Below are 57,671 nucleotides of genomic sequence, written 5' to 3'. Positions count from 1 at the left end.
GGGCGCTGGCCATGTCGCGATTCGCGAAGGCGCCCATGCTCGTCGGCGGTCAGATGCTGAACCTGCAGGACCGCAGTCACCTCCACTGCATGGGTGAGGTCATCCGGCGCGACACCTTCATGTGGACCGCGGCGCCGTTCGTCGAGTACGACCACAACTTCTCCAAACACCCACTGCGCGACCGCGAGAACTCGAAGAACCTGCACCGGCGGATCGACGTCGAGGGCAACGGTTGGTGGATGTGCATGATCCCGCGCGAATGTGCGGAGCAGATCGGCCTCCCGATGCCCCTGTTCATCAAGTGGGACGACTGGGAGTTCGCACTCCGCGCGTCGAAGGCCGGTTACCCCACCGCCACCGTGCCGGGTATCGCGATCTGGCACATGGCCTGGAGCGACAAGGACGACGCGATCGACTGGCAGGCGTACTTCCACCTGCGCAACCGGCTCGTCGTCGCTTCGATCCACCACGACGGTCCCATCAAGGGGATCGTCCGGTCGATGACCAAGGCGACCGCGAAACACCTCCTCTGCCTGGAGTATTCGACGGTCGCGATCCAGAACGAGGCGATCCGGGACTTCCTCGCCGGACCCGATCACATCCGCAGTCTGCTGCCCACCGCGCTGCCGAAGGTCGCGCAGATGCGCAAGCAGTATCCGGACGCGGTCGTCCTCCCCTCGGCGACCGAGCTGCCGCGGACCTCGGGCGAGGCAACGCATCTCGGGACCTCGATACCGCTGAACCCGATCAGCAAGATCAAGGCGCTGACCGCCGCGGTGGTGAACAATGTCCGCCCGGCCGATCCCCGGCATCACGAGGTGCCGCAGGCCAACTTCCCACCGATCGAGGCGCGATGGTTCTCCCTCGGACGGGTCGACGGTGTCACGGTCACCACCGCCGACGGCCGCGGCGTCGTCTACCGGCAGCGCGACCGCGAGAAGATGATCGAGCTCGCCCGGGAACATTTCGCCCTCGTGAAGGAATTGCAGGACAAGTTCCCGGAGATGAAGCAGCAGTACAGGTCCGCACACCGCGACCTGACGTCGAAGGAGAGCTGGGCGGGTGTCTTCGGAATCTGATGGTCCGGTGATCGGCAGCGGGGGCGACACGGTCCTGGAGGACCGTGCGGAGACGGGGAAGGTCCCGGCCGACGACACCCCGCGTCCCCTGAACGGCGAGGAGAAGGCGCTGGTCGCCATCCAGGCCGGGCTCGGCGCCCGCCCGGGCGTCCGCCCGGCCGCGCGCGGACTGTCGCACGTGGGCGAGCACGCGCTGGGCTGGCTCGCGATCTCGGGGACCGGTTGGGCCCTGGCCCGCCGCCGCGGTGACGTACGGGCGCAACAGCTCTGGCTCGAGGCGGGAGTGGGCGCCTTCGGCGCGCACGCCGCGTCGGTGATCATCAAGCGGATCGTGCGCCGCCCGCGGCCCGCACACCCGGCGATCGCCATCGGGGTGTCGACGCCGAGCAAACTGAGTTTCCCGTCCTCACACGCCACCTCGACCACCGCGGCCGCGATCCTCATCGGCCGCGCCGCCGGCTGGGACCCGAAGGTGCTGCCCGCTGTGCTGGTCCCGCCGATGCTGCTGTCCCGACTGGTGCTGGGCGTGCACTACCCGACCGACGTCACCGCGGGTGCCGCGATCGGTGCCGCGAGCGCAGCGGCGGTCATCGCGGGCGATAAGGTGCTGCTCGAACCCACCCGGAATGACCAGGAGTCCGGACGTGCCCGCCGCGCGGCGCGCGTCCTGGCCCGGCTCGGCCTGACGGCCGCGGTCCCCGGCGGGACGCTGCGTCTTGCCGCGTCCCCCGTCATCGCGCGGGTGACACGACACAGGGAGAGTGCATGAGCGAGGAGCCGATCGAGCACGGGAAGGTTCTCGGACCGCCGAAGAACCTGACGTCCGGGCTGATCAAGGCCGTCCGGCCGCGGCAGTGGGTCAAGAACGTCCTGGTGCTCGCCGCTCCGCTCGCCGCGGGCAACATCACCGACGTCTCGGTGCTGGGCTCCGCCGGTATCGCCTTCGTCGCCTTCTGCCTCGCCGCGTCGAGCATCTACCTGGTCAACGACGCGATGGACGTCGAGTCCGACCGCAACCACCCGACCAAGCGGTTCCGGCCGATCGCGGCCGGCGTCGTCCCGGTGACCCTGGCCTATGTCCTCGCCGTCGTCCTCCTCGTCGGCTCGATCGGCATCGCGTTCCTCGCCAACTGGCAGACGGCCGTCGTCATCGCCATCTACCTGGTGATCCAGCTCGGCTACTGCTTCGGCCTGAAGAACCAGGCCGTCATCGACATCTGCATCGTGTCGTCGGGCTTCCTGCTGCGCGCCATCGCCGGTGGTGTGGCCGCCGAGATCGTGCTGTCGCAGTGGTTCCTGCTCGTGATGGCCTTCGGGTCGCTCTTCATGGCGGCCGGTAAGCGCTACGCCGAACTCCAGCTCGCCGAACGCACGGGCGCCAAGATCCGCAAGGCCCTCGAGTACTACACGACCACCTACCTGCGCTTCGTGTGGACCCTGTCGGCGACCGCGGTCGTGATCTTCTACGGCCTGTGGGCCTTCGACAAGGGCTCCGACCACGACACCAACGTCGCGTACGCCATCTCGATGGTGCCGTTCACCGTGGCGATCCTGCGCTACGCCGTCGACGTCGACGGGGGTGCCGCGGGCGAGCCCGAGGAGATCGCGCTCGGCGATCGTGTCCTGCAGCTGCTCGCCGTGGCGTGGCTGGTGTGTGTGGGTGTCGCGGTCTATGCAGTCAATTGACGGATCGCCAACCGGATTCCGGGCGCTGACGACCGGCCGCACCAAGGTCGCGGCCGTCAGTTTCGTCGTCGGGGCCGCCGTCGTCACGACGTTCTTCGCTATCGGTGCGTGGCAGCGCCGGTGGATCGCCGACGACGGGCTCATCGTCCTGCGGACGCTGCGCAACCTCTTCGCCGGCAACGGTCCGGTCTTCAACGCCGGGGAGCGGGTCGAGGCGAACACGTCAACCGCCTGGACCTACCTGCTGTGGTTCTGGGCGTGGATCACCGACGGTCAACTCGAGTACGTCGCGCTCTGGGTGGCGCTGGTGTGCTCGGTCGCCGCGATCCCGATCGCGATGTACGGCAGCGCGCGCCTGTTCGGGACACGCATCGGCGGGCTCACCGGCGACGGCTGGACCCTGCTGCTGCCGTTCGGCGCGGTCATCTACATCGCCATTCCGCCCGCGCGCGACTTCGCCACGAGCGGGCTCGAGAACGGACTCTGCATCTTCTGGGCGGCCGTCCTGTGGTGCCAGCTCGTCGCCTGGGCGCGGCGCGGCCCGCGCACGAGCCGCAGGAGCGCGGCGGCCACGCTCGTACTCGCCTTCACCGCCGGTCTGGCGCCGCTGATCCGGCCCGAACTGGCGATCCTCGGCGGCCTCGTCCTGCTGCTGGTGTTCTTCGCGCCCCTCGGCTGGAAGATGCGTCTGGGCGTCGTCGTGGTCGCGGGGACCCTGCCGGTCGGCTACCAGATCTTCCGCATGGGCTACTACGCCCTGCTGGTTCCCAACCCCGCGGTCGCGAAGGACGCCAGCGGTGCCAAGTGGGACCAGGGCTTCGCCTACCTGACCAACCTCTTCGGCCCCTACGTGCTCGTGCTGCCGGTCGTCCTGGCGGCGGTGGCCGGGGTGCTGCTGGTCGTCGGCGGCCGCATGCGGTCGACGAGGGCCGACGCCACCGGTGCCGACGCGACCGCGGATTCGGGTGACGCAACGGCCGACTCGACGACGGACACCCGGCCGTCGCGACTCGCCGGATGGTCGCGCCGGCTGCAGTCCTCGACCGCGGTCGTGACCGTCGTGGTCCTCGCCGGCATCGTGCTGATCGTCTACTGGATGCGTCAGGGCGGCGACTTCATGCACGGCCGGGTGCTGCTCGTTCCGATCTTCATCACCCTGTTGCCCTTGATGGTCGTGCCGGTGACGATTCCCGCCCACGTCGGTGCGGCGTTCCGTCGCCGGCCGTCGACGGACTCCGAGTCCGTGATCTCCGACCCGGTGGACGACGCCGCTCCACCGGTGACCGCACCCGACCCCGCCGACCGCCGGCGCGCGCGGGCCCAACTGGTCGGCGCGGTCGCCATGAGCGCCATGTGGATCACCGTCGTCGTGTGGGCGGTCTCCACCCACGCCAACGTGCTGCCGAACGCGGGGATCGACATCGGACGCAGCGGCATCGTCGACGAGCGCCGCTTCTACGTCACCAACATGGGCAACGAGAACCCGGTGACGGCCGAGGACTACCTCGACTATCCGCGCATGAGCGCGATGGTCGAGAAGATCGACGAGTACCGCGAGGACGGCGGCGTCATCCTGCCGTCGTTCAACTACGACGAGTGGTACGTGGCGCAACTTCCCGGCGTGATGCCGAAGGGTGCCGAGCGGCAGGTGACCGTCTACTTCCTCAACCTCGGCATGACGAGCATGAACGCCCCGCTGGATGTGCGCGTCATCGACCAGATGGGTCTGGCGTACCCGCTCGCCGCACACACCGAGCGTCTCGAGGACGGCCGCATCGGCCACGACAAGATCCTGCCGAGCGAGTGGGTCGTCGCCGAGGCCGGGGCATACCCGCGCCGCCCCGTGCTGCCCGGTTATCTCGACGAGGACCTGGTCCGTCAGGCCCAGGTGGCGCTGCAGTGCCCGGAGACCAAGGACCGGTTCGCCTCGTTCGAGGCGCCGTGGTCCTTCGACCGCTTCAAGCACAACCTGCGTCAGGCGTTCATCTTCAACAGCTACCGCATCCAGCGTGAGCCGGAGTACGAGATCCAGCGCTGCGGCCTGGAGATGCCACCGCCGGTGAACCCACGCTAGTTACGCGCGCCCGGGCGCGGCACCCAACCACACGACACCAAGAGAATCCCGAGAAAACGCGGGGTCGAACCTGTGGAGTTGCCGTCGAACATCTCGGATCGGTAACGTCCCCGTGGGCGCGGCCGATAGAAAGGTCGTGACTGAGGCGTTCTGAACTGCTGGGACGCCGAAGTGACGGGGGTTGTGATCGCGATCACATGGTTTGTCACGTTCGGGGGCATCGAATAGGCTCGCCGACGGTGAATCGCATGCGAGAACGACTCGTGAACGACGTCGCGCCGCGCAATGAGCCGGGGGACGAAAAATGTGTGACGCACAAGGACCGGTAGGCCACCGGGGACCATGAGTTCCGGCCGATCGGCTGAAGAGGGAGATTCTGTACATGCGTGAAGCTGCCACCGAGGCGCCGAGGCCTGCGCGCAACCGGATGAGCAACCGGTTGATCGCCGCTTTCGTCGCCATCCTGACAGTTGTGGGACTGACCGGTGTCGTCGCCGGCCAGGCCAACGCCCGGATCGGCGGAACGCAGGTCGGCAAGCAGGAGTTCTGGGTCAACGGCTGCGGGATGCCGAACGTCAAGGTCCGCGCCTGGAAGAAGCCCGGCAACTACAAGACCGTCATCCTCCTCGACGGCATGCGCGCCCAGTACGACTACAGCGGCTGGGAGATCAACACCAACGTCCAGGAGATGGTGAAGTCCGGCGTCAACGTCGTCGAGCCCATCGGTGGACCCGCGAGCTTCTACACGGACTGGGACGCACCCAGCAACTTCAACCGGCAGCCCTACCGGTACCGGTGGAACTGCGTCATCAGTCGGACCCTGATCAGCGCGCTCGACGCCCGTGGTTTCCGCGTCGGACCGTCGAAGCGCTACGCCATCATGGGCCTGTCCATGGGCGGTAACGCCGCACTGGTCCTCGGTGCCCAGAACCGTCAGCACTTCGACCGCGCCGGCTCGCTCTCGGGTTACAACTTCCTGAGCGCGCCCGGCATGCGTACCGCGCTGCGCCTGGCGATGCTCGACGTCGACCCGAAGCCGTGGAACATCGACGCGATGTGGGGCCCGCCGTGGAGCATCCGCTGGTTCCAGAACGATCCCTTCTGGAACATCGGCCTGATGCGCGGAATGAAGGTGTTCGTCGGTTCCGGTAACGGTCTGTTCGGCCGCTACAACGCACTGCCCAACGTGTTCGACGACCTGTTCAAGGGTTCGACCCTCGAGCTGCTCGCCTTCACACAGTCCAAGGCCTTCGAGGCCGCGGCCTTTGTCCAGGGCGTCCCGCTGATGACCTACTACGCCAACGGCACCCACGCCTGGGGCTACTGGCAGGACATGATCTGGAACGCCAAGAACCGCGGGTTCTTCCGCTGATCTGACATCGCCGGTCCGCCGGCCACACGACGCCCCGCTCGGGTTTTCGGGCGGGGCGTCGTCGTGCGTGGACCCACCCACCTGCTCCCTGAGGAGCGCCCGGAGCTTGCGGAGAGCGCGTCACGAAGGGTCTGGCGACCGAGGTTGCGAAGCAGGCCGGGATATCAACTGTCACACAAATCCCACGTGTCACAGCGTGGCGTGCGGACAGGCCTCGCTGTGGCGTGTAAGAAACTCCTGAGGCGTTTGATACTCATGATGCACGTGTGACTGACGGGGAATCGGTCACGACGCTGCGGGCGCCGGCGTACAGGGGCGAAGGAGTTCTGGAGAGTGATGCGGCGAAACAGTGGTACAGGCAGGGTCGACGCGCGACCGGCTGACGCAGGACAGGGTGACGCGCGCCCGGCCGGTCGTCGGGCGACCCTTCGCCCGGTGACGGCGGCCGTGGTCGCGCTGGCGACCGCCGCGGTGCTCGTCATCGGCAACGGTCTCGCCGGCGCCGAGCCCGCTCCGGCCCCGCCCGCGCCCCCGGCGTCGCCGAGCGCTCCGGCGCCCGCGCCACCGAGCTCGCGCGCCCCGGTCGCTCCGGCGTCGGTGCCGGCCGCCCAGCCGGCGAGGGTGACGAACACCTACTGGTACACCGACCGGCGCGTGGCCCTGTGGGTCTACTCGCCGGCGATGAACACCAACATCCAGGTGCAGATCCTGCTGGCCCGTGACTGGCACGCGAAGCCGAAGGAGAAGTTCCCGCAGCTGACGATGCTCGACGGTCTGCGCGCGCAGGACGATCAGAGCGGCTGGATCATCAACACCAAGATCGTCGACTTCTATAAGGACAAGAACGTCAACGTCATCCTGCCGATCGGTGGTGAGTCAAGCTTCTACACCGACTGGAAGGAACCCGACCGCGGCAAGAACTACAAGTGGGAGACGTTCCTCATGCGGGAACTGCCGCCCATCTTGGAGAACGATTGGCGCTCCACGGACGTCCGCGGCATCGAGGGACTCTCGATGGGTGGATCCGCGGCGATGATGCTGGCCGCGCGCAATCCCGGCTTCTACAAGTTCGCGGCGTCGTTCTCGGGGATCCTGCAGCTGAGTTCGTTCGGCATGCCGCAGGCCATCCAGTTCGCGGTGCGCGACGGTGGCGGCTACGACTCGATGAAGATGTTCGGTCCGCCGTCCGATCCGGCGTGGAAAGAGCACGACCCCTATCTGATGGTCGACAAACTGCAGGGCACGAGCCTGTACGTCTCCTCGGGCAACGGCATGGTCGGGCCGCACGACAAGCCGTCGGACATCCCGATGCTCGCGACCAACTATTCCGGCGTCGGACTCGAGATGCTGAGCCGCGTGACCTCGCAACAGTTCGCGATCCAGTTGAATCGCAAGGGTATTCCGGGCCAGGCGAACTACCGGCCGTCGGGCACCCACACCTGGCCGTACTGGGAGTTCGAGATGATGCAGGCGTGGCCGCAGGCCGCCGCGGCCCTCGGACTGTCGCGCGACGCGGTCGCATGCCGCGTCGACGGCGCCTTCCGCAAGGTCTGGGACGCCAACAAGGCGACGCTCGGGGGCTGCCTCACCCCGTCGTACCCGGTTGCCGGTGGCAAGGCACAGGACTTCGCCGGCGGACGCATGTTCACCGGCCCGAAGGGTCCGAAGATCGTCACCGGCGCGATCGGTGGCGCCTACGTCGCTGCCGGTGGACCGAGCGGACGTCTCGGCAAGCCGACGACCGACGAACTCCCGACCCGCGACGGCAAGGGCCGCGTCAACCACTTCGAGCACGGCCGGATCACCTGGACGGCGAAGGACGGCACCAAGGTCCTGAAGTGACGGTCAGAAGGAGGGGACGGGGCGCCGACGGTGCCCCAACCTCGACCCCACGTGTGTACGGCCTGAAACTTCGCTGAGGAATCGGACCGTTACCGCAGGTGGTGCTGGTGCGGCGGCCGGAACGGCCTCGCGCGGACGGTAGCCTGACGTGGTGTGCGACGCAGGGTGCCCCTGCGTTGCGATCGGCCGCAGGCCGGACGTGAGTGTCGCCGGACGAGACCGTCCGGCGGTGCGTTGATCTCGACCCGAAAGGTTCGGCAGGAAGTGGCGATGACAACGAAGTGTGTGCGGCTGGTGCTGGCCGTGACGGGCCTCGCTCTCGCGCTCGGGTCCGTGTCGGCCTGCGCCGATGACTCGACGGCCAGTGCGCCGATCACCAACAACCCGGTCACGACGACGTCGCTGTATTCGGCCGCTCCCTCGACGAGCGCGTCGCAGGGTTCCACATCCGAGGAGACCACCCCGTCCACGCCCGGCGGCACGTCGGAGCTGCCGGCGACCGAACCGAACCCCAGCACGAAGGTCCCGGCCAGCTTCCCCGGACCCAGCGGCCAGCCGCTCGACGACAAGGCCCGCGCGTATCTCGCCGCGTTGAAGCAGCAGGACGTCACGTTCATGGGTGACAACGACAATTCAGTGGCCCTGACGATGGCGAAGTACGTCTGTGGTGCCAAGCAGAAGGGCACCGACCCGAGCATGGTGAAGGCCTTCGTCACCGCCTCTGTGGGTCCGGGGGCGGACAACGTCGAGGAAGCGAACTCGAAGGCCGACAAGGTCATCCGCGCGGCCGAACAGCACTACTGCTGACGTGGCCGCTCGACGCAACGCCGCGGGCCGCATCCGGAAGGGTCCCGTCCGGCGGCTCGGCGCTTTCGCGCTGCTCCTCCTCGCGCTCGCGGTCATCGCGATCGTGCTCATCGTCGTGCTGGTTCTGGTGTGGCTGGCTCCGGGACCCGCGCCGATCGGCCCCGGCGGGCCGTCGACGACCCCGCCGTCGAAAGAACGGCCGGATGCACAGCCTGCGGACTGCCCGGACGTTCTGACCGTCGTCGTGCCCGGCACCTGGGAGTCGAGCGCCGACGACGATCCGTACGCGCCGTCGGCGAATCCGAACTCGTTGATGCTGCGCGTGTCGCGTGCCCTCTCGAATGACTTCGACTCGTCCCGCAGCGAGATCTACACCGTTCCCTACACGGCGCAGTTCCGGAATCCGACCAACCTCGCCGACCGGCAGGCCGATTACAACGTGTCACGCACGCAGGGATACAAGCGCGCGGCGGGCAAGATCATCTCCACCAACGAACGCTGCCCGCTGACGAGCTACGTGATCATGGGATTCAGTCAGGGTGCGGTCATCGCCGGCGATCTGGCCAGCAACATCGGCAACGGCCGGGGCGTGCTCGAGGACGGTGACCAGGATCTCGTGCTGGGCGTCGGGCTGATCGCCGACGGTCGGCGCCAACCGGGTGAGCAGAACGACATCGAGCCGAGCCCGAACGGCGTGGGCGCCGAGATCGCGCTCGGCGGCATGGGCAACCTCGTTCCCGGCATCTCCATGACCGGCCCGCGCACCGGCGGTTTCGGCGATCTCCGCGACCGGGTTCAATCCATCTGCGCCCCGGGCGATCTCATCTGTGACTCGCCGACGATCGTCAACCCGCTGGCGGCGGTGTCGAAGCTGGCGAACGCGGCGTCGAATCCCGTCCACGCGATGTACGCGACCACCCGCTACTGGGAGAACGACGGTCAGACCGCGACCCAGTGGATGTACGACTGGTCCAAGGATCTCATCGAGGACGCACCCCAGCCGAAGCACAACTGACCGGCAATCTGCCGGTCACGGCTGACCGGATGGAAGCGTCTCGGACGCGACTCACCCGACCGGGCGCATCGTCGAACTAACCGGCCGGTAACCTCTTGTCGCGGCTGCGGCCGATTCGTTTGGCGGCGCCGTCACGCTGCATTAACGTGTTGGGCTGGCCCGAGGAACACCGCAGTGCGCCGCAGACGCCGCACGCGACCTCACCAGCCGGCGATCACGATGAGAGGACAGCGATGACGCAACCCCCGAGCGATGCCGGTGCCACCTCGGCCGGATTGCGGAAGTTCCGCTTCGGCGCGGGTGGTGAGGGCAACAAGGACGAGGGCGGCGCCCGCAAGTTCGTCAAGCTCGCGCAGACCGCCGAGGAGTACGGTTACGACACCTTCGCGGTGCCCGACCACCTCGGCAACCAGGTCGGTCCGCTCGCGGCGCTCGGCGCGTTGACGCAGGCCACCAGCACGATCCGCCTCGCGACATCGGTGCTGGCCAACGGCTGGCGTCATCCCGCCCTCCTCGCCAAGGAGGCCAACACCATCGACGTCCTGAGCAAGGGACGACTCGAGCTGGGCATCGGCGCCGGGTGGATGAAAGAGGAGTTCGACAAGGCCGGGATCGAATTCGAGTCGCCCGGCGTCCGCATCCGTCGCCTCGACGAGGCGCTGACCGTCCTCGACGGCCTGATGCGCGGGGAGACGGTGAACTTCGACGGCGAGTTCTACCAGATCAAGGGCCTCGAGGGCAGTCCGCGGCCGCGGCAGGGACCGCGTCCGCCGATCGCCGTCGGCGGCGGCGGACCCAAGATGCTCGCCCTGGCCGCCAAGCACGCCGACATCATCTCCGTCGCGCCCGGCACCACCACCGACGGCAAGATGAAGCTGTCCGACATGACCATCGAGAAGACCGCCGAGCGTGTCGGCCGGATCCGGCAGGTCGCCGGCGACCGGTTCGACGAGCTCGAACTGAACTGGACGATCGCTGTCATCGTCATCACCGACGATCGGGTCGCCACCGCCGAGATGGCGCTGAAGGCGCTCGAACAGGGCTATCCGCCCAACATCGCGCACGACACCGAGTTCACCGTCGACGACGTGCTGACCTCGCCGTACATCGCGATCGGGAGCTTCGACGAGATCGCCGACCAGATCCGGGAGGTGCGCCGCCGCACCACCATGTCCTACGTAGGGGTGTTCCCCACGCAGATGGATGCTTTTGCGCCCGTGCTGGCGCAATTGAAGGGGGAGTAGGATGGCCGACGGTCTCGCGAGTCAACAGCGAGGTGACGGGTCGGTGAACCCGGGGGCGCGCGTCGAAGGGCGACGCGCGCTCATGCGAAGCCGAGCATGACGAACGCGAGTTTTTCGTTGGGTAACTGGACGTGCGCTACCGTATCCCGCGGTCGGCACAGGACGTGGACAGCAGGACTGCGTGGTGGTGTCGCCAAGACCTCGCCGGAGAACTGCGCCCGCGTGGGGGAGTCCACGAGGGGGCACAGGAGTAATGAATGCTGAGTACTGAACTCGAAGACTTTCTCGATGAGACCGGGAACATCTCTTTCACCGAGGAAGCGACCCTGGTCGACTACGTCGAGCAGAACGTCCGCGAACAGGCCGACACACTGGCCTACCGGTTCATCGACTACAGCCGCGAACGCGATGGCGAGCCCCAGGATCTGACGTGGGCGCAGTTCGGCAAGCGACTCCGCGCCGTCGCAGCACGTCTGCAGCAGGTCACCAAGCCGGGCGACCGCGTGGCGATCCTCGCGCCCCAGTCGCTGGAGTACGTGATCGGGTTCTTCGCGGCGCTCTACGCCAGCAACGTCGCCGTCCCGCTGTTCTCCCCCGACGAGCCCGGACACACCGACCGACTGCACGCGGTCCTCGACGACTGCAAGCCGACCGCGATCCTCACCTCGACGAAGTCCGCCGAGGCGGTGCGTGACTTCTTCGCGCCGCTGCCGGCCAAGGAGCGACCGCGCGTCATCGCCGTCGACGCCGTCCCCGACTCGGTCGGGTCGAGCTGGGTGGCACCGGTCGCCGGTCAGGACCACAACAAGGACACCGTCGCCTACCTGCAGTACACCTCGGGTTCGACGCGCGTCCCGGCCGGTGTGGAGATCACCTATCAGGCGGTCGCCGCGAACGTGCTGCAGATCTCCGACACCATCGGCATCGATCGCAAGGCCCGCGGCGTCACCTGGCTGCCGATGTTCCACGACATGGGTCTGCTCACCGTGATCCTGCCTGCGCTCGGCGGCCGCTACATCACGATCATGAGCCCGCAGGCCTTCGTTCGCCGTCCCGGTCGCTGGATCAAGGAGCTCGCCGCCGCCGACGGCGCGGAGACCTTCGCCGCGGCTCCCAACTTCGCCTTCGAGCACGCCGCCGCGCGCGGTCTGCCGAAGGAGGGCGAGGAGCTCGACCTCTCCAACGTCATCGGTCTGATCAACGGGTCGGAGCCGGTCACGGTCAGCTCGATGAAGAAGTTCAACGAGGCGTTCGCGCCGTACGGGCTGCCGAAGACGGCGATCAAGCCCTGTTACGGCATGGCCGAGGCCACGCTGTTCGTGTCCGCGACGCAGCGCGAGAACGAGGCGAAGGTCGTCTACGTCGACCGCGACGACCTCAACGCCGGCAGTTTCACCCTCGTCGACTCCGACGCGCCCAACGCGGTCGCGCAGGTGTCGTGTGGTCAGGTCGCGGTGAGCCAGTGGGCCACCATCGTCGACACCGAGACGGCGACCGAACAGCCCGACGGCCATGTCGGGGAGATCTGGTTGCATGGTCTGAACATCGGCGCCGGCTACTGGAACAAGCCGGAGGAGACCGAGGAGACATTCCACAACAAGCTCGTCACCCCGCTCCCGGAGAACAGTCACGCCGAGGGTGCGCCCGCGGACGCGATCTGGATGCGCACCGGCGACTTCGGGGTCTGGCTCGACGGTGAGCTCTACATCACCGGGCGAGTCAAGGACCTGGTGATCGTCGACGGCCGCAACCACTACCCGCAGGACCTCGAGTACAGCGCGCAGGAAGCCAGCGACGCGCTGCGCCCCGGCTTCGTCGCCGCGTTCTCGGTGCCGGCCAATCAGTTGCCGGGCGAGGTGTTCGAGTTCGCCGGCAGCGGTTTGAAGCCCGACGCCGACGACGCGTCCGAGCAACTGGTCATCGTCGCCGAGCGCGGACCCGGCCGCAAGGCCGACCCGCAGGAGGTCGCCGACACCGTGCGTGCCGCGGTGGCCCAGCGTCATGGCGTGATGGTCCGCGACGTCCTGCTGGTTCCGGCCGGCTCGATCCCGCGCACGTCGTCGGGCAAGATCGCGCGGCGCGCGACCCGTGCGGCCTACATCGACGGCAGTCTCCGGGGCGGCTACAAGCAGACGGCGTTCCCGGACGCCGAGTAGCGAATCTGCGGACCCGGGCGGGGTGAGTGCGTCGAGTTGCCGCGCCCGGACACCCCGCGGGCTGATAATGCACCCGGCACCAGTTCAGGTGCCCCGAGATCAGTAGTCTGGAAGCGATGTCTGAACTGAATACCGACGAGGCCCGCAGTATCGATTCCGCCGCGGCCGGCACCGACGGCGAGACCGCCGGTGACCTCACTGTCGACCAGCTTCGTGATTGGCTGCGCGAGTGGGTGTCACAGGCGACCGGGCTCCCCGTCGAGCAGATCGCCGTCGACCGTCCCATGGAGGAGCTCGGTCTCTCGTCTCGCGACGCCGTGGCGCTCGCCGCCGACGTCGAGGACAAGACCGGGGTGATCCTCACCGCGACGGTCGTCTACAACCATCCGACGATCGCCACGCTCGCGCAGCGCATCATCGAGGGCGATCCCGACGAGGGCGCCGACGGCGATGCGGACACCTTCTGGCGGCGCGAGCGCAACGCGGACGACGACATCGCGATCGTCGGGCTCTCGACCCGGTTCCCGAAGTCGGGCACGACGCCCGAGTCGACGTGGGACGCGCTCATCGCCGGCGTCGACGGTGTCTCGGACCTGCCCGCGGATCGGTGGTCGGAGTTCCGGTCCGATCCCCGGCTCGTCGAGATCCTCGACGCGGCCAACACCAAGGGCGGTTATCTCGACGACGTCCGCACGTTCGACGCCGACTTCTTCCAGATGAGTCCGCGCGAGGTCGAGATGGTCGACCCGCAGCAGCGTCTCGCGCTCGAGCTGACCTGGGAGGCACTCGAGCACGCGCACATCCCGCCGAGCGATCTCAAGGGTGCGCCGGTCGGTGTGTTCATCGGCTCCTCCACGAACGACTACCAGCTGCTGGCGACCCTCGGCCTGAGTGAGGGCGCCGAGGACACCGCCGCGTATGCGCTGACCGGCACCTCCACCGCGATCGTCGCGAACCGGGTGTCCTACTTCTACGACTTCCGCGGGCCGTCGATCGCCCTCGACACAGCGTGCTCGTCGTCGCTGGTGGCCGTTCATCAGGCCGTCCGCAGCCTGCGGACCGGCGAATCCGACCTCGCGCTGGCCGGCGGCGTCAACATGATCATCAACCCGGCGGCCACCCTCGGTTTCGACAAGATCGGCGCCCAGGCGGCGGACGGACACGTGAAGGCGTTCTCCGCCGACGCGGACGGATTCATCCGCGCCGAGGGCGGCGGATTGTTCGTCCTGAAGCGACTGTCCGACGCGCGTCGTGACGGCGACGACGTCCTCGCGGTCATCGCGGGCTCGGCGGTCAACAGCGACGGTCGCTCGAACGGCCTGCCGGCCCCGAACCCCGAGGCGCAGGTCGACGTCCTGCGGGACGCCTATGCCGACGCCGCGATCGATCCGCGCACCGTCGACTACGTGGAGGCCCACGGCACCGGGACCATCCTCGGCGATCCGATCGAGGCCGACGCCCTGGGCCGCGTGGTCGGTCGCGGACGCCTCCCCGGCTCGCCGATGCTGCTCGGATCGGTCAAGACGAACTACGGCCACATGGAGTCGGCCGCGGGCGCGGGTGCTCTGGCCAAGGTCGTGCTCGCGATGCAGCACGGCACCATCCCGGCGTCGCTGAACTACAGCGGCCCCAACCCGTACATCCAGTTCGACGCCAACAATCTCAAGGTCATCCCGGAGGCCACCGAGTGGCCGCGCTATTCCGGTCATGCCGTCGCCGGTGTCTCCGGATTCGGTTTCGGCGGCACCAACGCGCACGTCGTCGTCCGCGAGGTGAGGCCCGAGGATCTCGCGCCGGCGTCCGCGCCCGCAGGCGATGCGGGCGCATCCGAGTTGCCGGCGTCGGCGTCGCTCGTCGACGAACCCGATCTCGACGACGACGTCTACCTGACCGAGGCCGAGCGTGCCGTGCTCGCCGCGCAGGCGAAGAACGTCGATCCGGTGATCGAGGAGACCGCGTCGGATCCGGCCGCCGGCTTCGCACCGTGCGCGGTCGAGGGTTCGGTTGTGCCGCTGGTCATCTCGGGCTTCCTGCCGTCGCGTCGGCGCAAGACCGCCGCGGACCTGCTCGAGTGGCTCGAGTCCGACGAGGGACGGTCGACGCCGCTCGCCGACATCGGCCGCGCGCTGGCACACCGCAACCACGGACGCTCGCGCGCCGTCGTCATGGCCCGTACGCACGACGACGCGATCACCGGCGTCCGTGCGGTGGCCGAGGGCAAGAGCAATCCGCTTGTCTACTCGTCGGATTCGCCCGACGCCGCGTCCGCGGTCTGGCTGCTCTCCGGCTTCGGTTCGCAGCACCGCAAGATGGCCAAGCAGCTCTACACCGAGAACCCGATCTTCGCCAAGTACGTCGACCGGGTCGACGAGCTGGTGCAGAACGAGCTCGGGTACTCGATCGCGGAGATGTTCGTCGACGACGAGCAGACCTACGGCATCGAGCAGAGCCAGGTCGGCATCTACACGATCCAGGTCGCGCTCGCCGACACCCTGCGGCACCACGGTGCCGAACCCGGTGTGCTCGTGCCGCATTCGATGGGCGAGGCCTCGGCCGCGTACATCAGCGGCGGTCTCTCGCTCGAAGACGCGACCCGGGTGATCTGCCAGCGCTCGCGCCTGATGGGCGAGGGCGAGTCGATGCTCCAGGGCGACGACATCCGCCTGATGGCGCTCGTCGAGTACAGCGCCGAGGACATCACCGACGTCCTCACCGACTACCCCGACCTCGAGATCTGTGTCTACGCCGCTCCGACGCACACCGTCATCGGCGGACCGGAGTCGCAGGTCGACGCCATCGTCGAGCGTGCCGAGAAGGAGGGCAAGCTCGGACGCAAACTGGCGACCAAGGGCGCCAGCCACACCTCGCAGATGGACCCGCTCCTGGGCGAGCTGGCCTACGAACTCACCGGTATCACGCCGTTGCGGCCCACCACCGGGTTCTACAGCTCGGTCGACCGCGAGGTCTTCTACCGCGCCGGTCACGAACCCGTCCACACGATCGACTACTTCACCAAGGGTCTGCGCCACAGCGTGTGGTTCAGCCAGGCGATCGCGAAGTCGGTGGAGAACGGCCACCGCACCTTCCTGGAGCTCTCGCCGAACCCGGCCGTCCTGATCTCCGTTGCCGCGGTGACCTTCTCGGCTGGGCTGCACGACGCCGAGCTCATCGAGACGCTGCGGCGTAAGGAGGACGAGAGCTACGGACTCGTCAACGCGCTGATGAAGCTCTACGTGCACGGACATCCGGTCGACGTCGCGTCGCTGTTCGGTCGCGGTGGTCACGCGGCCATTCCGCGTACCCGCTTCGAGCGCAAGGAGTTCTGGCTCACCGCGAAGATCTCCTCGGGCGGCTCGGCCGGCACGGTCCCGGGATCGCACGTGGCACTGCCCGACGGCCGTCACGCCTGGGAGGTCAACGCGGCCGCGGTCACCGATCCGCGTGAACTGGTGCGTGCCGCGGCGGCCCAGGTCCTGGCGAATGCGGCTGTCGGGGCGTCGGTCGCGCACAGCGCCATCCCGGCATCGGGAACCCTCACGACGACGCTGAGCCCGCATCCCGGCGGTGCGGCGGTGACCGTGCACGCCAAGGCGGACAAGAACTTCCAGCTGCTGTTCGAGGCGGCGGTGACCGGTGACCTCGACGACACCGCAGGCGAGGTCACGGCCGCGCCCGCAGCCCCGGCACGGTCCGGTGCCGAGGTGTTCGCCGATGACACGGTGGTCGTCGAGGACGACGTCGTCGACGACATCGGCAACCGATGGAGTCCCGAATCCGGTGAGACGGTGGGTGATCGGCTCGCAATCATCGTCGGCGAGTCCATGGGCTACGACCCCGAGGACCTGCCGCGCGAGATCCCGCTGATCGAGCTTGGTCTCGACTCGCTGATGGCGGTGCGGATCAAGAACCGCGTCGAGTACGAGTTCGACATCCCGCAGCTGCAACTGCAGGCGATGCGCCAGGCGAACCTCGCCGACGTCGAGAAGTTCGTCGACTTCGCGGTGACGCATCGCGATCAGCTCGACGATCTCGCCCAGAATGCCGCCGGCGGTGGCGAACTCGACACCGCGGCGCTCAATGCCTACATCGACGAGCAGAACGCCGGCGGTGGTGAGTCGGCAGCCTCCGCACCGGCCGGCCAGTCCGACAAGCCCGGCGAGCAGTCGCCGGAGCCGAAGTGGCACATCGCCGAGGATCTGGCCGACGTCGAGCAGGCGGTCGCGAACTCGCCCGAACCGGAGGTGTCGTCACGCGAGGAGGCGGTCGAGGAGTCGGCCGCTCCCGCGGCAACCCCGAAGCCGGCCACCGACATCACCTCGCAGCGGGCCGTCGCCGAGGCGGCCGGCTCGGACGTGCCGCCGCGGGATGCCGCCGAGCGCTTGACCTTCGGCACGTACGCGGTGGTCACCAAGGCCTCGGCCGGCGGCATCTTCAACAAGCTGCCGGTGCTGTCGGAGGACGTGGCCCAGCAGCTCACCGATCGCCTCAACGAGCGTACCGGCGGAGATCTCGACGTCGAGGACATCCTCGACTCCGAGACGATCGAGGAGATGTCGAACTACGTGCGCGAGCATCTCGATGCCGGCGCGTCGACCGACGGGTTCCTGCGCTACCTGCGCCTCGTCCCGGACGGCAAGAAGGTCTATGACCCGTCCGCCGGCGATCCGACGCCGATCCTGCTGTTCCATCCCGCGGGCGGGAACACCTCCGCCTACGAGGCGCTGCTGAAGCGTCTGCCGGCGGACCGGCCCGTCATCGGCTTCGACCGTGGAGTCGAGGGATCGATCGAAGACCGTGTGCGCGAATACCTTCCGCGCCTGCGTGAGCTGCAGCCGAACGGCCCGTACGTGCTGGTCGGCTGGTCCTTCGGCGGTGCGCTCGCCTATGGCGTCGCGCAACTCCTGCGTGAGGCCGGGGCAGAAGTTGCCTTCGTGGGCCTCATCGACGTGGTGCGCCCTCGCGCGGACATGACCGAGACGCCGGACAGCAAGCGGGCGCGGCTCGAGCGCTGGAAGGAGTTCGCGATCCGCAACTACGACCTCGACCCCGATGTACCGATCCCGATGGATCGGCTCGTCGAGGCCGACGACGAGGGGCAGTTCGCGATCATCATGGAGATGATGTCGATGTCGGGCACCAAGATCCCCGGCGGCATCATCGAACACCAGCGGACCTCGTTCATCGAGAACCGCGTGCTGAGCAGCATCGCGCCGGAACCCTACGACGGCAAGGTCGTGCTGTACCGGGCCGACAAGATGCACGCCGGCGCCGTCGAACTCGAACCGCAGTGGGCCGAGATCGACGAAGACGGCCGCTGGGGTGAGGTCGTCGACGACCTGGAGATCATCCACGTCGGCGGTGACCACCTCTCGATCGTCGACGAGCCGTACATCGCCAAGATCGGCAACGACCTGGCCGCGCGGGTCGGACGGCTCGATGAGCAGTAGCGGCACGGCTGCTCATCGTCAATCAGTGGTCGCGTAGAAAGTGAGACACCGTGGCTGACACCACCGCAGGCAAGCTCGCCGACCTCCGTCAGAAATTGGAGGCCGCTCGCGAGCCGGGAGGCGAGAAGGCGCTCGCGAAACGCGCGGCGAAGGGGATCTGTTCTCCGCGTGAGCGTCTGAGCATGCTCTTCGATCCCGGGACCTTCGTCGAGATCGGTGCGCTGGCGAAGATGCCGGGTGCGGCCGAGAGTGGTTACGGCGACGGCGTGGTCACCGGACACGGGCTGGTGCACGGGCGCCCGGTGGCGGCATTCTCCCACGACCAGTCGGTCTTCGGCGGAACCGTCGGTGAGATGTTCGGCCGCAAGGTCGCCTCGCTGATGGAGTGGGCGGGCAAGATCGGCTGCCCGATGGTCGGTATCAACGACTCGGCCGGCGCGCGGATTCAGGACGCCGTCACCTCACTCGCGTGGTACGCCGAGATGGGTCGCCGCAACGATCTGCTCTCCGGTCTCGCGCCGCAGATCTCGGTGATCCTGGGCAAGTGCGCCGGCGGCGCGGTCTACACCCCCGCCAACACCGACATCCTGGTGGCCGTCGAGGACAAGTCGTACATGTTCGTGACCGGACCCGATGTGCTGAAACAGGTGAACGGCGAGGAGATCTCGGCCGAGGACCTCGGCAGCGCGCACAATCAGGCGCGGTGGGGCAACATCCATCACGTCGCCCCCGACGAGAAGTCCGCGTTCGACTGGGTCCGTGAGTACCTGCAGTACATGCCGTCGAGTGCCTACGAGCGGCCGCCCGTCGTCAACCCGGGTCTCGAGCCGGAGATCACCGAGTCCGATCTGTCGCTCAACGACTTCATGCCCGACAACGACAACGCCGGGTACGACATGCACGACATCATCATCAAGCTGTTCGACGACGGCGCCTTTCACGAGGTGGGAGAGTTGTTCGCGCCCAACATCATCACCGGGTACGCACGGGTCGACGGCCGGTCGGTGGGTGTGGTCGCCAATCAGCCGAGCGTGATGTCGGGTGTGCTCGACACCGACTCGTCGGAGAAGGCAACGCGTTTCGTGCGCATCTGCAACGCCTTCAGCATCCCGTTGGTGTTCCTGGTGGACACCCCGGGCATCCTCCCGGGTCTCGCGGAGGAGCAGAAGGGCACCATCCGACGCTCCGGCCGCTTCCTGTACGCCTACGTCGAAGCCGATGTCCCCAAGGTGACCGTCGTGCTGCGCAAGGCTTACGGCGGCGCCTACGCGGTGATGGGCAGCAAGCACCTCGGTGCCGACGTCAACTTCGCCTGGCCGACAGCGAAGATCGCGGTGATGGGCGCCGAGTCGGCGGCCGCGGTGCTGACCCGACGCCAGACCGAAGGTCTCTCGGCCGCCGAGGCGGACAAGATCCGCCGCGAGTTCATCGACTTCTACAACACGATGATGGCCACCCCTTACCTCGCCGCCGAGCGTGGCTACGTCGACGCGGTCATCGAACCCGCCGAGACCCGGTTGCAGCTCCGCAAGGCGTTGGCGCAGTTGCGCGACAAGGAGGTCCTCAAGACCCCGCGCAAGCACTTCCTGATGCCGATCTAGCGACGGGCCTCGCTCCGCTCTGAGGTGCGAGCGCTACCTGTACCGCCCTCCGCTCCCTGATCCGAGAAAGTTGCAGATCCCCTGCTCCCTGAGGAGCGAGCTTGCGAGCGTCACGAAGGGTCTTGGTGACTCGGGTCGCGAAGACCCTTCGTGACGCGCCCTCCGCAAGCTCCGGGCGCTCCTCAGGGAGCAGGAGTAGACGCGCCCTCCGCAAGGTCCGGGCGCTCCTCGGGGAGCAGAGTGCGTGGTAGTGCGCGGGTAGCAGGACTGCCTAGTTCTTCACCGCCCGCATGGGTCCCGGGGTCCAGAGTCCGTGGTGGGTGTCGGTGGTGATGGTCAATTCGGCGTCGGTCTGCGGGAGGATCGGGGTCAGGCTCTGAAGCATGCCCCAATCCTTGGCCCAGTCGTTGCGCAGGTACGACGGGTACACGCGCGGCCGCAACTCGTTCTCGATGATGCCGAGCGGGCCGCCGGAGTCGCCGGCCATCCAGCGCTGCGAGTTGACCCGTTCGCCTTCGCGGTCCGGCGAGATCCGCCACTCCGGTGTCTCCAGGACCCCGTACTTCACCTGGGCGGGACGCTGGCACGGGAAGGCGAGACCGGCCTCCCAGTCGATGAGCACCGGATCCTCGCTGCCCACCAGCGAATTCAGCGTCACCATCGACGAGACGCGCGGCGGGGTGACGGCCAGCCACTGGTCGCGCAGCGTCGAGGTGTCCTCGGCGAGAACGCGGACCACCGTCGCGCCCGGGGGCGCCTGGTCCATCGGGAAGCGCAGGTTGCGCCACTCGGGGGCACCACCGATGTCGAGCGGCACCATCTGACCGGCCGGTGCCACCGTGCCGTCCGGCGCGACGCGGCCGAACTGCAGTCGCACTCGCTGTCCGGGCCGGGTGACGGCGAGGTCGTCGATGTACTCGACCTGCCCCGCCACCGACATCGTGACGAGCGGCTGCTCGCCGGAGGGGTTCTCCGGCAACTGATACCAGTCGGACGTGAGGCGACCGGTGCCGCTGGGGGAGTTGTAGGTTCCGAGGACCGGGGTCTGGCTCGGTGACAGACCGAACGGCAGCTTCACGGTCGACCCGTTGACGCCGGCCTGGGCGGTCTGCCCACCGCTGGTGTCGCTGGAACCGGTCGTGGTGTCGGTCTCGGCGCCGGTGCCGTCCTCGGTCGGATCGGACTGGGTGCGGTCGACTTCCGCGGTCGAGGTGCCCGACGAGGACTCCTCGGCTTCCTCTTCGGTCTCCTCGGACAGGTCCGACGCCACTCCGTTGGGGTCGAACCCTTCCATCCCGGTTCCGGCCAGCGCGGCGCCCGGCGACGGGTTGTCCTGTCCCGCCACTCGCGCGGGTGACAGCAGTCCGGCGTTCGGATCGTCCTCCACCAGTACGGCATCGGCGAGTGCGCACGGCTGTCCTTGGAGCGCGTTGACGTTCGAGCTCAGCCACGACCACGAATTGCGCTGCGTCCAGTCCGCTTTCGCGAATGACACCAGGGTGAACAGCAACATGATGGTCGACACGACGATGATCGACGGGCTGCGGAGTCGGGCGAACACCGACCGCGACGCACCGGTCCGGACGGCGTCGTCGACGTAGTCGTCGCGGAAATGCTGCCACAGACCGAGGGCGGTCAGCGCTACTGCCACCGCGAGGATCCCGGTCCAGAGCGGGATGCCCCGGACGTCGGGAACCGCGTCCCGCCAGGGGATTCCGTAGCTGCCGACGTACCACCACTGGTTGCGTCCGGAGAACGCGAGCGCCAGGACATATGCGCAGGCGGCGGCGAACAGGGTCCGGTTGCGGCGACGACGCATGATCGTGCGATCGGCGCAGGCGGTCGCCACTGCGGCGAGCGCGCCGCCGATCGCGGCGTACACACCGAGCTGGTGGGTCCACTTGGTCGGCAGGAATGCCATCAGCACGGCCGAGCCGGCGACCATGGCGACCAGACGCCACGTGGGTGCGGTGGCGATGCCGGGCAGGCGGCGCCGGTTGAGCAGCATCACCACGACCAGGACGAAGCAGGTGAACACGATGAGAATGCCGAAACGCCGGGCGATTCCGCCATCGGCGGTCGGATTCATCAGCATGTAGTAGCGCATCGGCTCTTCCCACCACTTGTTGGTGGGGCCGACCTGTCCGTTGACCGACACCGCTTCCAGGATCGGTGCCAGCGGCTGGTCGGCGAAGATCTCGAACATCACCGCGAGCCCGGCGGCGAGAATCGGGAGAAGCAACGGCCACAGACCGTCGCGCTTGCGGCGCACCGCGAGACGTTTGATGAGCGGCCGGATGCCGGCGATCAGGGCGATCGAGGCGATGACGCCGGTGGGATGGATGGTGAGGGTGAACGCCGCGGAGATGATGCCGATCGTCAGCGGGAAGAACCGGCCGGTGGCGATCGCGCGCTCGACGCACACCCAGGTGAAGATGGTGCCCAGCGCGATGAGCGGCTCGACGCGCAGTCCGTTGTTGTACGGCATCCACACCGCCAGGAAGACCAGGGCGGCAGCCCAGATCGCCGGCGTCGACTCGCGGACGGCCCGCCCGAGACGGGGGATCGCCGCCCGGCTGATCAACCACCACGACGCCATCGCGAACAGGAACGGCAACAATCGCAACCACGGCGTCGCGGTGCTGATCTCCATCCACGCCGACAGGTAGTGGTAGTGCCAGCCGAACGGATCCTGCGGGACACCGAAGTAGCGGTAGTAGTTGTCGAGATAACCGGCCTCGCCGGCGATCCGGCCGACCGTCACCTGGTATCCGTCGTCGGCGGTGTTGCCGCCGACGAACAACCAGATCAGCAGCACCAGGGTGACGACTCCGTCGACCGGGCGTACGCGCCACCAGCCCGCCGGGAAGATCTTGTGATGGCCGCGCGCGTCGCGGGCGTCGAGGACCGCCAGCGCGGCAAGGGAGAGGATCGTCGACGCGATGCCGAGGACCAGCAGCCAGAACTTGAGTGTCGTGGGCGTGGAGACGAACCGGGTGTCGATGGTCGACCGGAAGGAGAGTCCGTCGGTGCTGACGTCGGCCGGAAGGCTCGAGTACACACCGATGATCTGCGGCCGGGCGTTGGGATCCCGCAGATCGAAGGACCGGACAGCGCCGGCCTCATCGTCATTCGGCCCGCTCCCTCCGCTCCCGGCGCCGGCGGCGTTCTCCGGCAGACCCTGGATCGACCCCCGCGTGCCCTCGGTGTCGGATTCGACGACGATCCGACAGTCCGGCGCCGACTGTGCGGCCGCGCGAGGAGTGTTGAGCAGCACGACGTTTCGTTGCACGACCTGGAGCGAGTCAGCGGTGGCCCGGACGAAGAGGCCGACCTTGCCTGCCTCCGCGCCGCCTTCGGGCACCGTCGACAACAGCACTCCGCCGGACGCGGGCAAGGACGCGCCGAGTGCACACGGAACCGTGACGTCCATCGAGACCGGGACGAACGACACGTTCGGTGCGGCGACGTTCGCCACCGAACCCTGTTGCGGCCAGGTCAGTTCGGCCTTCGTGTAGTCGACCGGCAGGAACGGGCTGAGCAGTGCTAGCAGGATGCCCACGATGCCCGCGGCCATCGCGACGATACGCGCGGTGCCGGCGTGGCGTTCGGCGAAGCCCGGGCGGCGGTCACTCACGAATGACGCGGTGTCGGCGGGACTTCGGGAAGAAGTGTCGGTGTCTGCCACGTCTGCCTGGTTCTCTCCGGTGTGCCGCGTCGCCGGTTCGGCGTGCGAGTGGTCGGGGTCAGTCATCTTCGGGCACCACCCTGATCGGGCCGGGGCGCGACCATCCCCAGGTGGTCGACGTTCCCGTCTGCACCTCCGCGGGTCGCGCCTGCGGCACCAACGGGGTCAGGCGCTGCAGGTTGCCCCACTCGCGGTACCAGTCGTCGTCGAGGTAGGTGGCGAGGGTCGACGGCCGCGTGAGCGCCTCCACCGGCGCCAGCAGTCCGCCGTCCTCGGTGGCCATCCAGGTCTTGGACTGCGAGTTGGCGATCCACGACTCGGGCAGGATGCGCCACTGCGGGAGGTCGAAGACGCCGTGGTGGGCGGTCATCGGACGCTGGCACGGGAACACCGCGCCGGCGGCGAAGTCGATGAGCACGGGATCGGTGGAGCCGACGACGGTCTGGAGGGTCTGCAGCACCGGGGCCCGCGGCGGGGTGACCGCGAGCCATTGGTCCGGGTCGAGGTTGTTGTCCCGGGCGACGATCCGCATCACGGTCGCATCAGCGGGAACGCGGTCCATCGGGATGCGCAGGTTTCGCCACGGGCGGTTGGTCCGCTCGGGGTCGATCGGGATCGCGGGCGCGCCGACCTCCTCGAACTGTCCGTTGGCAGGAACATTCGGCCCGCTCGCTTCGCTCCCGGCGCCGGCTTCGGACTCCCTACCGAACTGGACCTCCAACGCCTGCCCGAAGTTCGGGACGCCGTCCCGGTCGAGCGTGAAAACCGCGCCGGCGGCGGTGATGACGATCAGCGGCGAGGAGTCGCGGGCGGGCAGGCGATACCAACCGGTGGTCAGAGTGGCCTGGCCGCTGTTGGTCTCGTGGCTCCCCAGCACGGGTGTGGTCGCCGGATCGAGACCGAACGGCAGTGCGGCAGTGCTGCCGTTGACGCCGCGAGGCCCGACGCCGCCGGTGGTTCCCGGGTTGCTGCCGTAGACGATGAACGTCTTCGACAGGTCCGCCGAGGTGTTCATCGCGCCGGGTTTCTGGGCTCCGGCCTGCGGCGTCAGATCGGGCTTCACCCCGTCGGGACGGAATCCCTGGGACTGACCCTGCAGCGTCGACGACGCCGTGCCGCCGTCCGCCGGCGTCAGCATGCCGCGATTGGGATCGGGTTCGACGAGCACGGAATCGGCCATCGCGCAGGTGTTTCCGCGCGCGGAGTCGAGATTGGCGGACAGCATCGTGAAGGTGTCCGCGCGGCTGGTCGCGGCCTTCGCGAACACCGCGAGTTCACTGACGACGATGAGGACGGCGATCACCGCGATCGGCGCGGAGGCGACCCCGATGCGCCAGCCGGCGGGCGCGGCACCGCGGTCATGGGCGAGGCCGGTCTCGTCGACGAAGTCCATCCGGAGGTGTTGCCAGATGGCGAACAGCAATGCCACCACCGCGAGCGCGAGGAGCACGGTCGACACCTGGATCCCGGCGACGACAGGTGCCTTGTCGAACCAGGCGATGCCGAAGTTGTAGGGCCACGGCCAGGCGTTCTTGCCCGCCGCTGCGGCCGCGCACGCCACCAGCAGCCCGGCGACCAGGATCGACAGGTTGCGGAGCGTGCGGCGCGCCGCCTGCCCGATCGCCACGCAGGCGACGGCGGCCAGCGCCGCGCCGAGGCCGGCGAAGATGCCGAACTGGATGGTCCACTTCGTCGGCGTGAACGACAGGAACAGGATCGTCAGCAGGGAGGCGCCCAGTGCGCGCCACACCGCACCCGGATCGAGGCCGTCGATCCGCTTGCGGCGCAACATGATCGCCAGGACGACGAACATGGACACGGCGAACAGGAGCACCGGGATGCGGCGGGCCAGGGCGCCGTCGGTGGTGTTCACCGCGAGGAAGTAGTAGCGCAGGAGTTCCTGATACCACGCCAGCGTCGGACCGACCGAGTAACGGATCCGCAGGGCCTCGAAGACGGTCGCGAGGGTCTGGTCGCGGAAGACGATGATGACGACCAGCGCCACACCCGCGAGAAGGGGGGCGAGCAGCGGCAGGAGCCCGTCTTCGGCGCGGCGTCGGACCAGGATGCGGAGCATGGGCCGGGCGCTCGCGATGAGCAGGGCGAGCGCGACGAGACCATGCGGGGCCAGGGCGAGCGTCAGCGCGGCAGTGAATGCGGCGATGACGGCCGGCAGCATCCGTCGCGTCGAGACCGTGACCTCCACCGCCCACCAGGTCGCCAGGGTGCCGAGGACGATGATTCCCTCGCTGCGCAGCCCCGAACACATCGGGAGCCAGAACGCGAGGAAGACCGCCGCGCCGGTGAGCATCGCCCACTGTGACCGCCGCACGGCGCCACCCAGGCGGGGCAGTAGGACTCGGCTGAGGATGAACCAGGCGGCCAGACCCGCGAACAGGGACGGGAGCCGCATCCACAGGCCGGTCGTCGAGATGGTCGACCAGTACGCCAGGAAGTTGTAGTACCAGTCGAACGGCGCTTCGGGGATGCCGTAGAAGCGGTAGTAGTTCGCGAGGTATCCGGTGTCGGCGGCGTTGCGCCCCATGTTGAGGATGTAACCGTCGTCGGGTGACCCCGCCCCGAGGAAGTGCCAGACCACCAGCGTCACCGTCACGCCGATGTCGGTGGGGCCGGGCCGCAGGACCCGGCGCCACCGGAGGCGCCGGCCGACTCGTCGGTGATAGCCGTGGATGCGGTCGAGGCGTCCGACGGCCACGAGCGCGACGATCGCGGCTCCGACACCGACGACCATCACCACCCACTTGAGGATCGACGGCGACGAGTCGAAGCGATCGTCGATCTCGAGGCGGACGTCGACACCCGGGGCGGCCCGGAGCTGTTCGGGCGTGAGGTCGGTGAAGATGCCGGCGATCTGCGGGTTCGACGCCGGTTCGGCGAGGCCGACGGCGCCGCCGCCCGCGATCGCCGGTCCCGGGGGCAGACCGACGAACTGCGCGCCGGTCGTCGTGGCGTCGGAGAAGATACGGAGTTCGGTACAACCGGCCAGCGCGTCCCGCGGCACCGAGGCGAGCGTCTTGTTGCGGTTGGCGACGGATACGCCGTTCGCGTCGGCGACGACGAACAGCCCGTTGTCCCGCGCATTCACCGCGGCCGCGGGCATCGTCGACAGCACGACGGTCGACGTGTCGGCGGGGGTCGTCGACAGCACGCGACACGGGATCGAGATGTCGACGTTCCGGGCGGTCTGCGCCACGAGCGGAGCCGTGACCGATGCCGAAGTGCCGGTCTGTTGTGGCCATGTGATCGACGCCGTCGAGGTGCTGACGGGCAGGAACGGGGTCAGGATGCCGGCGACGACGGCGATGAGCCCGGCGACCGCGGCGACGAGCGCGACGGTGCGGGACTGCGGTGCGCCGGACGCACGCTGGGCAGCAGCTCCAACGGTGGTGTCGGCGTTGCCAGCGGACACTTCAGGCGACTTCGGCACAGGCGCATCGTAGTCAGCCATGCTGTGACAAACCCAAATCCCCTGACCGGATAGCTCGACGTGGCCTGGGTGGCTTCGACACGGCTCCTCGCTGCGCTCGTCACCTGCTCAACCAGCGGGAGAGGCGAGGCCGCCGGATCCCCTCCTGCTGGCCGAGCAGCGTCGTCCGAGCGCAGCGAGGCAGCCGGCTCCCCGCCCGCTGGCCGAGCAGCGTCGTCCGAGTGCAGCGAGGCAGCCGGCTCCCCGCCTGCTGGCCGAGCAGCGTCGTCCGAGCGCAGCGAGGCCGCCGGCTCCCCGCCTGCTGGCCGAGCAGCGTCGTCCGAGCGCAGCGAGGCCGCCGCGTCCGTCGAGGTCACTTCCCGCGCGCGACTCGGATCAGGAGAACCGCATGAGGATCGAGTGCACGGCCTGGGTGACGGTCATGCGGTCGTAGGTCTGCACGAACTCGAAGGTGCGCTCGAGATCGGGACCGGCGTCGTGCTGGTCGCGCGCCGAGAGCAGCGCCGCGAAATGCGGCCCGAGGACGGCGACATTCCACTCGTTGATCAGGTCGTCCTCCGCGTCGAGCGGCGCGCGGTGGACGTTCCCGTCCCGGATGTCGGGCAACCCGACTCCGTAGACCCCGGCCAGACCGGTCTTCTCCGACATCTCCCGCCACCGCTTGGCGGTTCGCGAGGTGAAGTGTTCGGCGAACTGGAAGGTGCCCAACACGATCGCGGCGCCACCGATGGCCGCCTGCTCCTCGAGTGCCTTGCTCATCTCGATGAGCAGGCGTTTGTTGCCCATACGCGGCGGGATCGAGGTCGACGCGATGCGGTACGGCGTCGACTTGTCCGGGCCGGGGGTGGTCCACACCGGCATCTCGGGCAGCGGCACGACGGTCCGGCTGGCGAGGACGGACGGGTCGGTCACGGCGGGATACAGGTCGCCGATACCGAAAGCGGCGCCCATCGTCTGGGCGGTGATCCGGGTGGCCTCGTCGTCGACGCCCTCGGCGATGACGACGGCATGGCTGCGTTCGGTGTGCGCGGCCAGCGCGTGGGCCAGGTGCGCGGCGTCGGAGTTGGTCTGCGACGTGAGCAGTTCGGCACCGGTGACGATGATGTCGGGTTCGACGAGGGAGAGCAGCGTGGCCGCGTGCTCGCTGCGGACGAGCCCGTCGACGCAGATGATCTTGCCGGCCGCCCGGGCGCGGGCGACGCGGGCGAGTGTCCGCTGCGGGCTGCGTTCGACGGCGTCGGGGAGGATGACCATGACGTGACGTTCGAGGCTGCGCGCCGTCTCGTCGTCGAGGTTGTCGATCAGGTCGAGATCGAGGGAGACCAGCAGCGGCAGGATCTTGGCCAGCGACTGCGCACGTTGGGACGCGGCCATCTTGCGCTTCCGCTCGTCGAGCACAGGGTGTTCTTCGACAAGACGGGCGGCGCGTTTGAGGGCGGCGGCGGTGGCGAGCCGGGTACCGGCCGGCCCCCGGAGCTGCAGTTCGACGGCGGCGAGAGCGCCATCGGACAGCCGGCAGACCGGCGCGAACTGCATGTGGAGCTCCAGATCATCGAACAGGGTGAATGATCGCGTTTCGGACACACGTGCCTCCCCGTCAGAGCGGAAGAGCGCCCCGATCGATCTGGTGGACGCGGATTGCTTCACATCCTGTTCGCGGCGTTAGCCTGTGGCCAGCGTAACAAACCACGAACGGTGGACATGGTCGAGAAGCCCTTGGTCCCTGAGGTCCCAAGCGGCGCAAGGTATTCGGCTGTGAATCCGGGTGCGGGTGTCAGTGCCTGTTCGTAGGTGTTGGGTACGGAGAGGTGTTACCGCGGCCGCGACCAACTGGGCGGAAGGTCGCGACCGCGGTTCCGGGGCGGGTCCGGGGGTGTGGTGACCCGCTACTCGGTCTGTTGCGCCAGGTCAGCGGGCTGCGTCGGCCGCTGCCTTTTCGCCGCTGGCGCCGGCATGGGTGAGCTCACCGGTGTAGCTCTCGAGGTGTGCGCGGACGAACCACTGGAACTTCTCCAGTTCGGCGGTCTGTCCGATGAGGATGTCCTCGGTGATCGGATCGATGTCGCCGATCTTCTTGATGCCGTCGCGGTGCGAGGTGATGAACCCGTCATAGACCAGGTCGAGCGCGCCGAGGTGTGCCTGCGCGGTGTCGCGTCCGATGGAGTAGTCGTTCCACGAGCGGTCGTTCTCGATCGCCTTGGCGGTGCCCTTCGGCGACGCTCCGAGCGTGGCGATGCGTTCGGCGATGGTGTCCGCGTAGCCGCGGACGAGCTCGACCTGCGGGTCGATCATCTCGTGCACGCCGATGAAGTTCGCGCCGACCACGTTCCAGTGGATGTGCTTGAGGGTGAGGTGCAGGTCGTTCAGCGCGCTGAGGCGCTCCTGCAGGATGCCCACGACCTCGTTGGCGGCTTCGTTGCTGAGTCCAGGTGCGGTGAATGAAGGCATGTCTCGAAATTAGGCCGGTATCGGCGCCGTGACGAGGGCTGCCGGCCATGAGTGACGGAACCGAGACAGCACATCACAGTGAGATAACGAAGGTCTCGAGCGTGTTTGCCGCACCGACCGTGGGGAAAGGGAAACCCCAGGTCGGCGCGGTGTCAGACACCAGATCAATACCCGCTGGAGCGCATCGGCGCGGGGTCGTACAACCCTGAACGGCGAGCCGTCCCGAGGTCAAGTTCCGCAGCCGGCGCCGGGATGATCTCGGTGAACTTCTGCAGGCCGCCCCAGTCACGTCCCCAGTTGTTACGGAGGTAGGTGGGCAGGAGGGTCGGACGCAGCATCGCCTCGGTGATGCCGAGCGGGCCGCCCGCGGTTCCCGACATCCAGGTCTGGCTGTTCTTCCGGGTGGCCTCGGCGTCGGGCATGATCCGCCACTGCGGCACCTCGAGGACGCCGTTGCGCACCTTCATCGGCTGCTGGCACGGGAAGACCATGCCGGGCAGCCAGTCGATGAAGACCGGGTCGGTCTGACCGACCACGTCGTTGAGCGTGGCCAGGGTGCTGACCCGCGGCGGCGTGACCGCCACCCACTCCGACGGTGCGGCCGCGGTGTCGGCGACCTCGACCCGCACGACGGTCGCCCGCTGCGGCGCATCGGCGAGCGGGAACCGCAGGTTGCGCCAGGTCGGGGTCTCGCCGATGTCGATCGGGAACATCCGGCCCAGAGCAGTCACCCGACCGTCGGTCTCGACCCGGCCGAACTGCATCGTGACCTTCTGGCCGGCGTGGACCACCCCGATGCCGTCGACCGCCTCCACCGAGCCGGCGACCGCCATCGTCAGCAGCGGGGCGTCCTCGGAGCGTTCGGGCAGCTGGTACCAGTCCGAGGTCAGCGACCCGGTGCCCGACGGCGAGCCGTAGCTGCCCAGCACGGGCGTCACGGCGGGGTCGAGTCCGAACGGCAGACGCACCGTCGATCCGTTGACGCCGCGGGCGCCCTGGCCGCCCTCGGTGCCGCCCTGCGCGGATGAGCTGTCGGCGGATTCGTCGGAACCCGCACCGGTCTGGGCGCTGTTCTGCGCACCCGAGGTGGTCGACGACTCGGTGCTCTCGGTCGCGTCGACCGAGAGCCGCCCGGGTACGCCGTTGGGGGTGAATCCGATGGCGTCCGGGCCGGCCAGCGCGGCGGCGACACTCGGCGCCGGCCGTCCGTCGACGGCCGCGGGTCGCAGCAGACCGGCGGTGGGATCGGCCTCCACGAGGACGTCGTTGGCCAGCCCGCACGAGTTGCCGGTGAGGGCGCGTGCGTTGGACTTCATCCACGACCACGAATCACGCTGCTCGTAGGCGCCTTTCGCGAACGAGGCGACCATGAACAGCACCATCATCCCGGCGATGACCGGCAGCGGGGAGAACTTCAGCTTCGAATACCACTTGTCGCCGCCCCGGGTTCGGGTCGTCTCGTCGACGAAGTCGTCGCGGAAGTGGAACCACAGACCCGCCAGTGCGGTGGCGACCGCGGCGACGAGGATGAACCAGGCGATGTTGATGCCGCCCACCGTGGGTGGGCGGTCCCACCACGGGACGCCGTAGCTGCCCACGAACCACCAGCCGTTGGTGCCGGCGAAGGAGATCCCGGTGATCGCCAGCACCGCGGCCGCGAAGAAGCTGCGGTTGCGGCGCGATCGCAGCACCGCCGGCGCCATCATGGCGCCCGCCGCGGCGGCGAGGCCCGCGGCGATACCCGCGTACACACCGAAGTGGTGGGTCCACTTGGTCGGTGTGAAGGCGATGAAGAACATGGTGCCGAGGGTCACCGCGACCAGGCGCCAGATCGGCGCGCGCGCAACGCCGTTCGGGTGCTCCCGACGGAGGAGGCGGAGCAGTACGACGAAGAGGCAAAGGATCATCGCCAGCACGCCGAAGCGTCGTGCGAGCGTGCCGTCGGCTGTCGGAAGGATCAGGTAGTAGTAGCGGATCGGCTCCTGCCACCACTCGAGTGTCGGACCGACGTCGGAGGCGACCTTGTTGCCCGCGATCAACGGCGCGAGCGGCTGATCGGCGAAGATCTGGAACAGCACAGCGGTGCCGGCGGCCAGGATGGGGGCGAGCATCGGGAGCAGGCCGTCCCGGGACCGGCGCGACACCAGGGTCTTCACGATCGGTCGGATCCCGGCCAGCAGTGCGGCGACCGCCATCAGGCCGCCGGGCGCGAGCGCGAGGGTGAAGGCGGCGGTGACCACCGCGACGGCGTAGGGGAGCAGTCGGCGGGTCGCGATTGCGCGTTCCACGCAGCACCAGGTGAGCAGAGCGCCGACGGCCTCGGCCGGTTCCGGACGCAGACCGTTGTTGAACGGCAACCAGATCGCGAGGAAGACGAACGCGGCCGACCACACCGCCGGCGTGCTGTGCCGCACCGCGCGGCCCAGGCGCGGGATCACCTCTCGGCTGATGAGCCACCAGCCCAGCAACCCGAGGAGGAAGGCCGGTAGTCGCATGAACGGTGCCGCGACGCTCACGTCCGTCATGGCCGAGATGACCTGGAAGTGCCAGCCGAACGGGTCCTGCGGCACACCGAAGTAGCGGAAGTAGTTGTCGGCGTACCCGGCGTCTCCGGTGATCCGGCCGACGATGAAGTTGTAGCCGTCGTCGGAGGTGTTGGCGCCCGCGAACCACCAGAAGGCGAGAATCGCGAACACCGCGACATCGGGCGGCCGGATCGTGAACCAGCCCGACGGCAGGAAACGCTTGTGGCTGCGGCCGTCCCGGCGGTCGAGGATGCCGAGCGCGATCAGCGAGACGATCGTCATGAGGATGCCGAGCACGATCGCGGTGAGCTTCAGCAGGGTCGGGGTGCTGACGTAGCGGGTGTCGATGGTGGCGCGCAGCGACAACCCGTCACGTGAGACATCGGCGGGCAGATCGCTGTAGACGCCGACGATCTGGGGACGCATCTCGTGGTCGGCCAGCGCGAAGCCGTGCGCGGCGCCGGAGTCCGCGGCCGGTTCGGGCAGGCCCTCGAATCGTCCGCTCACCCCCTCGCCGTCGGCCCGGAAGACGATGCGACAGTTCGGATTCGATTGCGCGGCCGCTCGATCGGTGTTCAGCAGGGCGACGTTGCGGTCGGTGAGGGTCAGAGCGTCGGACGTCGCCCGGACGAAGAGCCCGCGGGCCCCGGCGTCCTGGCCGCCTTCGGGGATCGTCGACAGCAGTACTCCGCCCTGGTCGGGCAGGCGGGTGGCGAGTGAACACGGAACCGACGTCTCCATGTCGATCGGCACGAAGGAGACCAGCGGGGCGGCGACATCGGAGACGTCGCCGCCCTGCGGCCACTGCAGTTCGGCGGTTGACTGATTCACCGGCAACAGCGGGGTGAGGATCGCCAGCAGGAATCCGAGCAGACCGGTGACGGTCGCGACGATCTTCGGGTTGACCCTGGTCGCCATACGGGACGTACGAGGCGTACGGGACTCACTCATCGGATTGGGGCTCCACCCTGATCGAGCCGGCTCGTGACCAGCCCCATTGCGTCGTCTGTGCCGTGTCGATCCGCGCGTCTGGTGCGTCGGACACGAGCGGGGTCAGCTTCTCCAGTGCGCCCCAGTCGCGCACCCAGTCGTCCTGCAGGTACGTCGAGACCGCCGATGCGGACGTGGTGGCCTCCGAGATCCCCAGCAACCCGCCGTCCACGCCGGCCTGCCACGTCTTGGACTGGGAATTGGTCAGCGGATAGTCACCCAGGATGCGCCACTGCGGGACCTGGGCGACACCGTGGGACACACCCATCGGCCGCTGGCACGGGAAGTGCGACGCCACCCCGAAGTCGATGAGGGTGGGTGCCGTCGAGCCGACGACCGCCTGCAGCGTCTGCAACCGCGGTGCGCGCGGCGGGGTGATCCCGATGAACTGCTTCTCGCCGAGGTTGTTGTCCTGCAGCGACAATCGCATCACGGTCGCACGCGGCGGGGCGGCCGACATCGGTACGCGCATGTTGCGCCAGGGCATGTTCAGGATCACGGGACCGGGGTCGATGGGCAGGATGTCGGGGCCGACCTGTTCGAAGTTCCCGTCCGCACCCGGGCGGCCGAACTGCACCACCATCTTCTGCCCGAAGTTGCGTACGCCGAAGGTGTCGATGGTCGAGACGGCGCCCGCGGTGCTGAACACCAGCAGCGGTGACGCCGCGCGGTCGGCGGGCAGGTCGTACCAACCGGTCGTGAGCCGGGCCTCGCCCGGATACCCGTAGCTGCCCAGGACCGGCGTGGTGGCGGGGTCGAGCCCGTACGGCAACTTGGCGGTGGAACCGTTCACGGTCTCCGGTCCGCGCCCGCCGGTGGTCCCGGCGCCCAGCCCGCCGGTGATCGCGAACGGGCGGGCCATACTCGCCGACACGTTCATCTGTCCGGGGCGCTGGCTACCCGGCTCGGGCTGGAGGTCGTCGGGAATCCCGTTCGGGGAGAACCCGACCGGGTTCTCGCCGCGCAGCGCCTGCGTCGTGGTGGCGCCGCCGGCCGGGGTGAGCATGCCGGCGTTGGGATCGAGTTCGACGAGGACATCGTCGGCGAGGCCACAGCTGTTGCCGCGCAGCGTGTTCAGGTTCTCGGCGAGTGCGGTCGACGCCGGGTACCGGGTCACCGCGGCTTTGGCGAACAGCAGTAACTCCACGATCACCAGCAGACCGGCGATCACCGCCAGTGGTGAGGAGGCGAGAAAGAGCCGTCGGCGATCGGCTCGGGTCTCGCCGGGCCCGGTGTCGGCATGTGCGAGACCGCGATTGGTCACGTAGTCCAGCCGCAGGTGTTGCCAGACCGCGACCGCGGCCGCGATCACGGCGAGGATGAGGAACAGCGTCGACGCCTGGTAGCCGGCGATGACGGGGGCGCGATCGAACCAGGAGATGCCGTATTCGTAGAGGAACGGCCACGAGTTGTAACCGGCCATCGCGGCGGCCATCGCGAACAACAGTCCGGAGACGAAGACCGTCAGGTTTCGCGCCGAACGCGCCGCCGACTGGGCCACGGCGACGGTGGCCGCCGCCGCGATCGCCGCCGCCAGCCCGGCGAGCACGCCGAACTGGATGGTCCACTTGGTCGGCGTGAACGCGAACAGGAGGAGGGTGACCCCGACGGCGCCGATGAGACGCCAGACGGGTCCCGGGTCGACTCCGCGAATCCTCGTGCGCCGCAACATGACCGCGACCGTGACGAACAGGCCGGCGAGCAGCAGGAGCAGCGGTACGCGACGGGTGAGGGCGCCGTCGTCGGTGACGACCGAGATGAAGTAGTACCGCAGGAACTCCTGATGCCAGGAGATGACCGGCCCGACCGAGTAGCGCAGCTTGATCGCTTCGAGGACGGTGGCCAGGGTCTGATCGCGGAACACCACGATGAGCACCACCATGCCGGCGGCGGCGATCGGCGCGAGGAGGGCGAGCGTTGCCGCCCAGCGGGATCCGTCCATCCGGTTCCGTCGGTCGATGAGGATGTGCAGCAGTGAGCGGGCCGCCACCAGCAGGATGGCCACGCCGACGACGCCGTGCGGGGCGAGCGCCAGGGTGAAGCCCGCGACTAGGGCGGCCAGTGCCGCGGGCAGGAGCCGCCGGGTCGCGATGGCGTATTCCGCTGCCCACCAGGTCAGTAGCGAACCGAGGACGATGATCCCCTCGCTGCGCAAGCCGCTGCAGAACGGCAACCAGAACGCGGTGAACGTCAGGGCGCCCGCCCAGATGGCCCACGAACTGCGCCGTACCGCGGGGCCGAGGCGTGGCAGCAGCACCCGGCTCAGGACGAACCACGACACGAGTCCGGCGACGAGTTGCGGGATGTGCATCCACAGCACGGACGGCGAGACCGACGACCACGCCGCAAGGAAGCTGTAGTACCAGTCGAACGGTGCTTCGGGGATGCCGTAGAAGCGGTAGTAGTTGGCGAGGTAGCCGAAACCGTCGGCGGTACGGCCCATGTTGAGGATGTAACCGTCGTCGGGCGAACCGGCCCCGAGGACGCTCCAAACCAGCAGGATCGCGGTGACGACCAAGTCGCTGGCCCGGGGTTTCAGTGAATGCCACCACGAGCGGGTGCGCGCGCCGATCCGCCGGTGGTACCCGCCGATGCGGTCGAGCAGCCCGAGCGCGACGACGGCGACGAGTACCGACAGCGCGGCGAGCACCATCACGATGATCTTGAGGATCGACGGGGACGACTCGTACCGGTTGTCGATGGCCACCTGCACGCGCAGGCCGTTACCAGCGGCGTCGCGTGCCTGTTCCGGGCTGAGGTTGCTGAAGATGCCGTCGACCTGCGGGCGGCGGTCCGGCGGCAGGGTCGTCGACTCGCCGAGCCCGACGAACTGCGCACCCGGGCCGGTGGGGGCGGAGAAGATGCGCAAGTCCGAACATCGGCTCAGGTCGGCGCGGGAGGCGGTCGCGGCGAGACTGTTCCGGAAGGTCACGGTGATCGCGGCGTCGGTGGCGGTGACCCACAGCGACGACGACTTCGAGCGTGGTGCATTGGTCGGCATCGTGGCGAGGACCACGCCGTCCGGTGCCGACGCCAGCGTCGCGCACGGAATGCGGGCGTCGAGGGTCTGCGGGGTCTGCGCGATGAGCGGCGCCATCACCGACGACGTGTCGGCGTTCAGATCCTGCCCGGCCGGCCACTCGAAACCGGCGTCGACGGCCTTGACCGGCAGCAGCGGGGTGAGGGCACACAGCACGATGCCGGCGATCCCCGCCACGATCGCGATCCACCGGGCGGTGCCCGCGGAAATCCTGGTCCCGTGCCCCGACGATTCCGGCCCCGACGAGGACGGTTCGGCGGAATCCTCAGGCGAGGTCGGGGCTGTCACAGGCACGGTGCCTCATCGTAAGCGACGTCCCCCGGGGTACCTAGGGCCCACCCCGCGGCTCTGGAGGTTGGTGACGGCCTCCGCAGGCTCCGGTCTCCCTCTGGGAGCAGTAAGTGGGCCCGCTCCGAGCACAACAGTTCTTTCGCAGTCCACGACGGCCGTCAGGCCACAGCTGCTGAGGGGCGGCCGGAGCTTGCGGAGGGCGCGTCAACCCCCTGCTCCCTGAGGAGCGTCCGGAGCTTGCGGAGGGCGCGTCACGAAGGGTTCCGCACTGCAAAGACAGTTCTCGCCCGCGGGCGGACACTACCAGCAACCACCGACAATTTAAGGTGGCAACTCCGCGCAGCAAAGATTCTGTTGGACAACGTATTTCGAGCTGCCGTTTACCCTTCTTTCGTGTACAGTCGAACGTACATTCGCAGCACGGGTTCTCGGGGGAGGTGACCGTCATGTTCGATTCCCAGCAGGTCGTCGGCACCGACGCGCCTTCGCCTCGTGTGGTCGAGTTGGTGGCCGATCTCCACCGCACCCTCGACAAGTTGCAGACCGTGGATCTGTCGCCGTGTACCGATGCCGAACTCGCTGAGGTGGCCGCGGAGACCGAACGCGCCATCGCTCGTCTGACCGTTGCCGGTGACCGGCAGATCGATCAGGCCGTCGCTCGCGACCTGCCCCGCAAGGCCGGCTGCCGCACCCTCATGCAGTACATGACGCACCAGCTACGAGTGTCGAACCCGATGCGCCGCCGTAAGCAGATGGACGCCACCGCCCACCGGACCAGCCTCGGCGGCGAGGTCCTCCCACCCGAATACCCCTGCCTCGCCGAAGCGTTCGCACACGGCGCGGTCGGCACCGCGCACGTGCAGGCCGCATTGGATGTCCTCGACCGCATCCCGGTCGCCGTCGACCACGACATCAAGGTCGCCGCTGAGCGGCAGATGGCCGAGATCGCCACCGACCACACCCCCGCTGAGATCACCCAACTCGGTGCCCGCCTGCTCGCCCACCTCGACCCCGACGGCACCCTGACCGACGACACCGACCAGAAACGACGCCGCGGCCTGTGGATCGGTCGGCAACGCGCCGATGGCACCGCCAAGATCTCCGGCACCCTGACACCCGCACTCGCCGCCCGACTCACCATGATGTTCGCCGTGTGGGGCAAACCCGGACTCAACAACCCCGACGACCCCGCCTCGCCCAGCGGGCCGGCCGGTGCCGCCGACCCCGACGCCCTGGCCACCGCAGCCGACCGCGACGGCCGCACCCTCGCCCAGTCCAATCACGACGCGCTCGACGCTGCACTCGCCGCAGGTTTCGCCGACGGCGCACTCGGCACCTCGCACCGCGGCCTGCCCGTCCAACTGATCATCAAAGCCGACCTCGGCGACCTCGTCCGCGAAGCCGGACTCGCGACCACCGCCACCGGAACCCTGCTGCCCATCCGGGACTTGATCGCGATGGCCGGTGACGTCCAGCCGTGGTTGGCGATCTTCAAAGACGCCACCACTGTGCCGCTGCACTTCGGGCGCGGCAGACGTCTGGCCACCCGCGAACAGCGCCTCGTCTCTTTCGCCCGCCCCGACGGGGAAGTGTGCTCGGCACCCGGGTGTGATCAGCCCGCCACCCAGGTCGACATGCATCACGCCCACAGGGATTGGGCCAAGGGCGGTCTCACCGACATCGACGACCTCGCCCCGGCCTGCCCGCGACATAACCGGATGGTCGGTGACCAGCCCGGGCAGTACACCACCCGCATCGCCCGGTCCGGACCCGACGAAGGCCGCTGCCTGTGGCGGTTGAACGCCGAACCCGGTGCACCGCCCAACCCCGAGCGCCTCAACCGCCGACCCGACATACCCCGGCGGTTCGCAGAACACCTGAACACCGTGCGCAACGAGATCCACGGACCTGCCACCAGGTCCGGCGATGACTCGCGCCCAACCCTTCGTGACGCGCCCTCCGCAAGCTCCGGGCGCTCCTCAGGGAGCAGCGGGCGCCCCGATGCCGTCGGCTACGGCGACCGCGGCCTCCGTCTCGAACTCGCTTATCGCGAACTGGTCCATCCGCGAACACCGCCGGAGCACCTCACCAGCCCACCGCTGACCCCGGTCGAAGCAGAACTCGCACGCATACTCACCGACCACCGGTGACGGCAAAGCAGATCGCCTCGCCGACTACCACCGCGGCGACCGGGCCGCCTAACCGTCAGTGCCGCAACGGCGCGGGACTCCACAGTCCGCTGCGGGTGGCGGTGCCGGTCTCGATCTCGGCGAGCGTGTCGACGTCGCCGTATGGCTCGTAGCGTTCGAGGGCGCCCCAGTCGCGTCCGATGTCGGCCATCAGATAGGTCGGCACCGCCGTCGCCTGCTGGGAGACCTCGAGCCAGCCGAGGGGGCCGCCGCCGAAGCGGTTCTGCCACGCCGACACCGCGGCTGCCAGGTCTGAGCCCGGCTTGATGCGCCACTTCGGGATCTCCGCGACCCCGACGTCGTGGGTGAACGGGCGCTGGCACGGGAACGCCAGGCCCGAAGTCCAGTCGATGTGGACCGGATCGGTGCTGCCGACCACGTCCTGCAGGGTGTCCATCTGCGGGATCCGTGGCGGGGTGAGCACGATGAACCGGTCCTCGGCGAGGTTGTCGTCGGTCGCGACGATCCGCACGGCGGTGGTGTCGGACGGCAGCTCGTCGGTGTTGTAGCGCAGGTTGCGCCACGACGGGCGCGGGCCCGGGTCGATGAGTTCGGTGTCGCCGGCGGCCTCGAGGTCGGCATCGCGGGTGTCGGGACCGATCGGGTCCGCGGTGTACTCGAGCATCACGTTCGGATTGTCGTACTCACCGGCCACCGACATCGTGAGCAGCGGGCGGTCCCGCCAATCCGGCGGCAGCGCGTACCACCCGGAGGTGAGGCGGGCCGGGACCTGGTCGAGCTTGGAGTAGCTGCCCATGACCGGCGTCGAGGCGGGATCGAGGAAGAACGGGAGCGCCGCGGTACTGCCGTTGATCCCGGGTTCGGCGATCTCGCCGCCGCCGGTACCGCCGGGGTTGGAGTTGACGATGTCGGGGGACTGCCAGACGTCGCCGGACAGGACACCCAGCGACCCCTCGCTGGCCGTCGACTCGAGTGCTGTCGGCACACCGTTGGGGAAGAATCCCGAGGTGGACGGCGCGCTGCCCGGTGCGGGCGGCGGTCCGCCGAGAGGGTTGGGCAGCGTCGGGTCGACCGGGCGGAGCATGTCGCGGTCGGGGTCGGACTCCACCCAGACCTTGTCGGCCATCCCGCACGGGTTGCCGGCGACGGCGGCGAAGTTGGACCGGGGTACCGAGTACGACGAGCTCTGGTGGATTCCGGCGAAGATCGCGGTGACGATCTGGAAGACGACCACCGCCATCGCCAGATAGGCCAGCGGGGCGGCCGCCATCGAGGCGACCAGTCGTCGGTACCACCGCTGATGCGCGGCGTCGGCGCCGGTGGATTCCTCGACGTGCGGATCGGTCCCGGTGAACGGCTCACGGAAGTGGAACCACAGCGCGACCAACAGCAGGGCGAGCGCGGCGTAGAGCAGCACGCTGCCGAGCATGATGCCGCCGATCTTGACCTGCTCGACGCCCCACGGCATGCCCCACGCGGAGTAGTAGTAGTACGAGTTCGGCGCGGTGAAGGCGAGACCGCCGATGAATAGGACGAGCGCGCAGAACAGGGTGCGGTTTCGCCTCGAGTGCATGGATTGCTGGCTGGCGGCGATGGCCGCGATCGCGGCGAGGGCGGCCGCGATTCCGGCAAAGACGCCGAAGTGGTGCGTCCACTTGGTGGGCGTGAACATGAGGAACACCAGCGATGCGAAGGTGATCGCGACGATGCGGCGGGTCGGGCCGATGGCGGTGCCGGGGATGCGGTTCTTGCGGACCAGCACTGCCGCTGAGACGACCAAGCCCAGGATCATGGCCAGTACCGCGAACCGACGGGCGATGGAACCGTCGGCAGAGAAGGCGAAGAGCGCCGAGTAGCGACCGATCTCGTTGTACCAGCTCATCGACGGCCCGAGCGCCGACTTCATGCTCGATGCCTCGACGAACGACCGCAGGGTCAGGTTCGAGAACACGACGAAGACGACGAAGGTTCCGGCGGCGAGGATAGGCGCGATGAGCGCCACGAACGACCATCGCAGCGAGCGTTTGCGATCGCGGTCGGCGGTCTCGGGATCGCCGGATGCCGATCCTGCGGATCCGGTGTCAGCGGAGGACAGTTCGGCGACGACGCGGGCTCGCTTGATGAGCGCCATGATCATCGGGCGTGCGCCGGCGATCAGTGCCGCCACCGCGAGCAGGCCCGTCGGGCCGGCGGCGATGCTGAACGCTCCGATCAGGCACGCGACGGCGGCCGGCAGCATGCGACCGGTGGCGATGGCCCGTTCGACCGAACACCAGGTCAGCAGGGCGCCCAGGCAGATGATCGGTTCGGGCCGTAGGCCGTTGTTGAAGGGGAACCAGCACGCGAGGAACGCGAACGCCGCCGTCCAGGCGACCATCGGGCGGGTCAGTGCGGCACGTCCCAGGCGGGGAAGAACTTCGTGACTCACGATGAGCCACACCAGGATTCCGCACAGCAGTGCGGGCAGACGCATCCACGGACTGGCCACGGAGACGTGGCTGAGCAGTCCGAAGACCTGGTAGTACCAGCCGAACGGTGCCTCGGGTGCGCCGTACCAGCGGAAGTAGTTCGCGGTGTAGTCGCTGTCCTGAGCCACCCTCGACATGGTCAGGAGGTAACCGTCGTCGGAGGTGTTGGGCCCGATCATGTGCCACACGATCAGCGCGCCGATCACCACGTAGTCGCGCGCATTGAGTCGCCACCACCGTGCCGGGAAGATCCGACGATGCCGTCGGCCGTCGGTCGAGTCCAGTGCTGCCAGAGCGGACAGAGCCAGTAGCGTCGACGCCACTCCGACGATCACGACCAGCCACTTCGAGATGGTCGGCGCGGTGTTGTAGCGCGAATCGATGGTGACGTGGGCGTCGAGTCCCGCGATGTCGGCCGCCGGCCCGGTGAGATCGGTGAAGAGGCCGGTCACCTGGGGGCGCTGGTCGGACGAGTACTTGAAGGCCTCTTTGTCCTCGGTCGTGCCGGCGAGTGGTTCGTCCTCGCCGTCCTCGTTTCGGGTGCCGCTCGTCATGCCGACGAATTCGGCGGTCACCGCGTCGGAATCGGCGTGCACGACGATCTCTCGGCACCCCTGGTCGCGCATGTCCTGCAGCGTCGCCGACACCAGCGAGACGTTGCGGATGACCACCTCGACGCCCTGCCGGTCCAGGGGCGCATCGGCAGCACCGGTCTTGCGGATGAACAGGCCGCGCTCACCGGACTTCGGTGCCTGCTTGGGCGTGGTGGACAGCAGCACCGATCCACCGGGCGGCAGGTCGTTCACGGCAGTGCAGGGAATCGAGACGTCGAGGTCGACGGGCGTGTAACCGATCAGCGGGGACGACACCGAACCGATCTGACCGTTCTGCGGCCAGTCGATTTCGGCCGTTCGCTGCGACACCGGCATGAGTGGGGTCGCGAGAGCGAGTAGGAACCCGAGCAGACCGGTGACGATGGCGACGATCCTCGCTCGTCGAACGGTCTGCGCTGGCACAAAGAGAGATGGTAGCCGTTGGGATGTCCCGCCCCGGTGGGCGGCGGTGCGGGCACCACGGGCGGGTGTCAAAGGCCGCGCCGCGGCGACGCAGGACCGCCGATCGCCAGGTCAGGGCCAGTATGGTGAACGCCATGTCCGACGCCGAGGTGCCCGACCGTCTGCCGATCCTGCTGCTCAACGGCCCCAACCTGAACACCCTCGGCACCCGGGAGCCCGCCGTCTACGGCTCGGACACCCTCGCCGACGTGGTCGACCTGGCCGAGCGCACCGCCGCCGAGCTCGGTTTCGGTGTACGCGCGGCGCAGACCAATCACGAGGGGCAGATGCTCGACTGGATCCACGAATCCGTCGGCGAGATCAGCGGCATCGTCATCAACCCCGGGGGATGGACACACACCTCGGTCGCCCTCGCCGATGCGCTCGTCGTCCCCGATGTCCCGATCCTCGAGGTGCACATCAGCAACGTCCATCGGCGCGAGGCATTCCGGCATCACTCCTATGTGTCACCGATCGCCGCCGGGGTCATCGCCGGTTTCGGCATCCGCGGCTACGAGTTCGCGATCCGCCGGCTCGTCGATCTGGTCGGCTGACCAAGCGGCACGGTTCCCAAGAACCGTCCAGGTTTCTCCCAGGGAGGGAGCAGTGGGCGCCGATAGCTTTCGTCGTGTGCACAAGCGAACCTCTGCCTCTGCCTCTGCCCCTGCCTCTGATCCTCGCCGCGTGCACGTAGCCATCGTGTCGGCGCTGCTGGCCGGGGGCCTGCTCCTCGGTGGCTGCACCACCGACGCTCCCAGCACGTCATCGGCATCGACCTCTGCGTCTTCGTCCGTGTCCTCCTCGATCACCACCGAAGACGCGACAACCACCGCCACCACGATCTCGTCGTCCGCCGAAGCCGCTCAGGCGTTCCTGGCCACCCTGTCCGATGAACAACACGAGCAGGTCACCTACGACTACGACGACGAGACCAAGACGACGTCGTGGTCGAACTTCCCGGTCACCTTCGTCGACCGCGCCGGGGTGAACCTCGCGGATCTGTCCGACGAGCAGCGGGCCGCCGCGATGAAGGTCCTGGAAGCGCTCCTCAGCGACGAGGGCTACGCCACCGTCACCGGAATCATGGGCGGTGACGAATATCTTCATGAGAAGAGCAGTTCGACGGAGGAGTCGCTCGGCCAGTACTACATCGCCTTCTTCGGCGATCCGTCTGATTCGAGTGCCTGGGAGATCCAGTTCGGCGGGCACCATCTCGGCATCAACGCCACGATCGACGGTGCGGCCGGTGAGATCACCTTCGCTCCCACACATCTGGGTATCCAGCCGGCGGTGTACACGGATTCAGACGGCAAGGAGGTCCAACCGTTCGACGGCATCTACACCACGGCGTTCGCGTTCTACGACAGCCTGACCGACGAACAAAAGGCAGTCCTGTACCAGGGGTCGACCGTCGCGAACATGGTGTGCGCTCCCGGAAGCACTTGTGATTACCCCACGGGGACAGGAATTTCGGGCGCTGATCTGACGGATGAGCAGAAGAAGCTGCTGCTCGACGTCATCGCGAACTGGGTGGGCCTGTCCGACGAGGAGACCACCTCCGAGGCACTCGCCGAGATCGAAGCGACGCTCGACGAGACCTACATCAACTGGTCGGGAGCCACCGCCTATGACATGACACAGGGTGACGGTATCTACTTCCAGATCTCCGGCCCCGACGTGTACATCGAATTCGCCGCGCAGCAGGGTTCCGCCGGTGCCGATGTCGAGGGCATCACGACGTCGGGCTGGGGACACGTCCATACGATTTATCGCGATCCCGGCAACGACTACGCCGGCAGCGTGACCCAGCAAGCCGCCACCGGCATGGCCGGAGGAGCGGGCGGTCCCGGCGGGCAGGCTCCGGCTGGATCTCGCCCCGCCAGTGGTTAGTTGTCAGCCTCGGGCAGCCGCCGTCAAGCGACTCGCGAGTCCAGAACTCATCGACTAGCGCAACCGTAGGGTTGCAGAACCTCCGGATTACTGCAACTATGGAGTTGCAGCAATCAACTTAGGCGAGGGAGTATCGATGAGCGAGAACACAACCACACATGACGTGACCGATTCGGCGACAGGAGAATTCGACCGGATCGAGCGCGAGATCGCGATCGACGCACCCGCCGACCGGGTCTGGTCTCTGGTCAGCGAACCGGGATGGTTCATCAACGACAAGGCGATCACCGAGCACCGGATCGAACGCGACGGCGACCTGTCGACCATCCACGACCCGGTCCACGGCGCCTTCACCTTCCGCACCGTCGAACTCGACGAGCCGCGATACGCGGCGTTTCGATGGCTCGCCGATGCCGCTGATCCGCAATCGGATTCGACGCTCGTCGAGTTCTGGATCACGCCGGCGGACTCCGGCGTGCTCCTCAAGGTCGTGGAGTCCGGTTTCTCGTCGCTGCCGGGAACGGAAGCGGAGCGACGCGCACGGTTCGACGGCAACAACGAGGGATGGACCATCGAACTCGAGCTGGCCCGAACACATCTCGGCGGCGTGCATGCCTGACGTCGCTCCCGTCGAGGTCTTCGCCGCGCTGTCCGACGAGAGCCGATGGCAGATCCTCACGCGACTGGGTTCGGAACCCGCGTCCGCGTCCCATCTCGCGGCCGAACTCCCGATCAGCAGGCAGGCGATCGCGAAACACCTTCGGGTCCTCACCGAGGCAGGACTGGTGACGTCCTCACGTGTCGGCCGCGAGATCCGTTACGAAGCCGTAGGTGCACAGTTGTCGCGGGTTGCCCATCGGCTCGACACCATCGGCCGTGGTTGGGATCGCCGTCTGGCCGACATCAAACTCCGCGCCGAAGAGGGCTGAGCCGCACGACAACCCTCCATGATCCGAAAGAAGCGACACCCATTGCTCCCTGAGGTGCGAGGAGCGATAGCGACGAGCCTCGAAGGGTCCTGGTGAGACGACTCGAGAGACCCTTCGTGACGCTCGCAAGTTCGCTCCTCAGGGAGCAGAGGGGGCGTCGACTCGCTCCCTCAGCTCAGAGAGCGCAGGGCTCCTCAGGGAGCGGCTGTAGCGGAGGGAGCGGCGGAGCTGATCACCTCGTCGATCGCCCTGGCGGTGTCGGCGGCGTGGGGTGCGCGGATCATCGAGATGTGGTCGCCGGAGACGTCGTGAAAGGTCACGGCACCGGTCGACATCCGCCGCCACAGGCCCGGGTCATCGGTATTGGTGCGGGCGCGGATGACACCGACGGGACCGCTGTACTCCCGGGGCCGGTACCGGCGGATCATCCTGGTGCCCAACCGGAAGAACACGATCCACTGCACCGGCGTCGGGAGCTCGACCATCCCGGCAGTGGGGACGAGGACGGCCAGCGCGAGCTCCTTCACGATTCGCTGGGGGAGTGGTTCGCGGGCGGGCGTGGGGTCGTCCCCGGTGCGGTCGGGCAGGGCGGTGTCGCGGGCACCGCCGCGCAGCGCACGCAGGCGTCCGACGATCCCGACCTTCTCACCACGAACACGCTTGGCCAGTGCCGGGTCGAAGAGCGAGTCCAGCACGACGACCGGATCGCATGTCTCGCCGGCCTTGGTCAGCTGCGCCGCGACCTCCATCGCGACGAACCCGCCCAGAGAGTAACCGCCGACCTGGTACGGACCGTCGGGTTGCACCGATCGGATGTCGGCGATCGCGCGTCGTGCCGCGGCGCGCACGGAATGATCAGCGCGGCCGCGCTTTTCGACGCCACGCGACTGGATCGCGTAGACCGGCCGGTCGGTCTGCAGTGCTCGGACGACCGGGGTGAGGCTGGTCGCCAGGCTACCGGCGCCGGCCACCAGGAAGATCGGCCGGCCCGTGCCCTGTCGCAGCGGGATGAGGGTGGCCCCCGACGCATTCGCCGACCGCTCCTTCGCAGCCGACTCGATGCGCTGGGCGAACAGCGCGATGGTCGGCGCCTCGGCGAGCATCGCGGTGTTGACGTCCAGTTGGAGGTGATGCTGCACCTCGGCCAGCATCTTCGCGGCGGCCAGCGAGTCGCCGCCGAGTTCGACGAAATCCTCGTTCCGGCCGATGGATTCGAGGCCGAGGATCTGGCACCAGAACCGGTGCAGCGCCATCTCGGTCATCCCGCGGGGCGGTTCGTGATCCGGACGTGCGGGCGGAGGCGGCAGGGCCGCCCGGTCCACCTTGCCGCGCTCGTTGCGCGGAAGTTCGGCGAGCACGATGATGTCGCGCGGAATCATCCACGGGGTCAACGTCTTCCCGAGCTCCTGCCGGATCTCGGCCGGGGAGGGTGACCACTTCTCGGGGTCCACGGCGACGTGGGCGGTCAGCCGTGCTTCGTCGCGGTTGGCGGTGACGACCGCGTCGGTGGTCCAGACCAGCGCGCGGATGGCGGCTTCCACCTCGAGCGGTTCGACGAGGTACCCGCGGATCTTGATCGCGTCATCACTGCGGCCGAGGAGCGCGAGTTCGCCGGACTCGTCGAAGCGTCCGAGATCACCGGTGCGATAACGTGTCCGGCCGTCCTGCAACCCGATGAACCGCGTCGCCGTCAGCTCCGGATTCTGGTGGTAACCGGACGCTACATGGCCGGATTCGACGATGACCTCGCCCGTGCTGCCGACCGGCAGATCGTTGCCGTCCGCGTCGATGATCCGGACGTGCTTGTCCGACGCCGGCACGCCCACGGGGATGGCGCCGGGCTCGACGTCCCGCTCGGGCGGGAACAGGTTGAAGGCCAGGTTGCCGACCTCCGATGCGCCTGCCCAGCAACAGAAGACTCCGTCGGTCAGGATCGTGTCGCGGGCCAGCTGGATGTCGGCGCGGTGCGTCGGCTCACCGCAGGTGGACAGCAGTCGCAGGGATTCGACGGCGTCGTCGGCCGACAGCTCACCCAGCCAGGATCGCAGCAGCGACGGGGTGCAGTGCGCGGTGGTCGCCTCCTGTGCGACAAGCCAGTCCCGAAGCCCGGTCGTGGTGCGGCGGCGGACATCCCAGAGCAGCATGGTCGACCCGTTGAGCAAGCTCATCGCGAGCGCGTCGAGGCCGCCGCCAAAACTGAGGGGTAGCAGGACGACGGCGCGGTCGTCGGGTCGCATGCCGAGGAAGCGACGGCCGTCCCGGGCGTGATTGACCGGCATCTTCTGCGCCAGCACCACGCCTTTGGGGGTGCCGGTCGAGCCCGAGGTGAACAGCAGGACCGCCGGATCCTCAGGGCCGGGCTGGTCCGCGATACGCGTCTGACCTGGTTCTCGGGCATCGGCTGCGGTGTCCAGGACATGGGCACCGGACCGTTCCAGCACGACGTCGCGTCGGTCCGGCGGCAGGAACGGGTCGAGAAGGACGAGGGGGCGTCCCGAACACAGCGCCGCCAGCATCCCGATCACCGAGTCGATGTCGGATTCGATCTCCACCGCCACGGGTCGGCCCGGATCGGTGGTGGCGACGATCGTGCGCGCGAGGTCGTCGACCCGGGAGGCGGCGTCGGCGAACGTGATGGACTGCTCGGGGGTCTGGAGTGCGACGGCCTCACCACGTACCGCGGCGACGGCTCGCCATCGGGCCGCTGCGGTGTCGGCGGCGCCGACGCCCGGAAGGTCGGTGACTGCCGTGGCGCCGGTGGGAGTCACCCGGACTTCGGGAGGGTTATGGCTGTTCATGTCCTCAAACTTCCGCGGAGCGGGAAACGTCGACGGTCATGGACGGGCCAGGCGAACTCGAGCCCGGGCAACGGTGCCACGCCGCGCGGGACTCGGCCCCTCCTCCGGTCCCGACAGCTTGCCTGGCAAACCTACCCTTAGTCGCGCGAAGGAGCACGATCGGAGCGGGTGGGAGTAGGGAAGCGGCCTGGTCGGCCGGGCATGACACCGGAAACGGAGACATCCGGCCGGTCGGCGGTAACGTGTTCACCGGTCGTCGGACGGTGTGGTCCTGCATCGCCGTCCGCGACTACGGGTGTTCGAGGCGTGCGAGGAGAGATCGACGATGCAGTACGACGAAGTGGTTCTGGGACGTCGCAGTACCCGCGGGTTCACCTCCGACCCCGTGCCTCGCGAGCTCATCGAGGAGATCCTCACCCTCGCCATGCGAGCCCCGTCGTCGATGAACACACAACCGTGGAACTTCCACGTGATCACGGGTGAACCGTTGGATCGCATCCGCGCGGGCAACACCGAGCGCAACCTGGCCGGCGTTCCCCATTCCCGAGAGTTCCGGACGGGCGCGGAGAAGTTCACCGGGACGCACCGCGACCGTCAGGTCCAGGTGGCGAAGCAACTGTTCGGCGCGATGGGCATCGCCCGCGAGGACATGGAGATGCGGCAGGACTGGGTGCTGCGGGGGTTCCGCCAGTTCGACGCCCCGGTCTGCGTGATCGTGACCTACGACCGCATCCTCGACGGCAGCGACGACACCCCGTTCGATTGCGGCGCGGTCTCGAATGCGCTGGTCAACGCCGCCTGGTCGCGCGGTCTCGGCGCGGTCATCAACAGCCAGGGCATCATGCAGTCGCCCGTTGTTCGCGAGCATGCCTGGATCCCCGACGATCAGGTGATCATGAAGAGCATCGCGCTCGGCTGGCCGGATGAGACGTTCCCGGCCAATGCGGTGGTCTCCGAACGCAAGTCGGTAGCCGAGGCCGCGACGTTCGTCGGCTTCGAGTAGCGGTGGGACCGGTCCTGGCGGAGCTCAGCGCGACAGCGCCGCCCGCGCGGCCGCGGCAACACCGCCGCGATCGATCGGGCCGTGACCGGGAAGCAGAATGTCGGCATCGAGCTCGGTGAACCGTTCGACGCTGCGTCGCGCGGTGGGTTCGTCGTGCTGGAAGAGCGACGGGATGCACTGCGGCCCGGTGATCGACGAGATCTCGTGTCCGCTCACCAGTGCGTCGCCGGACACCAGGGCGCGGCCGTCGGCGACGAGGTAGGCGCTGTGGCCGTCGGTGTGGCCGGGGCTCGCCACGGGGACCGGTGCGCCCGGGAGGTCGAGCGGGCGGTGCCCACCGGTGGAGAACCCCGACGCCTGGGCGAGACCCGCACGACTGAGGACGCCGAGCGGAGTGGTCTTGGCCAGCCACGCCCACAGGCGGGGGTTCGCCACCTGCGGGGCGAGATCGAGCGCGTTCGCCTGCTGGAGGTGACGGCGCAGCGCGTGATCCACCTCGACCGGGTCCATGTAGACGTCGAACCCATACTTCGCTTGCAGCTTGACGAGACCACCCAGGTGGTCGACGTGAGCATGGGTGAGGAGCGCGCCACGTACGTCCTCGGGCTTGCGGCCGATCCGTTCGATGGACTCGACGACCTGGGCGGCCTGGCCCGGATAACCGCCGTCGATGAGCGTCAGCTCGCCGTCCTGCTCCAGCAGCACCCAGTTCACGACGTCGGTGGAGACGAAATGGGTTGTCGACGAATCGCCGTCGACCCGGGTGATCGTCATCGGTCGCGCGGTACGGAACGGGAGTCGCATCACCATCACTTCCGGACGACGAGCACGAACGGGCCGCGCTCGGTGACCTGGAAGCGCGGGTCGTCGAACACCGCCGGGTCGAAGGTGACCGTGTAGCGCTTCACGTTCGGATCGTTGGGATAGACGTCCTCGGCGAGGCGGAGCGTGTAACCGTCTGCGCTGTACCGGAACAGGAAGACATTCGGCGGGGTCCAGGGGGATCGGTCGAGCGCGTCGACGAGCTGGTCGGCGTTCTCGCTCTTCGCCCAACGCTCGATCGCGGCTGCGCGCTTGTCGAATTCGGCCAGCGGATTGGCGTAGTGGGAGGTGAGTCCCTGGAATCCCCAGTACGGGTAGATCGACAGGAACCCGAAGTCGGCGGTGAGGACCACATTCTCGGTGCGCGGCCGGCCGGTCTGTTCACCGATCAGCTTGTCCAGCTCCGCGAAGTACGACTCGGCGCCGGCCGGGCGGGCGTCGGCGCGTTCGCCGTATCCGTCGGTGTCGGTGTAGGCGGTGGTGATCTCGGTGGCGAGATGACCCGGGATGCTCTGTGCCATCGCGATTGCCGAGAGGACGGCGAGTGCACCGACGACCACACGAACGTCGCCGAAGCGCCGTACCGCCGCATGCGCGAGGTCGACGACACCGAAGACGCCCGCCGCGCTCAGTGTGGCCACCAGGATCGGCTCGAGACGGAACGAGAGCAGGGTCGTGCCCAGGGCGGTCATCAGCATCGACAGCAGGCAGAAAAGATAGACCGTCACCACCGTGACGCCCATGGCCAGTGCGACGGTGCGGGTGCGGAAGCGCAGCAGAATCCAGAGGAGGCCGATCATCGTGATCGCGCCGACGAGGTTCAGCCCGAACATCGGCAGCGGCAGCACCGAACCGCGTTCGGGCAGATAGTGTTCGGCGGTCCCACCGCTGGCAGGGGTGTTGGTCAGGCGTGCCCACAGGTAGGGCGCCCACACCAGCAGGGCGATCAGGCCGGAGAGGACCCCGACGACGACCAGACGACCGATCACCGCGAGCACGACACCGCGCCGGCGGCTTGTCACCGTGGCCGACGGCGTGGCCTTGTTCGACGCGCTCAGCCAGCCTTGGACGGCGAAGTAACCGGCCAGCAGGACAGCTGTGAGGGCGAACAGTCCGGTGTAGAGCGTGTAGGTCGCGGCCGAGATCCCCAGGAACACACCGGACGCCGCCACCGCGGGCCAACTCGTCGCGCCGAAGAGCGGACCCATGGGCCCGTCGACGGCTCGGGTTCGTCCGCGCAGCGCGTAGGTCAGCGTGATCAGCATGGGTACGCCGATCAGCACCAGAATGGCCGCATACGGCTCCGGCGAGGCGTACAGCAACGTGACGGTGGTGACCGCGAGGCCCAGCGCGACACCGCGATCCGCGCCGAACATGCGGATGAACAGGATGACGCCGACGGCCGCGGCCACCGCCATCGACACGATCGCCCAGGTCTTGTAGGCCTCCCAGCCGGGCTGGCCGAGCAGGTTCGCGAACCGGCCGCCCCACCAGAACCAGCCGGCCGGGTAGTAGGGCGGCAGATCGGTGTAGGTCATGTCCGCCAGGTGCGGGCTCGACGTCATGCGGGTGAGGTACTCGGTGCGGAACTCCTGGTCGACCGATAGTCCGAAGAGGTAGAGACGTGTCGCGCCCAGCGGCATTCCGATGGTCACCGTGACGAAGCCCGACATCGCGGCCGCCGACAGCACCGGCACCAGCAGTCGGCCCTTGCCGTAGCGATAGAGCAGTGCGGCGACCACCAGGATGGCGATCGCCAGCACCTGTCCGGCGGTCGTCAGCGACCGGGTCACGTTGGAGGAGTTGAACGCCGGCCACTCGACGGTTCCGATGGCCGTCAGTCCCGCCATCGACACCAACCCGCCGACCACCACGGCGATCAGCAGCGACAGGACCGCGCGCCCGTGGTCCTTGCTGAGCTCGGGCTCCTTCCGGTTCTCGATGTCGGTGGCGGCGGAGCGATCGGTGGTGGCGGGATGCGTCATCGGTCGGCTGGGATCAGATCGGCAGCTTGCGGAAGATCGGACGCGGGATGTGGCGGAGCACCATCATGATGTAGCGGAACGGCCCGGGCACCCAGACGATCTCCTTGCCCTTGGTGGCCGCGGCCACCGCGAGGCGACCCACGTCCTCCTTGTCGACCGTGAGCGGCGCTTCCTTGACATGCGCCGACAACCGGGTGCGGACCTGGCCGGGGCGGATGACGAGGACGCGAGCACCGAAGGGGCGCAGCGCCTCTCCGAGCCCGAGGTAGAAGCCGTCGAGTCCGGCCTTGGTGGAGCCGTACACGAAGTTGCTGCGGCGCACGCGCTCGCCGGCGACCGAGCTCATCGCGATGATCTGTCCGTGCCCCTGCGCCTTGAACTTCTCGCCCAGCAGCACGCCGACGGAAACCGCTGCGGTGTAGTTGATCTCGGCTTCGGCGACCGCGAGACCGTGGTCCTGCCAGGCCTGCTCGTCGTCACCCTGGATACCGAAGGCGACGATCGCGACGTCGACGTCACCGTCGGCGAACGCCTTGTCGATGACCGCCCGGTGCGTGTCGGTGGCGCGGGCGTCGAAGTCGATCTGCGTGACCTCGGTGGCGCCGGCGTTCTTGGCCTTCTCCACCGCCGCGTCGGCGGTGGGATCACCCGGCAGGGTGGCGAGGATGACCCGCGCGGGGCCCTTGCTGAGGTACTCCGCGGTGATGGCGAGCCCGATCTCGGAGCTGCCGCCCAGGACCAGGATGGACTGTGGGACGCCCACGGCGTTGATCATTGTGTACTCGCTTTCGGTGACGTACAGGTCGGGTGCGCGTGCGGCGCGTCGAAAAGGGCAGTCGGTCAGGCGAGTTCGAGTCGCCGACCCATGTCCGACATGAACACCCGGTTGGGGTCGATGCGACGACGCGTCGCGATCCAGTCGCCGATCTCCGGGTACATGGCGTGGAAGTTCTCGGCCGAGGTGCGCGAGTCCTTGGCGGTGTAGAGGCGGCCGCCCATCGCCATGACGCGGCGGTCGAGCTCGTTGAGGAACTCGGCGAGGCCGGCCTTGACCGGGAAGTCGAGGCAGACGTTCCACCCCTTGAACGGGAAGCTCAGGGGCGCGCGGTTGCCCTCGCCGAAGAGCTTGATGACGTTGAGGAAGCTGACATGGCCAGACGCCTGGATGTCCTCGATGAGCGCGGTGAACTCGCCCTCGTTGCCGGTCGGCACGATGAACTGGTACTGGCAGAAACCGCCGCCGCGTCCGTAGGCGTTGTTCCAGTCACCGAACACGTCGAGCATGTGGTAGAACTGCGCGAGATTCTTGACCTTGCCCTCACTGGGCGGTCCGATCCGGTAGTACGCCTCGCCGACCGCCGAGAAGCTGAGCTTGTTGGCGAGCCCGCGCGGGAAGATGTCCGGGAACCGGACGAGTGGCTTGTTGTTGAACGACAGCGGGTTGTCGCGGTATTTCTCCGGCAGTTCGTCGACGCGGGCGAGATTCCCCCGGGAAAACGTGCCGCGACCGAGCTTCGGCGGCGCGCTGATGGTGTCGAACCAGCCCGAGGCGTACTCGTATCCGTCCTCGAATCCGTCCTGGAGATGCAGGTCGAGGGTCTCCTGGAGCGAGCCGGTGCGCGCGGTGTCGGCGATGAAGTAGGCGCTTTCGGTGCGCTTCATCTGGATCTTGGCGCGCAACACGATGCCCGTCAGGCCGATGCCGCCGATGGTCGCCCAGAAGAGTTCGCCGTTCGGGTCGTCGGCCGAGCCGCCCGGCGTGAGGGTGAGGATGCGGCCGTCGGCGACGAGCAGCTGCATCTCGACGACGTGGTTGCCGAAGCTGCCCTGGCTGTGGTGGTTCTTCCCGTGGATGTCGTGCGCGATCGCGCCGCCCACCGTCACCTGGCGGGTACCCGGGAGCACCGGGACCCACAAGCCGTGGGGGAGCGCCGCCTGCATGAGCGTGTCCAGGGAGACGCCGGCGTCGACGTCGACCGTGGCCGACTCGTCGTCGATCGCGTAGATCCTGGTCAGTGGGGTCATGTCGATCGTGAGGCCGCCACTGTTCTGGCCCGACTCGTTGTACGAGCGGCCCAGTCCGCGGGCGATGACGCCGCGCTTGAGGTAGTCCGGCTTGTCCGCGTTGTCGTCGGCCACGCGGGCGACCGCCTCGGCGATGACCTCGGGGTACGGCGTGGACAGGACGTGACCCTCGATCGGGGTGGTGCGAGACCAGCCCACCAGCTTGCGGGTCGTGATCGGCAGCAACTCTTCAGTAGACATCGCTAGAGAGGTTACCTGGGCGGGGTTCGCAGACCGACCGTCATACCGGGGACGCGGAGTCGTGCCCATGACCTGCAAGCGCTCGTCGATGCCATCGAAAAACGCACCATTGACTGATGGCACGATCCGTGGTGGCATGCATCACAGACGTACTACCGCGCACGACGAGGAGCCCGGCATGGAAGCGCTCAGAGATGTGACCCGTTCCGACGACGGAATCGACGAGGTGTCGCAGCGCTTGCTGGCATCTGCCGCGCGGTTGTCGCGCAATGCGCTGACCGAGATCGACTGGGATGCGCCGCTCGAGAAAGGCAAGTACGGCTGCAGCCCGGAGTGGTCGACTCTGTATGGAACGGCCTATTGGGATGAGATGACCGAGCAGCAGCGCATCGCCCTCACCCGGCACGAGACGGCGTCGATCATGAGCATCGGCATCTGGTTCGAGATGATGCTGCAGGAGATGGTGATCCGCGATCAGTACCTCGGGGACTACCACCGCCCGGAGTTCCAGTTCGCCCTGACCGAGGTCGCTGACGAGTGCCGGCACTCGCTGATGTTCGCCAAGACGTCGTACAAGCTGACCGGGACCAGCTACACGCCGCACCCGCGCCTGGGTCGCTTCGGCAAGTTGTTCATGCGCGTCGCGGGCAGCGAAGTCGCCTACGCCGGAATCCTTGCCGCCGAGGAAGTCCTGGACGTGCTGCAGCGGGGCTGCATGCGTGACGATCGGGTGCTGCCGCTCGTGCGCACCGTCAACGAGATCCACGTCCTCGAGGAATCTCGCCACATGCGTTTCGCGCGAGAGGAGGTGCGCCAGTCCATGGCGGACGCCAGTTGGATTCGGCGACAGCTCAGTTCGATGATCACCGCGATGGCCGTGTCCTACATCCTCGTCAGCCTCGTCCGACCGAAGGCCTACGCCGACGCCGGTCTGGACCACCGTCGGGCGGTCGGAGAGATGCGCCGCAACCACCATTTCCAGTCGATGGTCCGCTCGGGTTGCGCACACCTGATGGGCTTCCTCGACGAGGTGGGTCTGCTCACCCGGCCCGCGGCACGGATCTACCGCAAGGTGCACATGCTCTGACCGGACGCCGCCGAACGTCCCCGGCGATCACGAATCCTGGTGCGGCGGAGTGATGATCGCGGCGTTGACCAACGAGAGCAGGTCTTCGATGCCGGTGCCGTCGGGCAATTGGTCGGCGAAGTCGGTCTCCAGTGCGGCCAGGCCGTGCGCCATGGCGAAGGTTGCGACGGCGATGAGGTTGCCGGGCACGCCGCCGCCCCAACCGTGGTCGGCGGCGTCGGAGACGGTTCGCGTGTGCAACTCCCATCCGCGCGCTCGTGCCGCGACCAGGTCGGGCGCCTTGTTGTCGACGAGTCGTGAGCCCATCATCAGCGTGACCGTCGCGCGATTGTCGCGTGCGAACCGGACGTAGACCTGCCCCAGCGTGGCGACGGCCTCGCCGAGCGGGGCATCGTCCGGCAGTTGCTCGAGCGCGCGCACGTGTTCGGTGTGGAGGTTGTCGAAACCGCGGACCGCGACCGCGGTGAACAGCGCCCGGCGATCGGCGAAATGGTGGGCCACCGACTGATGCGTGATACCCACCCGGCGGGCGATCGCACGCAGGCTCGCGTTCTCGGGTCCGGCCTCGTCGAGTTCGGCGACAGCCGCGACGAGCAGCGCTTCACGGACCTCGGGCGCGGTCCGGCGTCGGATCGGGCAAGCCGGCTTCTGCATGCCCGCGATTATGGCTCACCGCGTTCGTGACGTGGCACGACCTCGCCCTCATGTGCGAGCCGGGCGGCGGGTCGGCCAGGACGTCGGCTTCGGATCTTCACGGTTGTGTTCCGATCTGGGCGTCCGACGGGCGATTCATTCTGCGACGATGGGTGCCATGGAGCCAGCCCACGCCAGTCCGGTCGACGGCACTCGATGAGAACGACCGTGCTGGGTGTGCCCAGTAGTGCCGGCGCCTACTGCGTGGGTGTAGAACGAGCGCCCGGCGCGTTGCGAGCTGCCGGCCTTGTCGAACAGCTGCGGGCGTCGGGCACGGACGTCGTCGATGCCGGCGATCTGACGACGCGGCTGTGGTTTCCCGACCGTGAGCGACCGTTCGCGCAGAACCTCGGCGAAGAGGCGGATGCACTCGTCGAGCTTTCCACCGCTGCGGCGAGCCTGCTCGCAGCGGAGCAATGTCTGCTCGTGCTCGGCGGAAGCTGCACAGTCGCCGTCGGACTCTGTGACGCGATGGCACGTGCCGGAGAACGGCCCAGGCTCGTCTACATCGACCGGCATCTGGATCTCAACACCCCCCGCTCGACGACGGAGGGCTCACTGAGCTGGATGGGGATGGCACACGCGCTGGGTCTCGAGGGGGCCGCGCCGGAGTTGGTCGATCTGATGTACCGCACACCGTTGTGCAGCCGTCGGAGCTGGTCTACCTCGGCGTTGATCTGAGTCGAGAAACAACTGATTGGGAACGCGGACAGGCTGCAGAACACAGAATCGCGGTCGTCGATCAGACCGCGCTCTGCGACGACCCCCGAGGTGCGGCCGCCGACGCCCGCCGGATTCTGGCGTCCGGACCGTTCCTGGTGCATCTCGATGTCGACGTACTCGACTTTCTGGACGCGCCGATCGCCGAGAACGTGAACGGCCGAAACAGCGGGCCGACCATCGCGATCCTCGGACAGGCACTCGGCGCGCTGCTACAAGATCCCGACTGCTGGGGGTTGTCGATCGGGCAGCTCGACCCGGCGCATGCGTCGGCAGATCGAACCGCGATACCCAGGCTCGTGTCGGTGCTCGTCTCGGCACTGAGCTCCACCTAGCCCCGTGTGGTGACACCCGCTCACTCGCGTCTGTACCGGCTCGATCCGCGGTGAGCTGATCCGGCCGTGTCCCGAGTCACCGACCCATGGAATAGAACTCGTGATTGGGTGCCACCGCCGTCAGGTGTGCGAGTCGGTTCGACGCGGCGAAGAACGCAGTGATCGCCCCGACGTCCCAGATCTCGTCATCGGTGAGCCCCGCTTGCCGGGCGCGAGCCATGTCGCTGTCCGCGAACAGTTCTGGGGTCCTGGTCAGGGCGAGAGTGAGCTCGACGATCGCGCGCTGACGCTCATCCAGGACCGCTCCGGCAGGGTTGGTTGCCACGTGATCGGAGAGGTGTGCATCCTTGGATCGCACGCGCAGGATGGCGCCGTGGGCGACGACGCAGTAGACGCATCTGTTCGCTCCAGACGAGGCGACCACGACCAGTTCACGTTCGGCCTTCGACAGCGGGCCCGGTTCCTCCATCAACACGTCGTGATAATCGAGGAACGCTCGCAGCTCGTTCGGGCGATGCCCCAGGGCGCGAAAGATGTTGGGGACGAAACCGGACTTCTCCGCGACGGGGTCGATCCGTTCACGAAGGTCATCCGGCAGGTCGGCGAGTTCGGTCAAGGGGAATCGGCTCGTGGTCATGGCAAGGCCTTCCGTCACAGGGGCGCACCCTGCTCGCTTCGCGAGGAGCCCATGGTCGCGCCTCGCGACGTGACTCACCAC

General features: G+C 68.2%; 35 protein-coding genes (1 of these 35 only partly in view). 21 read left to right on the top strand and 14 right to left on the bottom strand.

Annotated elements, in window-relative coordinates; all coding sequences use genetic code 11:
• From Q9R39_RS12400 to Q9R39_RS12345, 12 genes are all read left to right on the top strand, one after another.
• On the top strand, positions 1–1,079 hold the 3' portion of the coding sequence (locus tag Q9R39_RS12400) for a glycosyltransferase (RefSeq protein ID WP_058250932.1). The gene continues 862 nt to the left of window position 1, outside the view; the window shows 1,079 of its 1,941 coding nt (coding positions 863–1,941); its start codon lies off the left edge, out of view; its stop codon occupies positions 1,077–1,079.
• On the top strand, positions 1,063–1,848 hold the full coding sequence (locus tag Q9R39_RS12395; RefSeq protein WP_396275665.1) for a phosphatase PAP2 family protein: 786 nt from the start codon (positions 1,063–1,065) through the stop codon (positions 1,846–1,848). The genes Q9R39_RS12400 and Q9R39_RS12395 overlap by 17 nt, the downstream gene beginning before the upstream one ends.
• Positions 1,845–2,765, top strand: a complete 921-nt coding sequence (locus Q9R39_RS12390; protein ID WP_058250933.1) for a decaprenyl-phosphate phosphoribosyltransferase — start codon at positions 1,845–1,847, stop codon at positions 2,763–2,765. Before Q9R39_RS12395 ends, Q9R39_RS12390 begins: the two co-directional genes overlap by 4 nt.
• Positions 2,752–4,839, top strand: a complete 2,088-nt coding sequence (gene zomB / locus Q9R39_RS12385) for a flagellar motor control protein ZomB (RefSeq protein WP_058250934.1) — start codon at positions 2,752–2,754, stop codon at positions 4,837–4,839. The genes Q9R39_RS12390 and zomB overlap by 14 nt, the downstream gene beginning before the upstream one ends.
• Before the next feature lie 382 nt (positions 4,840–5,221).
• Entirely contained in the window at positions 5,222–6,211 is a 990-nt protein-coding gene (locus tag Q9R39_RS12380) for an alpha/beta hydrolase family protein (protein ID WP_004021369.1), read from the top strand.
• Between the two features lie 336 nt (positions 6,212–6,547).
• Positions 6,548–8,053, top strand: a complete 1,506-nt coding sequence (locus Q9R39_RS12375) for an alpha/beta hydrolase-fold protein (RefSeq protein ID WP_065631252.1) — start codon at positions 6,548–6,550, stop codon at positions 8,051–8,053.
• 270 nt (positions 8,054–8,323) lie between these two features.
• Entirely contained in the window at positions 8,324–8,860 is a 537-nt protein-coding gene (locus Q9R39_RS12370) for a DUF732 domain-containing protein (protein ID WP_065631375.1), read from the top strand.
• 1 nt (position 8,861) lies between these two features.
• Positions 8,862–9,875, top strand: a complete 1,014-nt coding sequence (locus tag Q9R39_RS12365) for a cutinase family protein (protein ID WP_065631251.1) — start codon at positions 8,862–8,864, stop codon at positions 9,873–9,875.
• A 233-nt stretch (positions 9,876–10,108) separates the two neighbouring features.
• Positions 10,109–11,119 (top strand): LLM class F420-dependent oxidoreductase, encoded by a 1,011-nt coding sequence (locus Q9R39_RS12360; RefSeq protein ID WP_065631250.1) that lies wholly within the window; start codon positions 10,109–10,111, stop codon positions 11,117–11,119.
• 257 nt (positions 11,120–11,376) lie between these two features.
• Positions 11,377–13,275, top strand: a complete 1,899-nt coding sequence (gene fadD32, locus Q9R39_RS12355) for a long-chain-fatty-acid--AMP ligase FadD32 (protein WP_265968425.1) — start codon at positions 11,377–11,379, stop codon at positions 13,273–13,275.
• Positions 13,276–13,391: 116 nt separating this feature from the next.
• A complete protein-coding gene (pks13, locus tag Q9R39_RS12350) occupies positions 13,392–18,722 on the top strand; it encodes a polyketide synthase Pks13 (RefSeq protein ID WP_311277567.1) in 5,331 nt (1,776 codons plus the stop codon).
• Between the two features lie 50 nt (positions 18,723–18,772).
• On the top strand, positions 18,773–20,323 hold the full coding sequence (locus tag Q9R39_RS12345) for an acyl-CoA carboxylase subunit beta (protein WP_058250940.1): 1,551 nt from the start codon (positions 18,773–18,775) through the stop codon (positions 20,321–20,323).
• 271 nt (positions 20,324–20,594) lie between these two features.
• Here Q9R39_RS12345 and Q9R39_RS12340 read toward each other — a convergent pair whose 3' ends face one another.
• From Q9R39_RS12340 to Q9R39_RS12315, 6 genes are all read right to left on the bottom strand, one after another.
• The gene (locus tag Q9R39_RS12340; protein ID WP_058250941.1) at positions 20,595–24,077 is read right to left on the bottom strand and encodes an arabinosyltransferase domain-containing protein; all 3,483 of its coding nucleotides are present in this window, start codon (positions 24,075–24,077) and stop codon (positions 20,595–20,597) included.
• Entirely contained in the window at positions 24,070–27,480 is a 3,411-nt protein-coding gene (locus Q9R39_RS12335) for an arabinosyltransferase domain-containing protein (protein ID WP_311277566.1), read from the bottom strand. The genes Q9R39_RS12340 and Q9R39_RS12335 overlap by 8 nt, the downstream gene beginning before the upstream one ends.
• Before the next feature lie 354 nt (positions 27,481–27,834).
• Positions 27,835–29,043 carry a DICT sensory domain-containing protein gene (locus tag Q9R39_RS12330; protein WP_078111876.1) on the bottom strand — a complete coding sequence of 403 codons (1,209 nt, stop codon included), beginning with the start codon at positions 29,041–29,043 and terminating at the stop codon, positions 27,835–27,837.
• Positions 29,044–29,367: 324 nt separating this feature from the next.
• Positions 29,368–29,907 carry a Dps family protein gene (locus Q9R39_RS12325; RefSeq protein ID WP_058250943.1) on the bottom strand — a complete coding sequence of 180 codons (540 nt, stop codon included), beginning with the start codon at positions 29,905–29,907 and terminating at the stop codon, positions 29,368–29,370.
• Positions 29,908–30,071: 164 nt separating this feature from the next.
• A complete protein-coding gene (locus Q9R39_RS12320) occupies positions 30,072–33,383 on the bottom strand; it encodes an arabinosyltransferase domain-containing protein (protein ID WP_078111875.1) in 3,312 nt (1,103 codons plus the stop codon).
• A complete protein-coding gene (locus Q9R39_RS12315) occupies positions 33,376–36,756 on the bottom strand; it encodes an arabinosyltransferase domain-containing protein (protein ID WP_311277565.1) in 3,381 nt (1,126 codons plus the stop codon). The genes Q9R39_RS12320 and Q9R39_RS12315 overlap by 8 nt, the downstream gene beginning before the upstream one ends.
• Before the next feature lie 443 nt (positions 36,757–37,199).
• Here Q9R39_RS12315 and Q9R39_RS12310 point away from each other — a divergent pair, with 443 nt between their 5' ends.
• Positions 37,200–38,903: a DUF222 domain-containing protein gene (locus tag Q9R39_RS12310; RefSeq protein WP_311277564.1), complete on the top strand. Its 1,704-nt coding sequence runs from the start codon at positions 37,200–37,202 to the stop codon at positions 38,901–38,903.
• Positions 38,904–38,958: 55 nt separating this feature from the next.
• Here Q9R39_RS12310 and Q9R39_RS12305 read toward each other — a convergent pair whose 3' ends face one another.
• Positions 38,959–42,387, bottom strand: a complete 3,429-nt coding sequence (locus Q9R39_RS12305; RefSeq protein WP_311277563.1) for an arabinosyltransferase domain-containing protein — start codon at positions 42,385–42,387, stop codon at positions 38,959–38,961.
• A gap of 134 nt (positions 42,388–42,521) precedes the next feature.
• Between Q9R39_RS12305 and aroQ the strand changes: the two genes are divergently transcribed.
• The 4 genes from aroQ (at position 42,522) to Q9R39_RS12285 (ending at position 45,245) form a co-directional block, all read left to right on the top strand.
• On the top strand, positions 42,522–42,980 hold the full coding sequence (aroQ, locus tag Q9R39_RS12300; protein ID WP_311277562.1) for a type II 3-dehydroquinate dehydratase: 459 nt from the start codon (positions 42,522–42,524) through the stop codon (positions 42,978–42,980).
• A 130-nt stretch (positions 42,981–43,110) separates the two neighbouring features.
• Positions 43,111–44,316: a DUF3500 domain-containing protein gene (locus tag Q9R39_RS12295; protein ID WP_058250946.1), complete on the top strand. Its 1,206-nt coding sequence runs from the start codon at positions 43,111–43,113 to the stop codon at positions 44,314–44,316.
• Positions 44,317–44,452: 136 nt separating this feature from the next.
• Complete coding sequence (locus tag Q9R39_RS12290) at positions 44,453–44,935, top strand: SRPBCC domain-containing protein (RefSeq protein WP_058250947.1); 483 nt, start codon at positions 44,453–44,455, stop codon at positions 44,933–44,935.
• Positions 44,928–45,245 carry a metalloregulator ArsR/SmtB family transcription factor gene (locus Q9R39_RS12285; RefSeq protein ID WP_068971647.1) on the top strand — a complete coding sequence of 106 codons (318 nt, stop codon included), beginning with the start codon at positions 44,928–44,930 and terminating at the stop codon, positions 45,243–45,245. Before Q9R39_RS12290 ends, Q9R39_RS12285 begins: the two co-directional genes overlap by 8 nt.
• Positions 45,246–45,439: 194 nt before the next feature.
• Here the strand turns inward: Q9R39_RS12285 and Q9R39_RS12280 are convergent, their stop codons facing one another.
• Entirely contained in the window at positions 45,440–48,043 is a 2,604-nt protein-coding gene (locus tag Q9R39_RS12280; protein ID WP_311277561.1) for an alpha/beta fold hydrolase, read from the bottom strand.
• A gap of 325 nt (positions 48,044–48,368) precedes the next feature.
• On the opposite strand from Q9R39_RS12280, the gene Q9R39_RS12275 reads away from it, so the two are divergent.
• Positions 48,369–49,046, top strand: coding sequence for a nitroreductase (locus Q9R39_RS12275; protein WP_058251127.1), 678 nt, complete (start codon positions 48,369–48,371; stop codon positions 49,044–49,046).
• Positions 49,047–49,070: 24 nt separating this feature from the next.
• Here the strand turns inward: Q9R39_RS12275 and Q9R39_RS12270 are convergent, their stop codons facing one another.
• The 4 genes from Q9R39_RS12270 to Q9R39_RS12255 all read right to left on the bottom strand — a co-directional run bounded on the left by Q9R39_RS12270 (position 49,071) and on the right by Q9R39_RS12255 (position 54,118).
• Complete coding sequence (locus Q9R39_RS12270; RefSeq protein ID WP_058251128.1) at positions 49,071–49,850, bottom strand: MBL fold metallo-hydrolase; 780 nt, start codon at positions 49,848–49,850, stop codon at positions 49,071–49,073.
• A gap of 5 nt (positions 49,851–49,855) precedes the next feature.
• Entirely contained in the window at positions 49,856–51,853 is a 1,998-nt protein-coding gene (locus Q9R39_RS12265) for a galactan 5-O-arabinofuranosyltransferase (protein WP_311277560.1), read from the bottom strand.
• Positions 51,854–51,866: 13 nt separating this feature from the next.
• Positions 51,867–52,628, bottom strand: a complete 762-nt coding sequence (locus Q9R39_RS12260) for a decaprenylphospho-beta-D-erythro-pentofuranosid-2-ulose 2-reductase (RefSeq protein ID WP_065631239.1) — start codon at positions 52,626–52,628, stop codon at positions 51,867–51,869.
• Between the two features lie 65 nt (positions 52,629–52,693).
• Positions 52,694–54,118: an FAD-binding oxidoreductase gene (locus Q9R39_RS12255; protein WP_058250950.1), complete on the bottom strand. Its 1,425-nt coding sequence runs from the start codon at positions 54,116–54,118 to the stop codon at positions 52,694–52,696.
• 178 nt (positions 54,119–54,296) lie between these two features.
• Here Q9R39_RS12255 and Q9R39_RS12250 point away from each other — a divergent pair, with 178 nt between their 5' ends.
• Positions 54,297–55,205 (top strand): diiron oxygenase, encoded by a 909-nt coding sequence (locus tag Q9R39_RS12250; RefSeq protein WP_311277559.1) that lies wholly within the window; start codon positions 54,297–54,299, stop codon positions 55,203–55,205.
• A 27-nt stretch (positions 55,206–55,232) separates the two neighbouring features.
• Here the strand turns inward: Q9R39_RS12250 and Q9R39_RS12245 are convergent, their stop codons facing one another.
• Positions 55,233–55,859 (bottom strand): TetR/AcrR family transcriptional regulator, encoded by a 627-nt coding sequence (locus tag Q9R39_RS12245; RefSeq protein ID WP_311277558.1) that lies wholly within the window; start codon positions 55,857–55,859, stop codon positions 55,233–55,235.
• Positions 55,860–56,075: 216 nt separating this feature from the next.
• On the opposite strand from Q9R39_RS12245, the gene Q9R39_RS12240 reads away from it, so the two are divergent.
• A complete protein-coding gene (locus Q9R39_RS12240) occupies positions 56,076–56,579 on the top strand; it encodes an arginase family protein (protein WP_311277557.1) in 504 nt (167 codons plus the stop codon).
• Positions 56,540–56,953 (top strand): hypothetical protein, encoded by a 414-nt coding sequence (locus tag Q9R39_RS12235; RefSeq protein ID WP_269553590.1) that lies wholly within the window; start codon positions 56,540–56,542, stop codon positions 56,951–56,953. The genes Q9R39_RS12240 and Q9R39_RS12235 overlap by 40 nt, the downstream gene beginning before the upstream one ends.
• A gap of 76 nt (positions 56,954–57,029) precedes the next feature.
• Here the strand turns inward: Q9R39_RS12235 and Q9R39_RS12230 are convergent, their stop codons facing one another.
• Positions 57,030–57,590: a peroxidase-related enzyme gene (locus tag Q9R39_RS12230; protein WP_311277556.1), complete on the bottom strand. Its 561-nt coding sequence runs from the start codon at positions 57,588–57,590 to the stop codon at positions 57,030–57,032.
• Between the last annotated feature and the right edge of the window lie 81 nt (positions 57,591–57,671).

This window comes from Gordonia sp. AC31 (assembly GCF_031844505.1).
GTDB lineage: Bacteria > Actinomycetota > Actinomycetes > Mycobacteriales > Mycobacteriaceae > Gordonia > Gordonia hongkongensis.
The sequence above is the reverse complement of the archived record's forward strand: the minus strand, read 5'-3'. Positions and strand labels throughout refer to the sequence as shown.

What these genes read in the sequence shown, in the direction of transcription:
- Q9R39_RS12390 (WP_058250933.1), top strand. Translation starts at nt 1,845, where the DNA reads ATGAGCGAGGAGCCGATCGAGCACGGGAAGGTTCTCGGACCGCCGAAG.
- zomB (WP_058250934.1), top strand. Translation starts at nt 2,752, where the DNA reads ATGCAGTCAATTGACGGATCGCCAACCGGATTCCGGGCGCTGACGACC.
- Q9R39_RS12380 (WP_004021369.1), top strand. Translation starts at nt 5,222, where the DNA reads ATGCGTGAAGCTGCCACCGAGGCGCCGAGGCCTGCGCGCAACCGGATG.
- Q9R39_RS12375 (WP_065631252.1), top strand. Translation starts at nt 6,548, where the DNA reads ATGCGGCGAAACAGTGGTACAGGCAGGGTCGACGCGCGACCGGCTGAC.
- Q9R39_RS12370 (WP_065631375.1), top strand. Translation starts at nt 8,324, where the DNA reads ATGACAACGAAGTGTGTGCGGCTGGTGCTGGCCGTGACGGGCCTCGCT.
- Q9R39_RS12360 (WP_065631250.1), top strand. Translation starts at nt 10,109, where the DNA reads ATGACGCAACCCCCGAGCGATGCCGGTGCCACCTCGGCCGGATTGCGG.
- fadD32 (WP_265968425.1), top strand. Translation starts at nt 11,377, where the DNA reads ATGCTGAGTACTGAACTCGAAGACTTTCTCGATGAGACCGGGAACATC.
- pks13 (WP_311277567.1), top strand. Translation starts at nt 13,392, where the DNA reads ATGTCTGAACTGAATACCGACGAGGCCCGCAGTATCGATTCCGCCGCG.
- Q9R39_RS12340 (WP_058250941.1), bottom strand. Translation starts at nt 24,077, where the DNA reads ATGACTGACCCCGACCACTCGCACGCCGAACCGGCGACGCGGCACACC.
- Q9R39_RS12335 (WP_311277566.1), bottom strand. Translation starts at nt 27,480, where the DNA reads ATGGCTGACTACGATGCGCCTGTGCCGAAGTCGCCTGAAGTGTCCGCT.
- Q9R39_RS12325 (WP_058250943.1), bottom strand. Translation starts at nt 29,907, where the DNA reads ATGCCTTCATTCACCGCACCTGGACTCAGCAACGAAGCCGCCAACGAG.
- Q9R39_RS12320 (WP_078111875.1), bottom strand. Translation starts at nt 33,383, where the DNA reads ATGAGTGAGTCCCGTACGCCTCGTACGTCCCGTATGGCGACCAGGGTC.
- Q9R39_RS12310 (WP_311277564.1), top strand. Translation starts at nt 37,200, where the DNA reads ATGTTCGATTCCCAGCAGGTCGTCGGCACCGACGCGCCTTCGCCTCGT.
- aroQ (WP_311277562.1), top strand. Translation starts at nt 42,522, where the DNA reads ATGTCCGACGCCGAGGTGCCCGACCGTCTGCCGATCCTGCTGCTCAAC.
- Q9R39_RS12290 (WP_058250947.1), top strand. Translation starts at nt 44,453, where the DNA reads ATGAGCGAGAACACAACCACACATGACGTGACCGATTCGGCGACAGGA.
- Q9R39_RS12285 (WP_068971647.1), top strand. Translation starts at nt 44,928, where the DNA reads ATGCCTGACGTCGCTCCCGTCGAGGTCTTCGCCGCGCTGTCCGACGAG.
- Q9R39_RS12280 (WP_311277561.1), bottom strand. Translation starts at nt 48,043, where the DNA reads ATGAACAGCCATAACCCTCCCGAAGTCCGGGTGACTCCCACCGGCGCC.
- Q9R39_RS12275 (WP_058251127.1), top strand. Translation starts at nt 48,369, where the DNA reads ATGCAGTACGACGAAGTGGTTCTGGGACGTCGCAGTACCCGCGGGTTC.
- Q9R39_RS12270 (WP_058251128.1), bottom strand. Translation starts at nt 49,850, where the DNA reads ATGCGACTCCCGTTCCGTACCGCGCGACCGATGACGATCACCCGGGTC.
- Q9R39_RS12265 (WP_311277560.1), bottom strand. Translation starts at nt 51,853, where the DNA reads ATGACGCATCCCGCCACCACCGATCGCTCCGCCGCCACCGACATCGAG.
- Q9R39_RS12260 (WP_065631239.1), bottom strand. Translation starts at nt 52,628, where the DNA reads ATGATCAACGCCGTGGGCGTCCCACAGTCCATCCTGGTCCTGGGCGGC.
- Q9R39_RS12255 (WP_058250950.1), bottom strand. Translation starts at nt 54,118, where the DNA reads ATGTCTACTGAAGAGTTGCTGCCGATCACGACCCGCAAGCTGGTGGGC.
- Q9R39_RS12250 (WP_311277559.1), top strand. Translation starts at nt 54,297, where the DNA reads ATGGAAGCGCTCAGAGATGTGACCCGTTCCGACGACGGAATCGACGAG.
- Q9R39_RS12245 (WP_311277558.1), bottom strand. Translation starts at nt 55,859, where the DNA reads ATGCAGAAGCCGGCTTGCCCGATCCGACGCCGGACCGCGCCCGAGGTC.
- Q9R39_RS12230 (WP_311277556.1), bottom strand. Translation starts at nt 57,590, where the DNA reads ATGACCACGAGCCGATTCCCCTTGACCGAACTCGCCGACCTGCCGGAT.